Here is a 57,516-nt window from a genome sequence, read left to right as displayed (position 1 = left end):
GGGTTGATTTCTACCGCTGTAGATTTAAGATCTCGCTTAGACCGAATTGGTGATCCAAGAATGAAAGAGGTCATGGAAAGTGGACTTGACTACGCAATCAGTCATCCAGATCAGTTTGCTCTTATCTGTACTCAAGGTAAAAGCGCTTATAAAAAACAAACTCCTAATTTAGTCGCTTTTTCAAGTTTAATGGCAGCAACGCATTCATTTTGTAAAGAGAACGGTGCTTCTGTTAAACAACTAATTCATGATAGAAGTGATGAATTTAGAGGCACGATGCGTGAATATCATCGTATTTTCCACAAGCTGGACCAAGTTCAAGATGAATTTGGAGGCCCCGTACTGTTTGAAGAAGCAGAATTTGATTTGGGTACTTTCGATTTGCGTGGTTCTGCAAGCCACCCCGCATTGCAAGCTGTAGATGTATTTTTATGGATGTTGCAAAGAGATTTGAAAACAGAAGAAGGTAAAACTGTTTTTGCAAAACTACAAAACTATTTTGAAGATTTTGTCATATCCCCTGCAATGTCTAACATGATTGTGCAAGCCCGCATTCATCAGCTTCATTCAGCTCCTCTTAGTAAAGGCCAACTAAGGGCAGGAAAAAAGTTGTCAAAAAAGCTGGAGGCTAATCGGCAAAAAAGGCTCAGAAATTAGTAAAATTATCCCCGAGTAGTTCCGGGGATAAAAATGATGTGGTCAATAGGTGGACATTAATTGAAGTAAATCCTTTTATTTCAATAGGTTTAATAACATTAATCGACACCATCCCTGTCTTCCCCCGCATGATGCGGGGGTTTTTTTTGCCTGTCATTTCTCTCTAACATCATTGCCTTAAAATTCAATCACGCAGCACACTTATGCCGATGATAAACTTTAGCCATCTTGAGACCTAAAGGCCGCACCCATGAAGCGTGCGATCCGACGAGGCATAGCATGGATTCTTCCTATGCAAAGTTAGTTAATCGGGCGGCGCTGGCGGCAACTACGCTGGCGACATTGCTGTTAATCGTAAAAATTTTCGCCTGGTGGCATACCGGTTCAGTCAGTATGTTGGCGGCGTTAGTGGATTCATTGGTGGATATCGCCGCTTCACTCACCAATTTGCTGGTGGTGCGCTATTCACTGCAGCCGGCCGATGACGATCACACCTTCGGCCACGGTAAAGCCGAATCTCTGGCCGCGCTGGCGCAAAGCATGTTTATCTCCGGCTCGGCGCTGTTTCTGTTTCTCACCGGCATTCAGCATCTGGCCTCGCCCGAAACCTTACATGCGCCGCTGGTGGGCATTGTGGTGACGGTGATTGCGCTGTTTTCAACCCTGACGTTGGTTGCCTTCCAGCGCTGGGTGGTGCGACGCACGCGCAGCCAGGCGATTCGTGCAGACATGCTGCACTATCAATCTGACGTAGTGATGAACGGCGCAATATTGGTCGCTCTCGGTTTGAGCAGCTATGGTTTTGTACGGGCGGATGCGTTGTTCGCGCTCGGCATCGGCGTTTACATTCTCTATAACGCGTTGCGGATGGGTTATGACGCGGTACAGGCGCTGTTGGATCGCGTTTTGCCCGAGCATGAAACGCAGGAGATTATCAACGTGGTGACCAACTGGCCGGGCGTACGCGGCGCGCATGCATTACGCACGCGACAATCGGGCCCCACGCGTTTTATCCAGCTGCATCTGGAGATGGAAGATCAGCTGCCGCTGGTGCAGGCCCATCAGGTGGCCGATCAAATTGAGCAGGCGTTACTCAAGAAGTTTCCCGGCTCAGACGTCATCATCCATCAAGATCCCTGTTCTGTTGTGCCGAGCAATCAACATGGATTTTTTCAAGGTTAGCGATTTAAAATCATGCAATTACACAAAAAAAGTGACGTAACGCTAACAACTCTGTAAAAAATTAGCGAAAACTTGTCTGACCTGAATCAATTCAGCATCAAGCGTTTGATATACTATTTTGCAACTATTAAGCCATGCGATCGCGAGCTGGTCCACGCCGGACACATGGCAGGAATAATCCTTAGTTTTTGAACAATCCAGAGGTTGTCATGATCAAAAAAATCGGAGTACTGACCAGCGGCGGCGACGCCCCAGGCATGAACGCAGCCATTCGCGGAGTTGTACGTTCCGCGCTGAGTGAAGGACTGGAAGTTTTTGGTATTTACGACGGCTATCTGGGATTGTACGAAGATCGCATGATCAACCTTGACCGCTACAGCGTGTCAGACATGATCAACCGCGGCGGCACCTTCCTCGGTTCCGCCCGCTTCCCAGAATTCCGCAACGATGAAGTGCGCCAGACCGCGATTGATAACATGAAAAAGCGTGGTATTGATGCGCTGGTGGTTATCGGCGGTGATGGTTCCTACATGGGTGCTAAGCGCCTGACTGAAATGGGCTTCCCGTGCATCGGCCTGCCTGGCACCATTGATAACGACGTAGCAGGTACTGATTACACCATCGGTTATTTCACTGCGCTGGAAACCGTGGTTGAAGCGATTGACCGCCTGCGTGACACCTCATCTTCCCACCAGCGCATCTCCATCGTGGAAGTGATGGGCCGTTACTGCGGCGATTTAACCCTGGCGGCAGCGATTGCCGGTGGTTGCGAGTTTATCGTGCTGCCTGAAATCCCGTATACCCGCGAAGAGCTGGTTGCTGAAATCAAAGCTGGCATTGCCAAAGGTAAAAAGCACGCCATCGTGGCGATCACCGAGCACATCTGCGATATCGACGATCTGGCGCACTTCATCGAAGCTGAAACCAAACGCGAAACCCGCGCTACCGTTCTCGGTCACATTCAGCGTGGCGGCGCACCTTGTGCCTATGACCGCATTCTGGCCTCGCGCATGGGTTCCTACTCCATCGAGCTGCTGCTACAAGGCTACGGCGGCCGCTGCGTCGGTATTCAGAACGAGAAGATGGTGCATCACGACATCATCGATGCGATTGAAAATATGAAGCGTCCATTCAAACGCGACTGGCTGGATACCGCGAAAAAACTCTACTGATTATTCAGCATCAAGGCGCGACGCGATTCGCGCCTTTTTTATGCCTACTCATATTCCGTGCGGTTATAACAGCTTATTTTTAATTCTTTAATCCGTGGATAAGTTTGTGTCAGTCTTGTTCTATAACGACCTCGGGAGAGCAAGCAATGAATAAGTGGAGTATTGGTGTCACCCTGTTACTGGCTTCAACCAGTGTTCTGGCAAAGGATATTCAGCTGTTAAACGTCTCTTACGATCCAACCCGTGAGCTGTACGAGCAGTACAACAAAGCGTTTAGCGCGCATTACAAGCAGGAAACCGGCGACAATGTGGTGATTCGCCAGTCGCACGGCGGTTCAGGTAAACAAGCAACCTCAGTGATCAATGGCATCCGTGCTGATGTGGTTACGCTGGCGCTGCAATCTGATGTCGATGCTATTGCTGACCGTGGTCGTATCAATAAAGACTGGATTAAACGCCTACCGGACAACTCCGCACCCTACACCTCAACCATCGTGTTCCTGGTGCGCAAAGGCAACCCGAAAGGCATTCATGATTGGCCAGATCTGATCAAACCGGGCGTTTCCGTCATCACGCCAAACCCGAAAACGTCAGGCGGCGCACGCTGGAATTATCTGGCTGCATGGGGCTGGGCGCTGGATCAAAACAACGGCGATCAAGCCAAAGCGCTGGCTTACGTGAGATCGCTGTTTAAGAACGTAGAAGTGCAGGATTCCGGCGCACGTGGTGCCACTAACACCTTCGTGGAACGCGGCATTGGCGATGTGCTGATAGCGTGGGAGAACGAAGCCTATCTGGCGGTAAATAAGCTGGGTAAAGACAAGTTTGAGATCGTCACCCCAAGCGAATCGATTCTGGCGGAGCCAACGGTTTCGGTAGTGGATAAAGTGGTCGACGAGCAGGGCACCCGCAAAGTAGCCGAAGATTACCTCAAGTATCTCTACTCGCCGGAAGGTCAGACTATCGCGGCGGAGAATTTCTATCGTCCACGTGATAAAGCCGTTGCGGAGAAATTTGCCAATAAATTCGCCCCGGTAAAACTGTTCACTATCGACAACAAGTTTGGTGGCTGGACGCAAGCCCAGAAAACTCACTTCGCCGATGGCGGCAGCTACGACCAGGTGATGAAGCCATAACGTACATCGTCAGGTCGCCATTTATGGCGACCTTTTTACATACGATTACGCCTCTTGCGTCGCCAACCGCCGACCGGCACGCTGGGCCACCAGCGGCAACAATGCCTGACGTACCAGATAGCCATCTGGATCCAGCCCCCAACCTAACGCAGCAGCGGCATCGACAATCGCTTTATCCCATTCCAGTTTTTTCCGTCCGTCACCCGCAGTGGTAATCACCACTTCACACGCATGATCGGATGCCTGATAGCGACGCCAGCTGCCTGCCGGCACGGAAATCACCGAACGCTCCGGCGCGGTCATCGTCACTTCTTCACCATCACGATTAAAGGTCACAGTAAGCGTGCCCTTAAACACCATGAGTACTTGCACCTGTGCGCAGCGGTGCGTACCCATCTCGCCCGCTCGTGGCAAAGCCAGCCACTCTACCGAGAAGCCGTGTGGCGTGTTGATGGGCGGAGCGACCTGACGATCCTGATTGATGCCATAGCCGATAACGGGTGCCATACGCGCACCGTGACCCGGCAACATGGCATCCAGTAGCGCGTGTTCGCTCCAGGCGCGCTGCTCACCGGTGACGGCAAACTGCGCCATCTGCTCGGGCGTAAAATGCTGTAACTGCGCCATCTCCGCCTCGGGCAGCGGCGGCATACGCTCTGCAACCGGCGGGATCGCCACGCCGGTTGAGGTATCGATCAGCATGTTATTGGGGCTGAGATAGAGCCCATACTCCGCCGCCGCCGACATCACATCGGGATGCCAGATAATGCCGCCGGTGTTATCGCCGCCCAGCACGGTAAATACCCAGCCATCGGTATCGGTAGACGACACATTGGTGAAGCCACGGAAAATCCAGGTTGGCAGGCTGACAATCGCCGGAGCGTCGAGCTCCAGCGACGCTTCGCCTTTATTCCCCCAGCGGAAACGCCAGCGGCCTTCATGGATCAGGAAGACTTCGGCAGTGAAATGCAGATGCAGATTATTGGTCACGCCTTTTGGCATCGCCGCCGCGCCAATATTAAAACCGTGCGCTTCAGGAATATTGATCACCTGCTCAGACGACTGCGTCACGCCCGGCCCGATAAACGAGTAATTCTGCTTGAGATGCGAACCCGGCAGTTTGCAGTCGATAAACGCCAGATTGCACGACACCATATCTTGCGGCGCGATCAGGCGCGCACGTGCTGCTGTAGCGGACAATGTTTGCTGTTTCATCTTCTTCTCCTCAATAACCCGAACCAGAACGAACAGGCAACGCCTCACCGCGCGCGGTGGCGACAGCGTGGCGTGCGGCATGCGTTAGCTGCATCACATCATTGGCGGGGGTCACCAACTGAAAGCCCTGTGCGATGCGCTGTGCGGCGGCTTCTCCGCTGGTACAAAAAATACCGGCCAGTTTGTGGCCGGCGCGGGTGCGGCTCAGCACCCGTTCAATGGCATTTAACATCTCAGGATGCTGCGATTCGGCGCTGGCCTGGCCGGTGAGCGTAAGGGACAGATCGTTGGGGCCGATAAACACGCCGTCCAATCCCTCGACGTCGAGAATGGCATCAAGATTGGCCAACCCCGCGCGTGTTTCAATCATCGCCAGCGTCAGAATTTGCTGGTTAGCATGCTGCGGATAATCTTTGCCGCCATACAGCAGCGCACGCGCTGGACCAAACGAGCGCGAACCTTGCGGCGCATAGCGGCAGGCATCGACAAACTGCTGCGCTTCGGCGGCATCGTTGATCATCGGGCAGATAATGCCGTAGGCGCCGGCGTCCAGCATGCGCATAATCTGCGCCGGCTCGTTGTGCGAGACGCGCACCAGCGGCGTCGCGGGTGTGGAGGATAGCGCCTGCAACATGCTGAGCGCGGCGGCGAAATCGATCAGGCCATGTTGCAGGTCAACGGTGACGGCATCAAAGCCCTGATGTCCGGCAATCTCGGCGCTGTAGCTGCTGGGGATCGCCAGCCAGCCGTTAATAATCGATTCACGGCGTTGTTTTAAAGGGTTGATACGCATAATTCACTCCTCTTAATCCAGGTTTGCAGCGCGCGGGCACAGGCTTGCGGCTGCTCCAGCAGCAGAAAGTGTCCGCACTGCTCAAGCGTGATGTGGCGTGCGGCGGGAGCCGCTTTGACAAGCAGGTGATGGTGTTCGGGGGTGCAGATGGTGTCGCTGTCGCCGTTGAGGATCAACAGCGGTGCCTGCAGCGCCGGTAAGGTATGCCGTAAATCGCGACGTTGTAGGGCGATGGCGGTCTGTTGACGAAAGCGCTCAACGCTGCTGCGTTCTGCCATCGTCACCAGCGCGCCAAGCAGCTCGCGATCCGCCAGCCGTGATGCATGCACATAGCGCGGCCAGAGTTGCTCAATCACCGATCGCATACCGTTTTTCGCAGCCCGATCAAGCAAGGCAATACGTCCCGCAGCGTTGACCGGCGCATCCGCCAACGGATTCACCGCCAGCAGCGCGAGGCCCGCGATGCGTTGCGCGGCTTGCGCCTGCATCTCCAGCGCCACCAGCGCACCCAGCGAGAATCCCACCAGTAAAAAGCGCGCCGGCAAGTCAGTCAGCAGTTGCGCCGCGAGCTGTTCGGCGCTGTCAGCACCGCTCATCTCGGGAATGATCATCGGCTGCTGCGGTAGATGGCGGCAAAGCGGTTGCCACAACGCGCCGTCGCACAAGGTACCGCCCAGTAACACCAAAGGCAGTGACATGATTAGCCCTCCGCCACAGGACGGGCATTCACCATCCGCATCACATGGCGCACCAGCAGCAGCGACAGCAATGAAATAATGCCAATCACCATAAAGCCCTGCTGCATCGCGAAGTAATATTTGATGTAGCCGACCAGCACCGGGCCAAAGAAAATCCCGGCGGAGTAGATGCTTTGATATAGCCCAACGCGAGTGGATTGCTGCCAGGCGGGCGTGCGGGTGACGATCAGCGAATTCAGCACGGTGGAGATCATGCCGAAGGCACAGCCCGCCAGCGCCTGCAAGCCATACAGCAGCCAGATATTGGGCGCGTAAGGCATGGCTATCGCTACGGCCCCTTGCAGCACGCCGCCGATAATTGCCGTGTTGCGTAAGCCCAGCAGGCGATAGAAGAAGGGCGCGCACAGCGCGGTGGCCAGCGCATAGAAGAACAGATGGATGCCGCTTAGCGTCGCCAGCGAAGCGGCCGCCATGCCAAAGCCTTCTGCCAGTAGCGGCGTCAGCGTGTCGCGCGTGGCAAATGGCACCATCATCACCAGTGCACAGAGTCCGCCGAGATACCACACCGAAGGATCACGCAGCTGAGTGCGAACCGCAGAGAGACGTTGCGCCGTGGGCATCGCTTCCGGGCGTTTTTCACGGATAAAGAATGTCAGCAAAAAAGCCAGCAGCGCGGCAGCGGACGCCACCAAAAAGCTCGATTCGGCACCGAAATGACGGGCAATAAATCCCGCCACCGAAATCCCGATAAAAGTGCCTACCGGCGAGGTGACGCTCAGCATGGCGATCGCGGCGGCGGCTTCCAGCGGCGGGAAGTAAGCCACGAACATCACGTTATACACCACCCACGTCGCGCTGGTGACGCCATCGGCGAGCTTGGCGATAAACAGTGTTTCCGGTGTCGGCCAAAGGTAAACCACCGGCCAGGCGATCAGCGTAAACAACAAGCCAATCTGGATTATGCGTTTGCGGCGGCGAAAGCGGTCCGACAGAATGCCGGTCGGAAAACGCAACAGCATCGAGGCCAATCCGGTCGCGCCGATGATGATTCCCATCACGCGCGCCTCGACATTCAGCGACATGATGTAGGGGGCGAGAAACGGATCAAAGGCGTGAATGCTGATAAAAAACAGCAAGCTAATAATGAAAAACAGCAGCACATCACGACGCAATAACGCTTTCATAATGAGTTCCTCAATAAGCCGTCCAGCCGCCATCCACCTTCAGCGCGCTGCCGGTGATCAACGCTGCGGCCGGTGATGCCAGAAACACCACCGGCCCCATCACATCTTCCAGCGTGCCAATACGACCAATCTGAATGCGGCGCAGCGTCTGCTGGCGAAACGCTTCATCCGCCAGCGAGGCCTGCGACAGTTCGGTTTCGATAAAGGTGGGGCACAAGGTGTTGATGCGAATGCCATCGCGTCCCAACTCCAGCGCCATGGCACGCGTCAGCCCTTCCAGCGCCGCTTTTGATGCGCAGTAGACGCTGCGCTGCGGGCCGCCGACGTGCGCCATCTGCGAAGAGAGATGGATAATGCTGCCGCCGTGCCCGGCGGCCTGCATACCGGCTGCGACCTGCTGCGACAGGAAAAACGTGGCGCGCAGGTTGACGTCCATCACCGCATCAAAGTTGGCTTCGCTGACCTCGCTAAACGGCTGATGGCGCGCCAGCCCGGCGCTGTTGACCAGCACATGAAAGCTCGGCAAATCGTGTAGTGTCTGGCGCACCGCGTGCGTGTTGCAGACGTCGAGCGGCAGCGGATGCAATGTCAGGCCGGCGCTCGCCGCCTGCTGCACGGCGTGCGCCAGGCGATCGGCGTCGCGCGCGGCAATCCACACCTGCGCTCCGGCGTCGGCCAGCGCGATAGCGGCGGCAAAACCGATACCGCGCGAGCCGCCGGTCACCAGCGCGCGCTGTCCATCCAGGCGAAATAAAGGGGTAGTCGGAACCATGCGCGCCTCCTTATTTCACCGTAACCGGCGCGGGTGCGGCGTAGGCCACTTCCTGCTGGCCGTAGCGGCGCACGCGGATGTTGGCTTGTTCGGCATGACCGGCAAAGCCCTCCAGCAGCGCCAGGCGCGAGCAGTAAGCGCCGATTTCTGCCGAAGCCGCATCGCTGGTGACGCGCTGCCAGGTGCAGGTTTTCATAAATTTGCCCACCCACAAGCCGCCGGTATAACGCGATGCACCCAGCGTGGGCAGCGTATGGTTGGTGCCGATCACCTTGTCGCCATAAGCCACATTGGTACGCGGCCCGAGAAACAGCGCGCCGTAATTGCGCATGTTCTGGTGATACCAGTCATCGCGATCGGTCATCACCTGCACGTGTTCAGAAGCGATGCGGTTGGCTTCTGCCAGCATCTCATCGTGATCGGCACAGAGAATGATTTCGCCATAATCGTGCCAGGCTTGTTGCGCCACATCGGCGGTAGGCAGTTGCAGCAACAGCTGGTGGATATAGCGCTCGGTCTCCTGCGCCAGCTGGCGCGAGCAGGTCAGCAGAATCGCGGGTGAGGTGGGGCCATGTTCCGCCTGGCCGAGCAGATCGGTTGCGCAGAGTTCACCGTCAACGCTGTCATCGGCGATCACCAGCGTTTCGGTCGGGCCAGCGAACAGGTCGATGCCAACGCGGCCAAATAGCTGGCGTTTGGCTTCGGCCACCCACGCGTTGCCCGGCCCGACTAACATATCGACCGGCGCAATCCGCTCAGTACCAATCGCCATGGCGCCCACCGCCTGAATGCCGCCGAGCGCATAGATCTCGTCGGCGCCGGCCATCGACTGCGCCGCAACAATGGCTGCAGCCGGTTTACCGTGAAACGGCGGGGCGCAGCTCACGATGCGATCGCAGCCTGCGACTTTGGCGGTAATGATCGACATATGCGCCGAAGCCAGCAGCGGGTATTTACCGCCCGGCACGTAACAGCCGACATTGCTGATGGGAATGTTGCGATGGCCAAGTATCACGCCCGGACGCGTTTCAATCGCCAAATCGGTCAGGCAATTTTTTTGCGCCTGAGCGAAGTTATGCACCTGCTCCTGAGCGAATTCGATGTCGCGAATATCTTGTTTGGTCAGCTGTTGCAGGCAGGCATTAATCTCCTGCGGCGTTAAGCGGAAATCATCGCGGGCAAAGCCATCGAACTTAATCGAGAGTTCGCGCACCGCGTCATCGCCGCGCGCTCCAATTTGCGCCAGCACTGCTTCCACATCGCTGCGAACGCGCTGTTGCTGCTGTTGGCGTTCTGCTTTCGCTGCCGCCTGTTTTAACCAGATTGCCATGCTCTTTTCCTCATCATTGATTGCTGTTAATCAGGTTTGCATACGTATGCAAAAAGCGTAAAGAGGCTGAAATGGAAAAAAATGAAAAGTGAGAATGTGCGCAGTTTTTTCAAATTGCAGGCAGCAGAAAGCCCCGCAGAACGGGGATTAACATGATGAATTTTCTGGTTTTACAGTCGCTCTATCGCCAAAGCGAGCGCCAGCAATGCTTCTTCATCAGGCGCTGGATAGAGCAGTTCCAGCCCCAGCGGCAAACCGTTAGCCAGTTGACCAAACGGCAACGTTACGGCGGGAAAGCCGCTGATGGCCGCCAGCTCCGGCGCCCAGCCCGGCGGCATCTTCTCCAGTGAAATCGGAGTGCGCTGGCTGGTGGGATAAATCAGCGCCTCCAGCCGCTGATCCTGCATCTGCTGTTGCAGTTGCTGACGCAAATGGCGTTGAAAACGGCGTTGCTCGCGCCATGCGGCACACACCAGCGCGCTGCGCGTGAGGTGTAATTGCAGCAGTTCATCGAACTCGGCGAGATGTTCGCCTCGTGCCAGCAGATCCGAAAGCGAAGCAGGCGCATGGTCCATTTTGCTTAGCCAGCGGGACATCGCCGGATGGAATTCGCGCAGGCTGAGACAAGGTTCCTGCGCCACGCGCGATGATAGCGGTAACCGCAGCGGAATCAGTGTGGCGCCTGCCCGCCGCAGACGAGAGAAAGCCAGTGCTAATGCCTGACGTTGCGCGTCATCATCGCCTGACAGATCGTTAATCATACCCAGCCGCACACCCCGCAAGGTTCGCTGCGCTAGCGGGCGCACCGGCAGCCCATGCGTTACCTGATGCAGCAGCGCCGCATCATCCACGCACCATGTCATCGGCCCAACGGTGTCTTTGCTGAGCGAAAGCGGTGCGACGCCGCGCAGCTGGCGGCGGCGAAATGCCGGACGCAGTCCCACCAGACCGGTCCATGCCGCGGGAATGCGAATCGATCCGCCAGTATCACTGCCGAGTGCCGCATCCGCCATACCGGCCACCACCGCCGCTGCGCTGCCGCCGCTTGAGCCACCGGTGGTCAGCTGTGGATTCAGGGGATTGCGCACATCGCCGCCGAGCGAACTGCGCGAACGTACGTCAAAGGCGAACTCAGACAGATTCGCTTTGGCGAGAATCAGCGCACCCGCAGTTCTCAGGCGTGCAATCACGCGCGCATCTTCACGTGGCTGTGCTTCGGCCAGCGCCCGGCAGCCGAGCGTGGTAGCCATGCCGATGCAATCAATATTATCTTTTATCACCAGCGGAATGCCGTGCAGCACGCCAACCGGCGCGCCGCTACGCCATAAGCGATCGCAGCGCTGTGCCTCTTTCATCACCTGGGGATTAATACTGATAATCGCGTTGAGCGCGCGACCTGCGTTGATAGCGGCTAAGCGGCGTTCAACCTCTTCCGCACTGTTGCGCTGCGGTTGCAGGCGCGCGGCACTCATTTCACCGCATCCTGCGACAGCATGCCGCTCGCTTTACGTGCCGCTGGCGGCAGCTGACGCTGCTGCACCCGTTTTGCCGCTAGCGGCGTTAACACGCCAGCGATCAGACACAAGCCACCAATCACCCAATAACCCGCGTAGACATTGACGTGTTGCAACAACACGCCCATCAGCACCGGGCCGAAAAACATGCCGCAAGAATAGATGGTTTGAAACAGACCCATCCGGGTGGTTTGTTCATGCTCCGAAGTGTTAACCACGCTTAAGGACATAAACACGGCAAACGCCATGCCAAAGGAAAAACCGGCCAGACCTTGCCACAGGTAAATCAGCCACATGTTGCTGGTTAAGGGGACGAAAATTGACGAGATGATTTGTAATCCGATGCCCACCAGCGCGGTGTTAACCAAGCCCAGCCGCTGATAAAACACGGAACTGCACAATGCCACGGCCACACCATAAAACAACAAGTGGATATTACTCAGCACTGCCAGCGTGCCCGCCTTGGCACCTAACTGCTGAGCGTATATGGGCGTGAGCGTGTCGCGAGTGGCAAACGGGACCAAAATCACCACCGTCGCCAGCAGCCCAATAAACCAAATTGAGCGGTCCGCTAGCTGGCGTTTAGCGCTGTCGATACAGGCTTTGAGGTGCGGCGCTTTGTGGCTATCTTCCTCTTCACGAACGCGCAGGCTGAGAAGCAGCGCCAGGCAACCGGCAATCGCTGGCACAAAAAACGCCTGCGTACTGCCCAGCCATAGGGCAACGGCACCGCAAATGGCATTGCTAATAAATACGCCAATCGGCCCGGCCAATGCCAACAGCGCCACTGCAGCCGGCGCGTCATCACGAGGAAAATAGCGGATGAAAATGATGTTGTAGAGCACCCAACTCGCGGCAGCGATGCCGCAGGCCAGCTTGGCCAGCCAGAATGTCAGCGCAGCGGGGAACATCCACGCCAGCGGCCAGGCAATCACCGGCAGCAGCAGGGCGAACTGCATAAACACTTTGCGATTTTTCATCACGTCAGAGATGACGCTGAGCGGAAAACGGATACACAGCGACGCCAAACCAGAGGCGCCCATGATCATGCCGATGGTTTGCGGTTCAATGCCTAATCTCACCATGTAAGGCGCCATGAAGGCATCGAAGCCGTGAATGCAGATAAAAAACAGCACGCTCATGGTGAAAAACGTCAACAGCTCGGGACGGCTAAACAGTGCTCGAAACATGTTAAACCTCTTATCAACACAGATAAGTGACTAAAAACGCGGGTTTCATCCTGAGTCCGGGTCGGTTATGTTGCATGCATTGAATACGTATTCAACGGCCGAAGTTACGAAATGATTTCATGTTTGTAAAGTGCGTGCTTGGCAATGTGAAAAAAAAGTTATTGAGTGTTGCATACGCATGCAAAAAAGGTGTAAGAGTAAAAAACACACACCGAAGCAGGTGAGTCCGGTTGATGAAATTGGCTACAATGCCCGGCAGTCACCCGTGCATCAGTGTGCTAAACAGGAAGATAACGCCATGAAACGTAAGACCTTCGGTCCAGTGACCTCACAACAAGTTGCGCAGCACGCCGGCGTTTCACAGTCTGCGGTATCGCGTACCTTCACGCCGGGCGCCAGTATTTCACCGGCCACGCGTGAAAAGGTGCTGCAGTCTGCCCGTGAGTTGGGTTATCGACCCAACGCGTTGGCGCGATCGCTGAACACCGCACGTTCGCGCATCGTTGGTGTGGTGATCTCCTGTTTCGATAATCCGTTTTATCCCCATGTGCTGGAAGCGTTGGGGCGTGAACTGGATGCGCTTAACTACCATCTGCTGCTGTTCGTCAGCGATCGGGATAGCAATGTTGACCGCATTTTCGATCAGATCATGCAGTACCGCGTGGATGGCATTGTGCTGGCATCCGGCGCGTTATCCGATGCCTTATCCGAAGAGTGCCACGGCGCGGGCATTCCGGTGGTGCTGTTCAACCGCACCGCCGAAAGCGAAATGGCGTCAAGCGTGAATACCGATAACCGTGCCGCCGCACGTCAGATCGCCGAATTTCTGCTGGCAGGCGAACATCAACGCTTTGCCTGCATTACCGGCGCGGACAACGCTTCGGTAAATCAGCTACGGCTGGACGGTTTTCGCGAGGCATTGCGCGCGCGCAACATCGACGTCACGGTGTTAGCGGGTCAAAACGACAGCGAGCAAACCGCACAGGCGGCGCGTCAATTGTTCAGCAGCGGCACGCCGCCCGATGCGGTGTTTGCCGTCAACGATCATATGGCGCTGACGGTTATGGATGTGGCGCGTTACGAGTTTGGTCTGCGCATTCCGCAGGATGTGTCGGTGGTGGGTTATGACGATGTTGGTCCAGCGGGCTGGCCTTCGTATGCGCTGACGTCTATCTGTCAGCCGGTTGAAGTGATGGTGCAACGCACCATTGGCCTGCTAATGCAGCAAATCGACAGCGCGGTGATGGCACCCGAGCAAATTGTTATTCCCGGCACGTTGGTAGTACGCCACTCCGCGCGGCGTCCGCGTCACGGCGTGGTAGAAGAGAACGGCCAGCTGCTATTTCGTTCAGAGGAGGTTGAGTAATGCGATTGCCGGGTTTCAGTCCCCAGTTTGATTCTATTCAGCAGTTTATTCTGACGTTAACCCACGTGGTATGGGAGCAGAAGGATATCGGGCAGCTGGCTGATTTCTACGCCACGCCGGTGGTATTTCACACGCCGGAAAAGCGCCTGACCGAACTCAGCGATTTCATGCGTTTGACGCTGGAAGCGTTACATTGCTTCCCGCAGCGTCAGGTGCTGACCGAAGATATTCTCACCGCGCGTGAAGGCGATACCTGTTGGTACGCCTCGCAGCGCACGCAGGCACGTATTCAGCATCTGGGCGAAGGCTTCTTTGGCGCGCCGAGTGGCAAAACGGTTTGGGTACGTACTTTCGCCGATCGTATTTGTCGTGATGGGCTGGTGGAGCAAGAGTGGCTGCTGCAGGATCGCGCGGGCATTCTTGCGCAGATTGGTACCAACGTGGCGGAGTTTGCCCAGCATCTAACGCAGATGCGCCAGCAGCAAGGGCTGGAGATGCCCGCGCCCGAAGAGCTGGAAGCGCGTTGGGCTGGCGGCCCGGATGGCGATGATGCCGAAGGAACCATCGCGGGTTTGATTGAGCGCTATCTCAGCATGTGGGCCGGCGGCAACAGCGGTGTGGTGCCAGGTGTTTATCATCCCGCCGCCACCTTGCACGGACCGGGCCACAGCAGCTTTACCGGCGAGCAGGAGATTGGCAGCTTCCTTTCCGGCTATCGCGCCTCATTCGCTGACAGCGAAACGCAGCTGCATCATTTGGTGGTGCGCCGCGATGCCAACGAACCGGTGCGCATCAGCCTGCGCTGGTCACTGTTGAGCTGGCATGACGGCTACGGAAAATTTGGTCCGCCGTCGCGCAAGCCAGTGTGTATTTCCGGTATTTCTCATTTGGAATTACGTGATGGCGTCATCATGCGGGAATATTTAGGTATCGATGAACTCTCAATCTGGTTACAGCTACTCAGCTGATTAATCAGCACTTTTAAATAACGCATCACGTCACGGTAATTAATCCCTTAATTACCGACGGCGTTCTGCACCCTGAATTCAGCCGGGTGAATCGGCAGCGCTTGATTGCGAGGACCGCGCTCACCCTTAATTCGTCAAAAGCAGGAGTGTTTATGTCTACAACGGACACGGCTAATAAAGCCACCGCCAGTGAAAAGAGCGCAGAAAAAACCTCAGCACGCACCCAAGCCGAACCGGTTTTGCAGGTTGAGCGACGGGATTTTGTCGATCTGGTTCCAGAAAACCGTGCGCGGGTGCAGCCAATGCGCGGTTTTGATCCCTGCTATACCGATATCGTTGATTACATTGTGCGTTGTACCCACAAGATCTGGGATGAGCGCGATGTCGGGCTGATCTACAGCCATTACACCCATAACTGCGTGTTATATAACGCATTGGGCACCATTTATACCCGTGAACAAGTGGTGCTCGATACCTTGCAACGTTTGGTCGCCTTCCCGGAACGTCGCGGCATGGCAACGCAGGTGATCTGGAACGGCAACGACGTTGACGGTTTTTACACCTCGCATCTGGTTACCGGTAGCGGCCGCCACACGCAGCCAAGCCAGTACGGTAAACCCACCAACCGCACCTTCACCACGCGCACCGTGGCGGACTGCATGATTCTGGAAAACAAGATTTACCGCGAATGGGTGGTGAGCGACAACATGTCGCTGATGCGTCAATTGGGGCTGGATACCGACCAGATCGCGTACAACATGGCGAAAGAGCAGTTTGATAAGGGTTTCCGACTGACGGAGATTGGCGAAAACCGTCGTCTGCTCGGCCAGTATCCGCCGGAAAGCGATCCGGATTACACGCTGGCGCACAGTGATACCGAGGCGCAGGTGCTGGGCTGGCTGCACGAGATTTACAACAAACGCATGCTGGGCAAAGTGAAAGAGGTTTACGCTAGCAATGTGCAGTGGCACGGCCCACTGATGAAAGAGTTATATGGTCAGGCATCGGTGATTCATCAGACGCTGGCGCTGATCGGCATGATCCCAGACGGCGCATGGATGCCGCAGCATATCTGCTCCAATCCATGTGAAGAGGGCGGCACCAAAGTGGCGGTGCGCTGGGTAATGGAAGGGCATCATCTTGGCTACGGCGAGTTGGGTAAACCAACGGGACAGCGTCTGCTGGTGATGGGTATGAGCCACTATCACGTGGTGAACGGCAAAATTGTTGATGAATGGGTGGTTTACGATCACCTGGCGATGCTGGCGCAGATCAAATTGGGACAACTGGCGGAGACGGAAGCATGAGCAAACAACGCGTGCAGTTTATCAAGCAAGCCGCGGGCGAAGATGCGCAGGCGGATGCCAGCCTGATCGCCACCGTGAGCGACATTATTAGCAACGTGCGTCAGCGCGGAGACGCGGCACTGCGTGATTATTCGCAGAAATTTGATGGTGTCGCGCCGGAGCAGCTGGAAGTTTCGGCAGCAGAGATCGAGCAGGCGCTGGCGCAACTCGCCGATCAAACCCGCCAGGACAGTGAGTTTGCTATTGCGCAGGTGCGCCGCTTCGCCGAAGCGCAGCGCGCCACCTTGCAGCCGCTGGAGATTGAGACGTTGCCGGGCGTTCATCTGGGGCATCGCATCATCCCGATTGAAACCGTGGGCTGCTATGTGCCGGGCGGACGCTATCCGATCCTCTCCGCGCCGGTGATGTCTATCGTGCCAGCGGTTGTGGCGGGCTGCGATAACATCATCGCCTGTCTGCCGCCGGGCGCTCATCCGGCAATGATTGCAATTTGCCACTTGGCCGGAGCGCACCGCATTTTCAAAGTTGGTGGTGCGCAGGCCATTGCCGCGATGGCATACGGCACCGCATCGCTGCCGGCGGTGGACAAGATCGTCGGGCCGGGCAACGCTTTCGTCAATGAGGCGAAGCGTCAGGTATTTGGCAAAGTGGGTATTGATGCGTTGGCGGGGCCGAGCGAAATCTTTATCGTCGCCGATGACAGTGCTGATCCGCGCGTGCTGGCAGCGGATCTGCTGGCGCAGGCGGAGCATGACGTGCGCACGCGTGTTGGGCTGGCGACCACCAGCGAACTCGTGGCGCATGCAACATTGCGGGAAATTGAGGCGCAGCTGGCATCCTTGCCGACGGCGAAAACGGCTGGTGAGGCGTGGCAGCGTCAGGGCGAAATTGTTCTCTGTGCCGACGAGGATGCGATGGTGGCGTACACCGATGAGATCGCCACTGAGCATCTGCAAATCCATGCGCGCGATCCCCATGCGCTGGCGGCGCGCATCCGCAATTACGGATCGCTGTTTATCGGGCAAAACGCCAGCGTGGTGTTTTCTGATAAATGCTGCGGCACCAACCACACGCTGCCCACCATGGCGGCGGCACGTTACACCGGCGGATTGTGGGTCGGTGCGTATCTGAAAACCTGCACGCATCAATGGATTGACGATCAGGGCATCGCCGCCATCGCTGCTCCTGCGGTGCGCCAGAGCCGTACCGAAGGGATGCAGGCGCATCGTCGTGCAGCGCAGATTCGTTTGCAGCCAGAAAAACTCGACGCCATCCTGCGTGGCGCGGAGGATTAGTCCGTGACTTTCATCACCTGCCAGGCGAGGATGCTGGCAGGTGATGAACAGAGGAATCGGGCTATGCAGGGCAGTCGTCGTACCCTGAAGTTACTTACCGCTTTATTGGTGCTGTTGATTGTCGGACTGATCGCCGGCGCCATCCATTTCCATAAAAACTCTAACGCCTTATGGCAGATCATCAGCGAAAAGTGCGTGCCGAATATGGCGGCGACGGGCAACCCAGCGCCATGCCAGCAGGTGAATAGCGCGCAGGGTTACGTCACGCTGAAAGATCTCAACGGGCCTTTGCAGTATCTGCTGATGCCGATCGAAAAAATCACCGGCATGGAAAGTCCCATCATTCTTGAACCCGCAACGCCAAATCTGTTTGCCGAAGCCTGGCAACAGCGCGGATTACTGGCGCAAAGGCACGGCGCGCCGATTCCCGATAGCGCGCTGTCGCTGGCCATCAATGCGCAATACGGGCGTACGCAGAATCAGCTGCATATTCATATTTCCTGTCTGCGTCCGGATGTGCGCCAGCAGCTGGATGCGCTGGCACCGAGACTGAATGCGCAGTGGCAGAGTGAAACGCTGCGCAAGCATGGTTATCTGGTGCGGGCGCTTTCTAAGGAAGAACTGGCGCAAAAGAGTGCGTTTATCCTTCTGGCGGATGAAGTGCCGCATGCGCGCAGCGAGATGGGGAAATATGGCCTGGCGCTGGCACAGCTGCCGGATGGCCGTTTAGCGCTGCTGGCGCTGGAACGTAACTGGCTGAAACTGAACAGCGGCTCGGCGGAAGAGCTGCAGGATCATAACTGCAGCATATTGCCGCAATAACCCTTTTTCGTAGGGACGCAATTAATAGCGGCCAATAAAAAAGGCGGCTAATCAGCCGCCTTAATCTGCATCTAAACGCTAAGTTACGCGTTTTTCGCTGCTGCTGCCGCTTTCACGATTACCGCAAAAGCATCCGCTTTCAGTGAAGCACCGCCAACCAGCGCGCCATCGATATCTGGCTGGGTGAACAGCTCAGCGGCGTTTTTGTCGTTGACCGAACCGCCGTACTGAATGATCACTTGCTGAGCGATAGCCGCATCTTTCTTCGCGATGTGGTCACGAATGAATTTATGCACCGCCTGAGCCTGCGCTGGCGTAGCTGATTTTCCGGTACCGATAGCCCAAACCGGCTCATAAGCGATGACTGCGCCTTCGAACGCCGCGGCGCCCTGCGTTTCCAGCACAGCGTCGATCTGACGTGCGCACACTTCTTCCGTTTTGCCCGCTTCGTTTTCTGCGTCAGTTTCACCGATGCACAGAACCGGCACCAGGCCCGCTTCTTTCACTACGGCAAATTTCTTCGCGATGAACTCGTCGCTCTCTTTGTGGTAGGTGCGGCGCTCAGAGTGGCCGATGATGATGTATTTCGCGCCAACGTCTTTCAACATGTCTGCGGAAGTTTCGCCAGTGAATGCGCCAGACAGATTAACGTCAACGTTCTGAGCACCCAGAGCAATGTGGCTACCGGAAATGGCGTGTTTTGCCAGGTCCAGATAGATGGCTGGCGGTGCAATCGCGACGCCACAACCATCAACACCAGACAGCTCTTTGCGCAGGCCTTCAATCAGCTCTTTGGTGATCTGCTTGCTACCGTTCAGTTTCCAGTTACCCATAACCAGTGGATGTCGCATTCTTTCCTCCGCATAACGCGATTCATGAAATAGCGCTGCCATCGGGCAGCGATGTCTGCGAGACAGTATAGAGATCAAATGTGTTGCTGGCTTTGCTTTTCGTCATTTTTGCCGGTGCGATCAGGGCGTCGCGAGCGCCAGTTTTATCGGCTCAACGGCGAAGGTCAAACCCTTGTCGCCGTTGTCCGCCACCACGAAACGCAATGCGCCTTCGGTGCGGGCAAAATAGCGCGCACCTTTACCGGCGCTCAGCAGGGAATCGAGTTTTTTACGCCCCTCTTCGGGCGACAAGCCGGGAATGAAGAAGCGCAGCAGGGCGGTCATGTAATCCATGGCGCGAGCCTGCGCGGCTTTCATATCGGGACCGGGAACCGGCAGCCAGGTGATTTGCAGGGTTTTGATTTTTCCGGTGCCTTGCTCCAGCGCAGTTGAGGCATACAGCGTTTCGCTGATTTTGCTGGCGGCACGCGTCAGATTGCTTTTATCGCCGCGACTATCAATCGCGCGATACTCCTGCAGCAATGCATTGGGATTAGCCGCGTTGTACTTCTCACGGAACTGAGCAACGGTCATATCGAAGGTCGGCGCACCCGCGAGCAGATAGGGCGCTGCAGGCAGATGATCGCTACGATCCAACGCGGGTGCATCGTCCGCCCAGGCGGGAAATGTCAGTGCGAGGCCAAGCAGCAGCGCGACTGGCAGGTTGTTCATTGCTTCGGCCCTAAATCATTCACTTAGCCCACGATTAGAACGGTTTTTACCGGGCAAAGTCAAAACCCACACTGGGAAAAATCTCAGATTATTCGCTCCGCGCCGATTACCAGTAATGCTCGCTGGTCATGTGGCCGGGTTTGCGTTTGAAATGTTTGCGCATCTCACGCGTATCTTTGAGCAGCTGCTGGGTATCGCGCACCATCTGTGGATTGCCGCACAGCATCACATGGCTGGTTTCTGCCGTCAGCGGCAAGCCAACCGCACGCTCCAGTTCTCCGCTTTCAATCAACTGCGGTACGCGGCCGTGCAGCGAACCGGCGATCTCTTCGCGGCTCACCACCGTTTGGATGTGTAACTTGCCCTGATAGCGCTGCTGCAACGCCTGCATCAAGGGCAGGAAGCTCAGATCATTGGCGAAGCGTGCGGCGTGTACCAGCACAATATTGTCGAAACGATCCAGATCTTCGCCCTGTTGCAGGATCGATAAATAGGGGCCGATCGCCGTACCGGTCGCCAGCATCCACAGCGTTTGGCAATCTGGAATTTCGTCGAGCACAAAGAAACCCGCCGCCTCTTTAGTGATCATCACCTGCTCGCCGGGCTGCAGCGCCTGCAAACGCGGGCTCAGTTTGCCTTCCGGCACCGTGACCAGATAAAACTCCAGCAGCGGATCCTGCGGCGCGTTGACGTACGAATAGGCACGCTGCACGCGCTCACCGTCAATCTCCAGAGCCAGCTTGGCAAATTGTCCCGCGGTAAAGGTATCAATCGGCGCTGCAACGCGCAGGCTGAACAGTGCGTCGGTCCAGTTTTTTACCTCTTTCACTTCAGCATTGATCCACTCAGCCATGCTCACTCCTTAGTGTTGAATATTCAGGCACATGATTATCATCGTTATCCATCCGATAAATTTCCAGCCCTGCACCCAGTAAAGGGCTCTCAGCGACAAACGCAGCGCACAGATCAGCAACTGTAGCGGGCGGTTTACAATCTGGACTACCAACTTGACGGCTGAAGAGATACAGCTTTGCCTGCGCCTCTCGATTTGTCACTGAATCCTGATATTTTTGCCGCCATAAATCCGAGGCGGCCTGTTTTGTGCTGCTTATTCTTTGTTTCTCAGGCAGACATTTTGTTCCATGTTGATAAGTAAAACGCAAAATCGCTTTCTGTTATTCATGCTGATCGTGCTGGTGGCGGTTGGGCAGATGGCGCAAACCATCTATGTGCCAGCGATGGCCAACATGGCCGAAACGCTTAATGTGCGCAGCGGGGCGATCCAGCAGGTGATGGCCGCCTACCTGATGACCTACGGCGGATCGCAGTTGATCTACGGCCCGCTATCGGACAGTTTTGGCCGCCGTCCGGTGATCCTGATTGGCATGACGATCTTTGCGGTCGGCGCGTTGATCGCTATGTTCGCGCCCTCGCTCGAGATTCTGGTGCTGGGCAGCGCGGTACAAGGTTTAGGTACCGGCGTGGCGGGCGTGATGGCGCGCACCATGCCGCGCGATCTCTACGCTGGCATCGCGCTGCGTCAGGCGAACAGCTTGCTTAATATGGGCATTCTGGTCAGCCCGCTGCTGGCGCCGGTGATTGGCGCGCTGCTGACGCATCTGTTTGGCTGGCACGCCTGTTTCGCCTTCCTGCTGCTGCTGTGCGTCGGCGTCACCGCGTCGATGGCGCGCTGGCTGCCGGAAACGCGTCCAGCGGATACGCCCGCCACGCCGTTCCTGCGCCGTTATGCCACTTTGCTGAGCGACGGCAACTTTGTGCGGTACCTGCTGCTACTGATTGGCGCGCTGGCGGGCATCGCAGTGTTTGAAGCCAGCTGTGGCGTGCTGATGGGCGGCGTGTTGGGGCTGGATGGATTGACCGTCAGCATCCTGTTTATCCTGCCGATTCCGGCGGCGTTCTTTGGTGCCTGGTTTGCCGGACGTGAGCAGAAATCCTGGCACACGCTGATGTGGTACGGCGTGAACAGCTGCCTGTTAGCGGGCTTGCTGATGTGGGTTCCGGCCTGGTTTGGCGTGATGAACATCTGGACGTTGCTGGTGCCGGCTGCGCTGTTCTTCTTTGGCGCGGGCATGCTGTTTCCGCTGGCAACCTCGGGCGCGATGGAGCCATATGCGTGGCTGGCGGGCAGCGCGGGTGCGTTAATCGGAGGCTTGCAGAATCTCGGTTCCGGCGTGGTGGCGTGGCTTTCTGCGCTGTTGCCGCAGCACGATCAATCCAGCCTTGGCATGCTGATGTTCGTGACGTCGCTGGTGATGCTGCTGTGCTGGTGGCCGCTCTCACGCCATCCGGAGAGCGGCAAGCAGGCGATTACAGGATAAATTGATGCAGCGCCGCGTCTTTGCGATCCAGATAGTGGATTGACTGGATGCGGCGAATGGTGCGCGATTTACCGCGCACCAGCAGGGTTTCGCTGGTGGCGATGTTGCCGTTACGCGTGATGCCTTTCAACAAATCGCCGGTGGTGATGCCGGTGGCCGCGAAGATAACGTTATCGTTGCGCGCCATCTGATCCAGCTTCAGTACCTGACCCGCTTCAATGCCCATCTCGGCGCAGCGTTGCAGTTCATTCTCGCCCAGACGACGATTCTCTTCGCTATTCCCTTTCACCTGATGACGCGCCAGCAGGCGTGCCTGCATGTCGCCGTCCATCGCGCGGATCACGGCCGCCGACACCACACCTTCCGGTGCGCCGCCGATGCCGTACATCACATCCACTTCGCTATCCGGCATACAGGTCAGAATCGAGGCCGCAACATCGCCATCCGGGAAGGTGAACACGCGCACGCCGAGCTGTTGCAGCTGGGCAATCACCGCATCGTGGCGGGGCTTGGCCAGAATCGATACCGTTAGCTGGCTGAGCGGTTTGCCCAATGCCAGCGCGATGTTTTTCAGGTTGATATCAAGCGGTAGATTGAGGTCGATGGCGCCACGTGCGCCTGGTCCAACAATTAACTTTTCCATGTACATATCAGGTGCGTGCAGGAAGCTGCCCTTATCACCGACCGCCAGCACCGCCAGCGCATTGGCCTGGCCCATCGCCGTCATGCGTGTGCCTTCGATCGGATCGACCGCGATATCCACCGCGTCGCCACGGCCGGTACCGACTTTCTCACCGATATACAGCATCGGTGCTTCGTCGATTTCGCCTTCGCCAATCACAATCTGGCCGTCGATATCAATAGTGTTGAGCATAATGCGCATGGCGTGAACGGCTGCGCCGTCGGCCGCATTTTTATCGCCGCGTCCTAACCAGTGATAGCCCGCCAGAGCGGCGGCTTCAGTCACGCGGGAAAATTCAATCGCGAGTTCTCGTTTCATGGTGGCACCTGACAAAAAACAGGCAGGCAGTTTAACACAGCGGGGAAGCGGGACGGGGGAAAAACCCGCGGCAGGGCACCGCGGGTCAGCAGGATGTTACTCTTCGTCTTCCCACGCTTTGGCGCGAGCGACGGCTTTCTTCCAGCCCGCATAACGGACGTTACGTTCGGTGGTTTCGATGCTTGGGCGGAACTCACGCTCAATCACCGCTTTAGCGCGGACTTCTTCCAGGTCGCCCCAGAAACCGACGGCCAGGCCAGCCAGATACGCCGCACCCAGCGCCGTGACTTCACGAACTTCCGGACGCTCAACGCGCGTGCCGAGAATGTCAGACTGGAACTGCATCAGGAAGTTGTTGGCGACCGCACCACCATCCACGCGCAGGGACTGCAAGCGGGTACCGGCATCGTTCTGCATCGCTTCCAGTACGTCGCGTGTCTGGTACGCAATCGACTCCAGCGTGGCACGGATGATGTGGTTAGCGTTCGCACCGCGCGTCAGACCGAAAATCGCGCCGCGTGCATACGGGTCCCAATAAGGCGCGCCCAAACCGGTGAAGGCCGGCACCATATATACGCCGTTAGTGTCTTTCACTTTCAACGCGAAGTATTCAGAGTCGGTTGAATCACTGATCAGCTTCATCTCGTCGCGCAGCCACTGAATCGACGCACCACCAATAAACACCGCACCTTCCAGCGCATAGTTCACTTCGCCGCGTGGGCCGCAAGCGATGGTGGTCAGCAGGCCGTGCGTAGACGTCACGGCTTCGGTGCCGGTGTTCATCAACATAAAGCAGCCGGTGCCGTAAGTGTTTTTCGCCATACCCGGTTGTACGCACAGCTGGCCATACAGCGCCGCTTGCTGGTCACCGGCGATTCCGGCGATAGGAATACGCGTACCGCCTTTACCACCAATGTTGGTCTGGCCGTACACTTCGGAAGATCCTTTCACTTCTGGCAGCATTTCACGCGGGATATCGAGGATCTCCAGCATGCGCTCATCCCACTCCAGCTTGTGGATGTTGTACATCATGGTACGTGAGGCGTTGGTGTGATCGGTGACGTGCACACGTCCCTGCGTCATTTTCCAAATCAGCCAGGTATCAACGGTACCGAACAGCAGTTCGCCGCGTTTTGCACGCTCACGTGCGCCTTCAACGTGGTCAAGAATCCACTTCACTTTGGTGCCGGAGAAGTACGGGTTAATCACCAAACCGGTGGTGTGCTGGATGTACTCTTCCAGACCCTCTTTCTTCAGTTTGTTACAGTAATCTGCGGTGCGCGGATCCTGCCAGACGATAGCGTTGTAAACCGGTTTGCCGGTCTCTTTATCCCACACGATGGCGGTTTCACGCTGGTTGGTGATACCAATCGCCGCGATTTGATCGGAGTTAATATCGGCGTGCGCCAGCACTTCCACCAGCGTCGAGCTTTGTGACGCCCAGATATCCATTGGGTCATGTTCAACCCAACCCGCTTTCGGGTAGATCTGGGTAAATTCGCGCTGAGAAACCGCAACGATGTTGGCATCATGATCAAGCACCACGGCGCGTGAGCTGGTTGTGCCCTGATCGAGTGCAACTATATATTTTTTATCAGTAGTCATTGTGCTGTCCTGATGTGGTATCGATGAAACTTACGCTTTACGCTGCTGAGCGCGCGCAACCGGTTTTTCTGCTGTGCTGGCTTCCGCGACGTTAACTGGCAGATGGCGGCCAATCAGTGAACGGTAACCAAAGGCTCCGAGGCAAGCACCGACCAGCGGGCCAAAAATCGGAACCAGGAAGTAAGGAATATCTTTGCCACCGGTGAAGGCGACGTTGCCCCAACCAGCGAAGAAGGCGAACAGTTTTGGACCGAAGTCACGCGCCGGGTTGAGGGCGAAGCCGGTCAGTGGACCCATTGAGCCACCGATGACCGCCACCAGCAGACCAATCAACAGCGGAGCCAGCGGACCACGCGGTACACCGTTACCGTCATCGGTCAGCGCCATGATCACCGCCATCAACACCGCGGTAATCACCATCTCAACCAGGAACGCCTGAGCCACGCTGATGTGCGGGTTCGGGTAAGTCGAGAAGATACCGGCCAGGTCGAGGCTTTCAACGCTGCCGCGCACCATTTGATGGCCCGCTTCGTAATCAAAGAACAGATTGTAGTAGAGACCGTAAACCAACGCGGCAGCGCAGAACGCGCCGGCAAACTGCGCCAGAATATAGGGAACAACTTTACGACCTTCGAAATTAGCGAACAGGCACAGCGCGACGGTAACGGCTGGGTTAAGATGCGCGCCAGAAACGCCTGCGCTTAGATAGACTGCCATGGAGACGGCTAAACCCCAGATAATACAAATTTCCCACTGACCGAATGACGCACCGGCCAGTTTCAGTGCAGCAACGCAGCCTGCACCAAAGAAGATAATCAAACCTGTACCGAGAAATTCAGCGATGCACTGACCTTTTAGTGTGTTAGTTGTCTGACTCATAATGGCATTCCTGAAGCGAGGTTAAATTTTATCAGTTTTTGTTCTCATCCATGAGTCGCCCAGCTATTAATGTAGGGTTGATGTGAATTTATCGTTAACGAGCATAAACGAGAAATAGCGAAATTGAAAACTGTGTACTCCGTCATAAAAATGCGCGTTTTCGCGTCTTTTGCGTTTCTTTAAGGCCCATTCACCCCGCTTTGCTGGTCGATGCTGACGTGATCGCGCACACAGATGCGCGAAGATGCGCATTTTTTTAGGCATAGACTGAAAAGTGTTACAGACTGCCCTCGCAGGCCTTGTGCCGCTGGACTTGCTGGGTTTGGCTACATACAATCGAGTCATCGTGGCTGAGCGCACTGTAATAAGGCATGCACTAGCCCCATCAACGCCTTGCAAGATTTAGGAGAGGTCAGAAAGATGTCATTTGAAGTGTTCGAGAAACTGGAAGCGAAAGTACAGCAGGCGATTGATACCATCACTCTGCTGCAGATGGAAATTGAAGAGCTGAAAGAGCAAAACAATACGCTGAAAAACGAAGTCAGCCAGGCTTCAGGCAACCAGGATGCACTGGTGCGTGAAAATCAGCATCTGAAAGAAGAGCAGCATGTCTGGCAGGATCGTCTGCGGGCACTGCTGGGAAAAATGGAAGAAGTTTAAGCGTCGATGCTTAAACCAACGGGTGCCGCGGCACCCGTTTTTGTTGCGGCTTACTCGATGTCGAGTGCGTCTTCAGACAGGATGATGCCGGTATTGTCGGCATACAGATGGTCGCCAGAGAAGAAGGTCACGCCACCGAAGTTAACGCGCACGTCACTTTCGCCAATGCCTTCACCCGCTGCTCCCACCGGAATCGCCGCAATCGCCTGAATGCCGATTTCCAGCTCTTCGAGATCGTCAACCTGACGCACCGAGCCGTAAACCACAATGCCTTCCCACTCATTTTGCGCCGCCAGACTCGCCAGCTGAGCATCGACCAGTGCGCGACGGACCGAACCGCCGCCATCCACCAGCAATACGCGACCCCGACCGTTCTCTTCCAGCAAATCGTAGAGTAAGCCGTTATCTTCGAAACATTTCACTGTGGTGATTTGACCACCGAATGAGCTGCGCCCACCAAAGTTCGAAAAAAGCGGTTCAACAACATTCACAGCTTCGTGGTAGATGTCACAGAGTTCAGATGTATCGTATTTCATGAGGGTTTTCGTCTGTTTGCCACAGGAGCGCTAAGTATATCGCTATCTGGCGATTGTTGGCAAAATCATCAACCGCCAAAAAAAGCGTTGCATCAATATCCTGCGTAAAAAAAGCCCGGCACAGTGGCCGGGCAGAGATTTCGCGGGTGAAGCTTACAGAATGAAGCGGCTGAGATCTTCGTCGGCCACCAGTTCATCCAGATGCTTACCGACGTACTCGGCATCGATAGTGATCGACTCACCGTTACGATCGCTGGCGTCATAGGAGATATCTTCCATCAGACGCTCCAGCACGGTATGCAGACGACGCGCACCGATGTTCTCGGTGGTCTCGTTCACCTGCCATGCGGCTTCGGCGATACGCCGCACTGCGTCATCGGTGAAGTCGATGTTGACCCCTTCGGTGCCCATCAGCGCTTTGTACTGCACGGTAACCGAGGCGTTTGGCTCGGTCAGAATGCGCTCGAAGTCATTGACGGTCAGCGCCTGCAGTTCAACGCGAATCGGCAGACGGCCTTGCAGTTCTGGGATCAGATCTGACGGGCTGGCGACCTGGAACGCGCCGGAAGCGATAAACAGAATGTGGTCGGTTTTCACCATGCCGTGCTTGGTGGAAACGGTGCAACCTTCCACCAGCGGCAGCAGATCGCGCTGTACGCCTTCGCGTGACACGTCTGGACCGCCCGCATTCTGGCCGCCGCGCTTACAGATTTTGTCGATTTCGTCGATGAACACGATACCGTGCTGCTCAACCGCATCGATGGCATCCTGCTTCAGCTCTTCCGGGTTCACCAGCTTGGCCGCTTCTTCTTCAATCAGCAGCTTCATGGCTTCTTTGATTTTCAGCTTACGCGGTTTCTGCTTCTGCCCACCGAGGTTCTGGAACATCGATTGCAGCTGGCTGGTCATCTCTTCCATGCCCGGAGGCGCCATGATTTCAACGCCAGCCGAGGAAGCGGCCAGATCGATCTCAATCTCTTTGTCATCCAGCTGGCCTTCGCGCAGTTTCTTGCGGAAGGATTGACGCGCTGCCGATGGCTCCGCCGCTTGTTCAGCCTGGCCCCAATTGTTTTTCGCGGGTGGGATCAGCACATCAAGGATGCGCTCTTCCGCCATCTCTTCCGCGCGGTACTTGTTCTTCTCGATCGCCTGGCTGCGCACCATCTTGATGGCAGAATCGGTCAGATCGCGAATGATGGAATCAACCTCTTTACCGACGTAACCGACTTCGGTGAATTTGGTGGCTTCCACTTTGATGAACGGTGCGTTCGCCAGTTTGGCTAAGCGACGGGCGATTTCGGTTTTACCGACACCGGTTGGACCAATCATCAGAATGTTTTTTGGCGTCACTTCATGGCGCAGCTCTTCGTCGAGCTGCATGCGGCGCCAGCGATTACGCAGGGCGATCGCGACCGCCTTCTTTGCGCCGTCCTGGCCGATGATAAAGCGATTAAGCTCGCTGACAATCTCGCGTGGAGTCATCTCAGACATGATGTTTAGTCCTTAGCCTTAGACGGTAATGCTTCGAAGTTAATATTGTGGTTGGTGTAGATACAGATATCGCCAGCGATGTTCAGCGCTTTCTCCACGATATCGTGTGCACCAATATCGGTGTTTTCCAGCAGCGCGCGTGCCGCTGCCTGGGCGTAAGGCCCACCAGAACCAATTGCGATCAGGTCATTTTCCGGCTGGATAACGTCGCCGTTGCCGCTGATGATTAATGAGGCGTTTTCGTCGGCCACCGCCAGCAGCGCTTCAAGGCGGCGCAGCATGCGATCGGTACGCCAATCTTTAGCCAGTTCGACCGCCGCTTTCACCAGATGGCCCTGGTGCATTTCCAGCTTGCGCTCAAACAGTTCAAACAGGGTGAAGGCATCTGCGGTACCGCCAGCAAAGCCGGCGATCACTTTATCGTTGTAAAGACGACGGACTTTTTTAACGTTGCCTTTCATTACGGTATTGCCGAGCGTAGCCTGGCCATCACCGCCAATCACTACCTGGCCGTTGCGTCGTACACTTACTATTGTTGTCACGGGCAGACCCCTTGTTGCAGTAGAAAAGGAACTCCGCGCACTCAGCGCGGAGTATCATGCAACCAGATATGGGGTAGCTTTGAAGGGTTTCAACCCCCGATAGCGAGGGGAATACAACTTCCGTGGCCGGAACTGTGTAAGCGTTTGACTGTGCTGTCGGCGCTGCTGCGATCTTTGAACGGCCCGATCACCACGCGATTCCAGCCACCGCCGGTGGTAATGCGGCTCTCAAATCCTTCAAATGCCAGTCCGGCGCGTACTGATTCCGCCTGATCGGTGCCTTTGAACGAACCACACTGCACCATCCAGCGTTGTGAAGCGGCTTTCTCTTCCGCTTTCGCCTTGGCCGTTTCCTGTGGTTTGGTCTGCTGCGTTGGCTCACGCGTGATCGGCGCAGCTTGCTGTTGCTGTTGCTGACGCGCGGCCTGTTGTTGCTGCAACTGTTGCTGGCGCTGCTGCTGCTGTAACTGTTGCTGCTGACGTTGCAACTGCTGCTGTTGTTGTTGCTGAACCTGCTGTTGCTGCACCTGCTGACGCTGCAGCGTTTGCTGGCGCTGCGCCGGGGTTTGTTCGTTCCACGGCACTTCATTCAGCTGCGTCGGCTGCTGGCGCATATCGGCCTGCATCTGCTCCAGCAGCTGGCGCTGTTCATCGGTCAGCTGAGTTTGTGATTGCACGCCACCAGCCGAAGGCTCAGTCGGCGACGGAACGGTAATTTGGCGATTTTCCAGCTCTTTGATGTACTTCCAGCGCTCTTCCGGCTTCGGCGGCAGGCCGTTACCGTTGGCTTTGTGGTTTGGAATGACCTCAATCTCTTCTTTCTTATGATGCGAGATAAACCATAAACCACCGGCAAAGGTGACCAGCACGGCCGCGGCCAGTACCATCATGAGCTTTGAAGTGCCTGATCCGCCTTTGCTTTTCTTGCTGCGGCTGGCGGGTTTTTTGCGACGCGTCCCTGTTGAACGCCCGCGGCCTACATAATCTTTCTGTGCCACTTTCGTTCTGCTACCCTTCAAAAAAATGCCAATGGGCATGTAAATGTGCTGTTAATTGCCCGGCAATGAATGCGCCATGTTACGCAAGGGCTGGAACTTTGACCAGCACAGTCTGCCTTCAGAATCCGCTGAAAATGCAGGCGTCTAAGCGCTATTTTTCACGTTTTGCCGCCGGTGCCGTACTGCCGCGCACGCGCAGCTCCGCATCCAGCAGGCGCGAACCGTTATTCACGCGTTTACCCTGCAGCTCATCAAGTAACAGCAGCATCGCTTCACGACCAATGGCAAAGCGCGGCTGTGCCACGGTGGTCAGCGGCGGATCGTAGTATTGCGCCAGTTCGATATCATCAAAGCCCACCACCGACAGATCCTGCGGAATGCGCATGCCCAATTTGCGTGCCTGATTCATCGCGCCCAGCGCCATCAAATCGCTATGGCAGAAAATCGCTTTCGGCGGCTGCGGCAAACTCATCAACTGCTTAAGCGCATTCGCGCCGGCTTCAAAGGTGAAGTCGCCGTGCACAATCATCGTTGGGTCGATGGCGATGCTGCTGCGACGCAGCGCCTGAATGTAGCCCTGCAAACGATATTGGCTCAGCGGAATGTGTTCTGGCCCGGTGATGCAGGCGATTTGGCGATGGCCAAGCTGCAGCAGGTGATTCACCGCTTCAAAGGCGGCGGTCAGGTTATCGATATGCACCGTTGGTAATGCCATCTCCGGCGCAAATTCGTTGCCCATCACCATCGGCGGCAGGTTGCGCTGATCTTCAATGCCCGCCTCAAACGGCAGCTGTGAACCCAACAGCACCATGCCGTCGATCTGTCGCGTCAGCATTAAATTCAGAAAGGTTTTTTCCTGTTTATTCTGATGCGCGCAATCGCCAATCAGTACCAGATACCCCTCATGCGCAGCGGTGACTTCCACGCCGCGAATGATCTCACTGAAGAAGGGATCGCAGATGTCCGGGACAATCACCAGAATGGTTTGCGTTTCACCGCGTTTGGCATTGCGCGCCAAACCGTGCGGCGCATAACCCACGGCAATCACCGCTTTTTCGACCTTGAGCCGGGTAGCAGCAGAGACTTTTTCTGGATTCATCAACGCACGTGAAACCGTAGCGGTTGAAACGCCTGCTTTCTCGGCCACATCTTTCATGGTGGCGGCGGTGGAGGGTTGCTTCTGGTCCAACGTATAACTCCTGACGCGGTACAGCGCATTGATTTTCAGACATTACCGGGCTTCAACCGGGTCGGCACTATTGTTAACCCAAGGTCGCGTCGGGTTGTTACTTAATTTGCATAAAAATTGTGACTTGTGCGACTTTTTTCGATCTGGCTCGCAGATGTGGCGCGGCTTAGCTCTCGGTGGGATCGATATCCAGCGTCCATTTCACTTTACGCGAGGCCGGCAAGGTGGCGATCAGCGGCAGCGATCCGCTCAGCAGCTGTTGCAGACGTTTGCGCGACGGATGCTGCAACAGCAGCTGCCAGCGCCAGCGCCCACTGCGCTTCGGTGCCAACGCCGGAACCGGACCCATCAGCCACATCGCCTCATCTTTAAGCGGGCTGGCTTCCAGCAAATTACGCAGCTGTGTGAGGAATTCCGCCGCCTGCTGGTTATCCATATCCTCAGCGCGGAACAGCGCATGGCTGGTCCACGGCGGCAGCTGAACGGACTGACGCTCCAGCAGCGTTTGATCGGCAAAGGCGAAATAGCCGCGATGCAGCAATGTTTGCAGCAATGGATGTTCCGGATGATGGGTCTGCAGCAACACTTCGCCCTGTTTACCCGCACGACCGGCGCGACCCGCGACCTGCGTATAGAGCTGAGCGAAACGCTCGGCGGCGCGGAAATCGGCCGAGAACAGCGCGCCATCAACATCCAGTAGCGACACCAGCGTGACATCAGGGAAATGATGGCCTTTCGCCAGCATCTGCGTGCCTACCAGAATGCGCGCGCCGCCGCGATGCACATCGGCCAGATGCTGCTCTAGTGCGCCTTTACGGCTGGTGGTGTCGCGATCGATGCGCGATACCGGCACGCCGGGGAACAGCGTACCCAGCTGCTGTTCCAGCTGTTCGGTACCGACGCCAACCGGCATCAAATGTGTTGAACCACAGCTCGGGCACTGATTCGGCAGCGGACGCTGGCTATCACAATGGTGGCAGCGCAACTGGCGATGGTTCTGATGCAGCGTGTAGTAGCTATCGCAGCGCTGGCACTCGGCCAGCCAACCGCAATCGTGGCACATCAGTGCCGGAGAGAAGCCGCGGCGATTGAGGAACAGCAGAACCTGATTGTCGGCCTGCAGATGCTGGCGCATTTTGCCGAGCAGTGCTGGCGCCAATCCGCCTTTCAGCTGCTGGCCTTTAAGATCGATCAGCTGCTGTAACGCCGGTTTAGCATTGCCCGCGCGTTTAGTGAGATTGAGCTGGCGATATTTGCCGACGCGCACGTTGTGCAAGGTTTCCAGCGCCGGCGTGGCGGAACCCATCACAATTGGAATATCTTCCTCATGCGCACGGAACACCGCCAGATCGCGCGCCTGATAGCGCCAGCCTTCCTGTTGTTTGTACGAGCTGTCGTGCTCTTCATCAATTATGATGACGCCGGGACGCGCCAGCGGCGTGAACAGCGCCGAGCGTGTACCGATAACAATCGCCGTTTCGCCGCTGCGCGCGCGCAGCCAGACGGCGAGGCGTTCGCTGTCATTCAGCGCTGAGTGCAGCACATCAATCGGCGCATCAAAGCGTTCGCGGAAGCGGGCGATAGTTTGCGGCGTCAGGCCGATTTCCGGCACCAGCACCAAAGCCTGTTTGCCGCGTGCCAGCACGTTCTCCAGTACACTGAGATACACCTCGGTTTTACCCGAACCGGTAATCCCGGCCAGCAGCCAAGGCGCATAGTGATCGTCTTCACTGCGCATCGCGCCCACCGCCATCGCCTGATCGGTGTTCAGGCGCAGGCGATCCCCTTTGACGGCAAAGCTGGTACGCCAGTCGTGCATCTGCGGCGTGTGTTCACGCAGTTCGCACAAGCCCTTTGCGCGCAACGCTTGCAGCGCGGCATCGGTAAAATCGTGTTCGCTGACCTGATGACGATAGAGCGGTCGCTGACGCAGCATCGCCAGCGCTTGCTGCTGTTTCGGCGCGCGCTTCAGGCTCTCCATCGCCACTTCACGGCCAGCATCATTGATCACCCATTGCCACAGCGGCGCTTCCTGCGCGGGTTTGCCCTGACGCAGCAGCACCGGCAGCGCATGGCTCAGCACTTCGCCGAGCGGCGAATGATAATAGTTGGCGGCCCAATGCAAAATGCGCCACAGGGCGGGCGAGAACAGACTTTGATCGTCGAGCACGCTCTCTATCTGCTTGAGCTGCGTCAGCGGCAGATCGCTGGTCTCACGCGTACCGATCACAATGCCGATCATTTTGCGATTGCCGAACGGCACATTCACGCGTGCGCCCGCTACCGGCTGCGGCGCATCGGCAGGCAGCAAGTAATCAAACAGGCGAGGTAGCGGAACGGGCAGGGCAACCTGAACAACGGGCATCTGAATCTCTATCCGGTTCTGAATTAAGGAGAAGTAGTGTACACGGCTAATTAGGAAGCGGCTATTTGCTAAAACCGGTTAATTTCTGTATACTATGCCGCCTTCGATGAGATCACTTGTCGGAGCATACACTTAATGTTCAACCGCGTGTGGTGCTGTGCAGGCTGAGCCTGGCACGGAGAGCGACACGGCCTTTTATGAGGTTCTCCCATGAAACAAGGTATTCACCCTAAGTACGAAGCAGTAACCATGACTTGCTCTTGCGGTAACGTGATCAACACCCGTTCAACCATGGCTTCTGGTCTGAACCTGGACGTGTGCGGCAAATGCCACCCGTTCTACACTGGTAAGCAGCGTATTGCTGACACCGGTGGCCGTGTAGATCGCTTCAACAAGCGTTTCAGCGTGCCAGCAAGCAAGAAATAAGATTTTTGGCCGTCGAATCTTCGCGATTCGGCAGCAAGAAAAAACCCAGCCTCGGCTGGGTTTTTTTATTTCTGGCTTCAGTATTCCCAGCTATCGGGATCGATGCCCATTTCACGCATAATCTGTTTCGCTTCTTCCGGAATCTCATCGCTGCGTTCTTTACGCAAATCGACATCGTTTGGCAGAGGCTGCCCGGTGAAAGCATGCAAAAAGGCTTCACACAGCAGTTCGCTGTTGGTGGCGTGACGCAGGTTGTTCACCTGACGGCGGGTACGCTCATCCGTTAAAATCTTCAGCACTTTCAGCGGGATAGAAACTGTGATTTTCTTAACCTGCTCGCTCTTTTTGCCATGTTCAGCGTAAGGGCTGATATATTCGCCGTTCCATTCAGCCATGGGTTACCTTAATCAATAAAAGTTGAATATTGGGAAATCCGTTGATTATGCCCGATTTTTCGATGCCTGACCCCTTAAACCGCAGGTTTTATGCTTGAGCACCGCTTCTGCAAAGGAAAGCGCGCTGAACACCAGGCGATGACGGACAATTTTAGCGGTTATTGATGATTTGCTCAATCTATACGCAAAGACATTTAGATGTCCAGATGTATTGACGTCTATGTGCGGAATGTTATCCTGTTGCTCTTCTTTTTCTTCAGGAACAGTAAGCACCATGACGCGTAAACAGGCAACCATCGCAGTACGTAGCGGTTTGAATGATGACGAGCAATATGGCTGCGTTGTCCCACCGATTCATCTCTCCAGCACCTATAACTTCCTCGACTTCAATGAGCCGCGTGCGCATGACTATTCACGTCGTGGTAACCCAACGCGCGATGTGGTTCAGCGCGCGCTGGCAGAGCTGGAAGGTGGCGCAGGCGCGGTATTGACCAATACCGGCATGTCAGCGATTCATCTGGTGACAACCGTGTTCCTGAAGCCGGGCGATCTGCTGGTGGCGCCACACGACTGTTACGGCGGCAGCTATCGTCTGTTCGATAGCCTGAGCAAGCGCGGCGCGTATCGCGTGAAGTTTGTCGATCAGGGCGACAAAGCGGCGCTGGCCGCTGCTCTGGCCGAGAAGCCAAAACTGGTGCTGGTCGAAAGCCCAAGCAATCCACTGCTGCGTGTGGTCGATATCGCCAGCATCTGCGCCGCCGCGCGCGAAGCTGGCGCCATTAGCGTGGTGGACAACACCTTCCTCAGCCCGGCGTTGCAAAACCCGCTGGCGCTGGGTGCCGATCTGGTTGTTCACTCCTGCACCAAATACCTGAATGGTCATTCAGATGTGGTGGCAGGCGCGGTGATTGCGAAAGATCCGGCGATGGCCACCGATCTGGCGTGGTGGGCGAATAATATTGGTGTAACCGGCGCGGCGTTTGATAGCTACCTGCTGCTGCGCGGTTTGCGCACGCTGTCACCGCGCATCGCCGCCGCACAACGCAATGCATTGGCGATAGTTGATTACCTGAAGCAACAACCGCTGGTGAAAAAACTGTATCATCCGTCCCTGCCGGAAAATGCCGGTCATGAGTTTGCGGTACGTCAGCAGCGTGGTTTTGGTGCCATGCTGAGTTTCGAAATCGATGCCGATGAGGCTCGCCTGCGCCGCTTCCTGAAAGCGCTGCAGTTGTTCACGCTGGCCGAATCGCTGGGCGGCGTAGAAAGTTTGATTTCGCATACCGCGACCATGACGCATGCCGGCATGTCTGCAGAAGCGCGCGCGGCAGCGGGAATTTCGGAAACACTGCTGCGTATTTCTGTTGGGATTGAAGATCACGAAGATTTAATCGCCGATCTGGATAATGCATTCCGGATCGCAGCCGAGGAGTAATCATGACGAGTTCAGTGGGCGCGGGAACGCCGATCAAGCAGTTGCATAAATTTGGTGGCAGTAGCCTGGCCGACGCACGTTGCTATCAGCGCGTGGCCAGCATCATGGCGGATTACAGCCAGCCAGGCGACTTAATGGTGGTCTCTGCCGCAGGCAGCACCACTAACCAGTTGATCAGCTGGCTGAAATTGAGCCAGAGCGATCGCTTATCTGCTCATCAGGTGCAACAGGCTTTACGGCGTTTTCACAGCGAATTAATTGCTGCGCTGCTGCCTGCTGAATATGCCGAAACCCTGACGTCTTCCTTTATACGCGATCTGGAGAGACTGGCGGCGCTGCTCGATGGCACCATCACCGACGCGGTATATGCCGAAGTGGTGGGGCACGGCGAAATCTGGTCAGCGCGCTTGATGGCTGCGGTTTTGAGCCAGCGCGAGATCGAAGCCGCCTGGCTGGATGCGCGTGACTTCTTGCGTGCTGAACGTGCGGCGCAGCCGCAGGTTGATGAAGGCAAATCCTGGCCGCTGCTGCAGGAGTTGTTAACACAACATCCGCATAAGCGTTTGGTGGTGACCGGATTTATCAGCCGCAGCGAAGCGGGTGAAACCGTGCTGCTTGGCCGCAATGGCTCGGACTACTCGGCAACGCAGATTGGTGCGCTGGCGGGCGTGGGGCGCGTGACCATCTGGAGCGATGTGGCGGGCGTTTACAGCGCCGATCCGCGTAAAGTTTCTGATGCGTGCCTGCTACCGCTGCTGCGTCTTGATGAAGCCAGCGAGCTGGCGCGTCTGGCTGCGCCGGTGCTACACACCCGCACCTTGCAGCCGGTTTCCAACAGCGACATCGACTTGCAGCTACGTTGCAGCTATCAACCGGAGCAGGGCTCGACGCGCATTGAGCGCGTGCTAGCCTCCGGCACCGGCGCGCGAATCGTCACCAGCCACGATGATGTGTGTCTGGTGGAGATTCAAATTCCCGACAATCACGATTTCAAAACCCAGCAGAAAGAGATCGATCTGCTGCTGAAGCGCGCGCAGCTGCGTCCGCTGGCGATCGGCGTGCATCCCGATCGTCGCCTGCTGCAGCTGTGTTACACCTCGGAAGTGGTGAATAGCGCCTTCAACCTGTTGCAGGACGCCGCACTGCCGGGCCATCTGCAGCTGCGCGACGGCTTAGCGCTGGTGGCGCTGGTGGGCGCGGGCGTGACGCGTAATCCGCTGCACAGCCACCGCTTCTGGCAGCAGATCAAAGATCAGCCGGTGGAGTTTGTCTGGCAATCGGAAGATCACATCAGCATCGTGGCGGTACTGCGCGTCGGCCCGACGCAGCACCTGATTCAGGGACTGCATCAGTCGCTGTTCCGCGCAGAAAAACGCATCGGTTTGATGTTGTTCGGCAAAGGCAACATCGGTTCACGCTGGCTGGAGCTGTTTGCCCGCGAGCAGGAAACGCTGTCGGCACGTACAGGATTTGAATATGTACTGGCGGGCGTGGCAGACAGCAGCCGCAGTTTGCTGAGCTACGACGGTCTGGAAGCCAGCCGCGCATTGGCGTTCTTTGATGATGAAGCGGTTGAGCGCGATGAAGAGTCGCTGTTCCTGTGGATGCGTGCGCACCCGTTCGATGATTTAGTGGTGCTGGACGTCACCGCCAGCGAGCAGCTGGCGCAGCAGTATCATGATTTCGCCAGTCACGGCTTCCACGTTATCAGCGCCAACAAGGTTGCCGGTGCGTCGAGCGGTCAGAGCTGGCGTCAGGTGCGCGATGCTTTCGCCAAAACCGGTCGTCACTGGCTGTATAACGCCACCGTCGGTGCCGGTTTGCCGGTCAATCACACGGTGCGCGATTTACGCGAAAGCGGCGATAGCATTCTGGCGATCAGCGGCATCTTCTCCGGCACGCTGTCGTGGCTGTTCCTGCAATTTGATGGCACGGTGCCGTTTAGCGAGCTGGTTGATCAGGCGTGGCAGCAAGGCCTGACCGAACCAGACCCGCGCGTGGATTTGTCCGGGCAGGACGTAATGCGCAAGCTGGTGATTCTGGCGCGTGAAGCGGGCTACGGCATCGAGCCGGATCAGGTGCGTGTCGAGTCGCTGGTGCCGGCAATTTGCGACGGTGAGTCGATTGATCACTTCTTCGAAAACGCCGACGAGCTGAATGATCAGATGCTGCAGCGTCTGGAAGCGGCGCAAGAGATGGGCTTAGTGCTGCGTTACGTGGCGCGTTTCGATGCCAATGGCAAAGCGCGCGTCGGCGTGGAAGCGGTACGTCCCGAGCATCCGCTGGCTGCGTTACTGCCGTGCGATAACGTGTTTGCCATCGAAAGCCGCTGGTATCGTGATAATCCGCTGGTGATTCGCGGACCGGGCGCAGGCCGCGATGTTACGGCGGGCGCGTTGCAATCGGATATCAACCGCCTCGCACAGCTGCTGTAAACTGCCTCACTCCGCAGACGGCATCGTCCGTCTGCAATCTTCACCTTCCCCCCCGCGCATCATGAAACGCTTTCACCTTGAGTGAAGATTTGTCACGCCTGTTCATTAATTTTCAGTTGACGCTAGCGTGGGAATCGTTCATTTTGTGCATCTGGACGTCTAAACGTATGGATGTTCGAAGGCCGCAAAATAATCGATGTGTGATGACGAGGTAATTAGGATGAGTTTCTTTCACGCCAATCAACGCGAAGCGTTGAACCAGAGCCTGGCTGAGCTGAACGGGCAAATTAATGTCTCTTTCGAATTTTTCCCGCCACGTACCAGCGAAATGGAAGAAACCCTGTGGAGCTCAATCGATCGACTGAGCAGCCTGAAGCCAAAATTCGTCTCCGTCACCTACGGTGCCAACTCGGGCGAGCGCGATCGTACACATAGCATCATCAAAGGCATCAAAGATCGTACCGGTCTGGAAGCCGCACCGCATCTGACCTGTATCGATGCCACGCGTGATGAGTTGCGCGGTATCGCGCGTGATTACTGGGATAGCGGCATTCGTCATATCGTGGCACTGCGCGGTGATTTACCGCCAGGCAGCGGCAAGCCGGAGATGTACGGTTCGGATTTGGTGGCGCTGCTGAAAGACGTTGGCGATTTCGACATCTCGGTGGCGGCCTATCCGGAAGTGCATCCCGAAGCGAAAAGCGCGCAGGCCGATTTGATCAATCTGAAACGCAAAATTGATGCCGGTGCTAACCGCGCCATTACGCAGTTCTTCTTCGACGTGGAAAGCTACCTGCGCTTCCGCGATCGCTGTGTCGCCACCGGTATCGACGTGGAAATCGTGCCGGGTATTTTGCCGGTCTCTAACTTCAAGCAGCTACAACGCTTCGCCACCATGACCAATGTGCGGGTGCCGGGCTGGATGAGTGCGATGTTTGAAGGTCTGGATAACGATCCGGAAACGCGCAAAATGGTGGGCGCCAGCGTCGCCATGGACATGGTGAAAATCCTGTCGCGGGAAGGGGTGAAGGATTTCCATTTCTATACGCTGAACCGCGCCGAGTTGAGTTACGCCATTTGCCACACGCTGGGCGTGCGTCCGGCGATAGGTGCGTAAGATTGGTGGTCGCCATGAATGGCGACCCTACTGGTTGCCGGTTTTGTAGGGTGCGCATTCATGCGCACCGGTAAAACAATAAAAAAGGAGCCAGTTGGCTCCTTTTTCACATCATGTCACTAGATTAACCGGTATTACGCATACCCGCTGCAACACCTGCGATCGTCACCATCAACGCTTGTTCAACACGCGCATCTGGCTCATCACCGCGCTCTTCCTGCGCACGCGAACGATGCAGCAGTTCAGCCTGCAACACGTTCAGTGGATCGGTATAAACGTTACGCAGCGCGATGGACTCAGCAATCCACGGTTGGTCAGCCATCAGATGGGCATCGTTAGCGATGGTCAACACCGCTTTGATATCCGCATCCAGCTGATCGCGTAGCTGCTTGCCGAGCGACCACAGTGATTTATCCACCAGACGCTGATCGTAGTACTCCGCCAGCCACAAATCGGCTTTCGAGAACACCATCTCCAGCATGCCAAGACGTGTGGCGAAGAATGGCCACTCGCGGCACATGTTCTCCAGCTCATCCTGATGACCTTCATCCATCGCTTTCTGCAACGCGGCACCCGCGCCCAGCCAGGCTGGCAGCATCAGGCGGTTCTGCGTCCAGGCGAAGATCCACGGAATGGCACGCAGCGATTCCACACCGCCGGTTGGGCGACGTTTAGCCGGACGTGAACCCAGCGGCAATTTGCCCAGCTCCTGCTCTGGCGTGGCTGAGCGGAAATAGGGCACGAAGTCCGGATTCTCACGCACATAGCCGCGATACATCGCGCAGGAGTGCGCCGACAGACCATTCATGATCTCCTGCCATTCGCGCTTGGGTTCCGGCGGTGGCAGCAGGTTGGCTTCCAGAATCGCACCGGTATACAGCGACAGGCTGGCGATAGTGACTTCGGGCAAACCGTATTTGAAGCGAATCATCTCGCCCTGTTCGGTCACGCGCAGGCCACCTTTCAGGCTGCCCGGCGGTTGTGACAACAGCGCCGCATGGGCTGGCGCGCCGCCACGACCGATTGAGCCGCCGCGTCCGTGGAACAGCGTCAGCGTGATGCCCGCGCTTTCACAGGTTTTGATCAGTGCGTCCTGCGCCTGATATTGCGCCCAGCTGGCGGCCATCACGCCGGCATCTTTCGCCGAGTCGGAATAGCCAATCATCACCATCTGTTTGCCATTTATAAAGCCGCGATACCAGTCGATGTTCAGCAACTGTGTCATCACGTCGTTGGCGTTGTTAAGGTCATCAAGGGTTTCGAACAGCGGCGCAACCGGCATGGCGTAAGGAATGCCGGCTTCTTTCAGCAGCAGATGCACGGCCAGCACGTCCGACGGCGTTTTCGCCATGGAGATCACGTAGGAAGCAATTGAACCCTGCGGCGCTTCGGCCACCACTTTGCAGGTATCCAGCACTTCGCGTGTCTCATCGCCCGGTTCCCACTGATGCGGCAACAGCGGACGCTTGGAATTCAGTTCGCGAATCAGGAAGGCTTGTTTATCCGCTTCTGACCAGCTTTCGTAATCACCGAGGCCGAGATAACGCGTTACTTCGGCAATCGCCTGGGTATGGCGAGTGCTCTCCTGACGGATATCAATGCGCACCAGCGGCACGCCGAAACACTTCACGCGGCGCAGCGTGTCCAGCAGCTGACCATTGGCGATGATGCCCATGCCGCACTGCTGCAGAGATTGATAGATTGCGAACAGCGGATCCCACAGCTGATCGTTAGAGAACAGCAAATCGGCCGGACGCGGCAGGCGCTCGCCTTTCAGACGACGGCCAAGATAAGCCTGCGTGGTCATCAGCTGGCCGCGAAGGCGCTTCAGCACCATGCGGTACGGCTCCAGCGCTTCCGCATCGCCGCACAGCTCGCGCACTTCGTCGCTGCATTCGGACATCGACAGCTCGGAAATCAGCACGCCGATATCGCGCAGGAACAGGTCCGCGGCCTTCCAGCGGCTCAGCTGCATCGCGTGGCGGGTAATCGGTGCGGTGACGTTCGGGTTGCCGTCACGGTCGCCGCCCATCCACGAGGTAAATTTAATCGGCACGAAATCGACCGGCAGCTTAATACCAAAGGTCTCTTCCACTTGCTCATTCAGCTCACGCAGGAAGGCTGGCACGCCTTGCCACAGGCTGTTTTCCACCACGGCAAAGCCCCACTTGGCTTCATCGATCGGCGTTGGACGGTATTTGCGGATTTCGTCGGTGTGCCACGCTTGTGCCACCAGCTGGCGCAGACGGCGCATCACCTGGGTACGTTCGTAGTCAGAGATATCGCTATGATCGAGTTGCTGCAAACAGCTGTTCACTTCGCCCAGCATATGGATCAGCGTGCGGCGGGTAATTTCGGTGGGGTGCGCAGTCAGCACCAGCTCCAGCGACAGCTCTTCAATCGACTGGCGGATCGCCGCTTCGCTGATATCGCCTTGCTGTTTCAGACGTTCGAAAGTCTTTTTCAGCAGTTCAGGATGGTTCGCGCCATCGCCGCTACGCGAAATGGTTTGATACTGTTCAGCGACGTTGGTGAGATTAAGGAACTGGCTAAACGCACGCGCCACCGGCAGCAGCTCGTCGTTCGAGAGATTTTGCAGCGTGGTCAGCAGTTCCTGACGATGAGTGTCATTTCCCGCGCGGGATGACTTAGAGAGTTTACGGATGGTCTCCACCTGGTCGAGGATGTTCTCTCCTAGTGCATCCTTAATCGTATCCCCGAGCAGTTTGCCGAGCATACTGACATTACTTCGCATTGCGGAATATTGTTCGTTCATTGGACCCTGACACCCTTATCGTCTTTTTTAATACTCTTACGCCCAACGGGCATAACATCGTCTTTTATCTAGCCACGTATCTTCCTGCGCGTCAATTGCCTTAAATCTACGTAAATGTGCTGCTAAATGGCGGAAATTCAAAGAATTTGCTTGCAGCGAAGCGAGATAAGTTATTCTTATTATCAAATCCCGAACAATGACGGGGCAATTTGCTGATTTAACAGTGAAATGCCCCATTTGTTGTTCATCAATGACAAAAATGCTGTACGACTTGGGTGATAAGCGCATGAGTCGGCTTGATAAATGCGGTATCAATAAACTCATCAGGTTGATGGGCTTGATTGATAGATCCCGGGCCTAATACCAGCGTTGGGCACAACTGCTGGATAAAAGGCGCTTCAGTGCAATAGTTCACCACTTCGGTTGGCACGCCCAGCAGCTTCTCCACCACTTGCACCAGCTCATGATCGGCCGGACATTCGTAGCCTGGAATCGGCGGATGCAGCTCGCCCACGGTAAGACGTCCCGGCCAGCGCGCACTTACCGGTGCCAGCGCGTCATTTAGCAGACCATCCAAATCGCTCAGGGTTAAGCCCGGCAGCGGACGAATATCCATGTGCAATTCACAGCAGGCGCAGATGCGGTTGGCCGCGTCGCCACCATGAATATGACCAAAGTTCATGGTTGGATAAGGAATGGCAAAACCATCGTGGTTGTAACGCTCTTTCAGCGTGTTACGCAGCTGCATCAGCTGGGTAATGGATTCATGCATCAGTTCAATGGCGTTAACGCCGCGTGACGGATCGCTGGAGTGGCCTGATTGCCCCTGAATACGAATCACATTCGACAGATGACCTTTATGCGCGCGCACCGGCTTAAGTGAGGTGGGCTCGCCGATGATGGCGCAATCCGGACGCAATTGGGTGGATTCAGAGAAATATTTCGCGCCCGCCATGGTGGTCTCTTCATCGGCGGTGGCGAGGACGTAGAGCGGCTTGCTGAGTTTGGTCACGTCAACGTCACGCAGCGCGTCCAGAATAAAGGCGAAGAAGCCTTTCATATCGGCGGTGCCGAGGCCGTAAAGCTTGTTGTCGTGTTCGGTCAGCGTGAACGGATCGCGCGTCCAGCGGCCGTCGTCGTACGGTACGGTGTCGGTATGGCCCGTCAATAACAAGCCGCCTGCGCCCAATCCGCTGCGCGCCAGCATGTTGAATTTATGCCGCGTGCCAGGCACCGGCTGCACTTCGACACTGAAGCCAATATCGCGGAACCAGCCGGCCAGCAAATTGATTAAAGTTTCATTACTCTGATCCAGTGCGCTATCGGTTGCGCTGATTGATGGCGTGGCAATCAACTGGCGGTAGAGTTCGATAAAAGGTGGTAATTTTGTCTTCACTGTTGACGGTCCTTGGGTTAGGATGTATCAATATTCATGCATTAATAGTGAATAAAAATACAATAACGTCGCTTGCATGTGAAGCATCAAATCTTCTGCAAACGGCATTCTGGGCAACGGGGCAAGGCCGCGACCCGATACGTGTGACTGTAATAAGGTATACAGCCTGATGTTGAATACGCTGATCGTTGGTGCCAGTGGTTACGCTGGCGTAGAGCTTGCCACCTACCTGAATCGCCATCCGCATATGAACATAACCGCTTTGGCGGTTTCAGCGCAAAGCCCGGATGCTGGAAAGTTATTGTCGGATTTGCATCCACAGCTCAAAGGCATTGTCGATTTGCCGCTGCAACCGCTGAGCGATGCCGCTGAATGGGCCGACAAAGTGGACGTGGTGTTCCTCGCCACGGCTCACGAAGTCAGCCACGATCTGGCACCTGAATTCCTCAAAGCTGGTTGCGTGGTGTTCGATCTCTCCGGTGCGTTCCGCGTAAACGACGACGCGTTCTATACGCAATATTACGGTTTCAGCCATCAGCATCAGGATTGGCTGGACAAGGCGGTTTACGGCCTGGCCGAATGGCAGCACGACAAAATCAAAGACGCTGAGCTGGTTGCGGTGCCGGGTTGCTACCCAACCGCAGCCCAGCTTTCGCTGAAACCGCTGATCGCAGCGGGCCTGCTTAACGATGCACAGTGGCCGGTGATTAACGCCACCAGCGGCGTGAGCGGCGCAGGGCGCAAAGCCAACGTTGGCACCAGCTTCTGTGAAGTGAGCTTGCAGCCTTACGGCCTGTTTAATCATCGTCATCACCCGGAAATTGTGGCGCATCTCGGTACGCCGGTGATCTTCACGCCACATCTGGGCAGCTTCCCTCGCGGGATTTTATCGACCACCACTTGCCGCCTGAAAGCGGGCGTGACGCAGCAGGATGTGGCGGATGCCTTCCATAACGCTTACCACGACAAACCGCTGGTGCGCGTCTATGACAAAGGCGTACCGGCGCTGAAAGCGGTGGTCGGTTTGCCGTTCTGCGACATCGGCTTCGCCATGCAAGGCGAGCACCTGATTGTGGTGGCTGCCGAAGATAACCTGCTGAAAGGCGCCTCATCGCAGGCGGTTCAGTGTTTAAACATTCGTTTCGGCTTCCCCGAAACGCTGTCTCTGATTTAACGAACGGATAACGCAATGAATCCATTAATCATTAAACTGGGTGGCGTGCTGCTGGATAGCGAAGAAGCGCTGGCCCGTCTGTTTGATGCCCTGCTGGCGTACCGCAATGAACATCAGCGTCCGCTGATCATTGTGCACGGCGGTGGTTGCGTGGTGGACGAGCTGATGAAGAAGCTCGCGCTGCCGGTGAAAAAGAAGAACGGTTTGCGCGTGACGCCAGCCGATCAGATTGACATTATTACCGGTGCGTTAGCCGGTACAGCCAACAAAACGCTGCTGGCGTGGGCGAAGAAATATGGCATCGGCGCGGTGGGTTTGTGCCTCGGCGATGCCGGTCTGGTCAACGTGGCGCAGTTCGATGAAGAGCTGGGACACGTTGGCAACGCAACGCCTGGCAATCCGGCGCTGGTGAACACGCTGCTGGCGGCGGGCTACATGCCGGTGATCAGCTCAATCGGTATCACCGATGGCGGCGAGTTGATGAACGTCAACGCTGACCAGGCCGCCACCGCGCTGGCGGCGACCATCGGTGCCGATTTGGTGCTGTTGTCTGATGTCAGCGGTATTCTCGACGGCAAAGGTCAGCGCATCGAAGAGATGACCGCCGCGAAAGCGGAGCAGCTGATTGCGCAGGGCATCATCACCGATGGCATGATCGTGAAAGTGAACGCGGCGCTCGATGCCGCCCGCACGCTCGGTCGCCCGGTCGATATCGCCAGCTGGCGTCATGCTGAACAACTGCCAACCCTTTTCAACGGCGTGTCGATTGGCACCCGGATTCTCGCATAATCAAGGATTAAGACATGAGCACGCAAAACATCAAAAAAATCGTTCTGGCCTACTCCGGCGGTCTGGATACTTCAGCCATCATTCCATGGTTGAAAGAGAACTACGGCGGCTGTGAAGTGGTGGCATTCGTGGCGAACATTGGTCAGGATCCGGCCGATCTGGAAGGCGTTGAGAAGAAAGCGCTGCAGTCAGGTGCGTCTGAGTGCCACGTAGCCGATCTGCGTGAAGAGTTCATCAGCGAATACGTTTATCCGGTGCTGCAAACTGGCGCACTGTACGAAGGCACTTATCTGCTGGGTACCTCAATGGCGCGTCCGATTATCGCTAAAGCCCAGGTTGAGCTGGCACTGAAAGTGGGCGCAGATGCGCTGTGCCACGGCGCAACCGGTAAAGGTAACGATCAGGTGCGTTTCGAAACCACCTACACCGCGCTGGCACCACAACTGAAAGTGGTTGCGCCATGGCGTGAATGGGACCTGCGTTCACGTGAGGCGCTGCTGGATTACCTAAAAGAGCGCAATATCCCGACCACCGCGTCGCTGGAAAAAATCTACAGCCGCGATGAGAACGCATGGCACATCTCTACCGAAGGCGGCGTGCTGGAAAGCCCAGCTAACGCACCGAACAAAGATTGCTGGGTGTGGACCGTTGATCCGCTGGAAGCGCCAGATCAGCCAGAAAACGTCACCGTTACCGTTGAGAAAGGTCGCGTTGTCGCAGTGAACGGCGAGAAGCTGAGCCCGTTCCAGTGCCTGGAAAAACTCAACGTGCTGGGCGCCAAACACGGGGTCGGCCGTATCGACATCGTGGAAAACCGCTTGGTAGGCATCAAGTCTCGCGGCTGCTACGAAACCCCGGGCGGCACCATCATGGTGAATGCGCTGCGTGCGGTTGAACAGCTGGTGCTGGATCGCGACAGCTTCAAATGGCGTGAGCAACTGGGTCATGAAATGTCTTACGTGGTTTACGATGGCCGCTGGTTCGCGCCGCTGCGTAAATCCATCCAGGCCGCTGCTGAATCACTGGCAGAAGAGGTGAACGGCGAAGTGGTACTGCAGCTGTATAAAGGCCAAGCTACGGCGATTCAGAAAACCTCTGCTAACAGCCTGTACTCAGAAGAGTTCGCCACCTTTGGCGAAGACGAAGTTTACGATCACCGTCACGCGGGTGGCTTTATCCGCTTGTTCTCGCTCTCTTCACGCATTCGCGCGCTGAACGAGCAGAAGAAGTAATTCCGCAGCAATCGACATAATTTGCAAGGGCGGCTTCGGGCCGCCTTTTCTACAACGGATTCAGGAGTAATTCAGATGGCACTTTGGGGCGGACGTTTTTCGCAAGCAGCAGACCAACGGTTTAAACAGTTCAACGACTCGCTGCGTTTTGACTATCGCCTGGCCGAGCAGGACATTACCGGCTCGATTGCCTGGTCAAAAGCGCTGGTGACGGTCAACGTGCTGACTAATGAAGAGCAGCAACAGCTGGAAAGCGCGTTGAATGAGCTGCTGGCCGAGGTACGCGCCAATCCTGAGCAGATTCTGCAAAGCGATGCGGAAGATATTCACAGCTGGGTGGAAGGCAAGCTGATCGACAAAGTAGGCGCGCTGGGCAAGAAATTGCATACAGGACGTAGCCGTAACGATCAGGTCGCGACCGATCTGAAATTGTGGTGCAAAGAGCAAGTTGCGGTGCTGCTGGAGGCGACGCGCGAGCTGCAATCGGCGCTGGTCGCCACGGCACAAGCCAATCAGGACGCGGTGATGCCGGGTTATACGCACCTGCAGCGCGCGCAGCCGGTGACCTTCGCGCATTGGTGCCTGGCGTACGTTGAGATGCTGGCGCGTGACGAGAGCCGTCTGCAGGATGCACTGAAGCGTATGGATGTCAGTCCGCTGGGTTGCGGCGCGCTGGCGGGTACCGCTTACGAGATCGATCGTCAGCAGCTGGCCGGCTGGTTAGGTTTTGCCTCTGCCACGCGTAACAGTCTTGATACCGTTTCCGATCGCGATCACGTGCTGGAACTGCTGTCAGACGCCTCGATTGGCATGGTGCATCTGTCGCGCTTTGCAGAAGACCTGATCTTCTTCAACACCGGTGAAGCGGGCTTCCTTGAGCTGTCGGATAAAGTCACTTCCGGCTCTTCGCTGATGCCGCAGAAGAAAAACCCGGATGCGCTGGAGCTGATCCGTGGCAAATGTGGCCGTGTGCAAGGTGCGCTGACCGGCATGATGATGACGCTGAAAGGCCTGCCGCTGGCGTATAACAAAGATATGCAGGAAGACAAAGAAGGGCTGTTCGATGCGCTTGATACCTGGCTCGACTGCCTGCATATGTCGGTGCTGGTGCTGGACGGCATTCAGGTAAAACGTCCACGTTGCCAGGAAGCCGCTGAGCAGGGCTATGCTAACTCGACTGAGCTGGCCGATTATCTGGTGGCAAAAGGCGTTCCGTTCCGCGAAGCCCACCACATTGTGGGTGAGACCGTGGTGGAAGCGATCAAGCAAGGCGTGGCGCTGGAAGCACTCACTCTGGCGCAGTTAAAGCAGTTCAGTGCGGTGATTGAGGATGACGTGTATCCGATTCTGTCGCTGCAATCCTGCCTCGATAAGCGTAACGCGCAAGGCGGCGTGTCACCGCAGCAAGTTGCGTTTGCCATCGGCGAAGCGCAGAAGCGTTTGGGTTAAGAGCTATGCGCAATAAATTGCGCCGCTACGGTATGTGCAGGAATGCGTAGCGGCGCGATTTATCGCGCTCTGTTGATATCCAGCAGGCGAGCGACAAGCAAAAAAAGCGGGCACCTCTTCGGTAGCCCGCCAACCTCTAGCTTCGGAATTACATATTGTTATAGGCACATCATCAAGGGCTGGCCACTCCCGGCCAGCACAGTGATTGGTTTCAAGCAGATTGCAGGTACTGCTCCAGATCGTCGCTACCGCCAATATGACGACCACCGATAAACACCTGAGGCACCGTTGCGCGGCCTGATACGGCACGCAGACTCACGGTTGTGGCATCTTGCCCCAGCACGATTTCTTCAAATGCGATGCTGTGATCGATCAACAGCTGTTTCGCTTTGGTGCAGAACGGACAACCCGGCTTAGTAAACAGCGACACAGATTCCTGCACCTTAAATTCGGGTGCCAGATAACGCAGCAGCGTATCGGCATCAGACACTTCAAACGGATCGCCCGGCTTGTTCGGCTCAACAAACATCTTCTCGATTACGCCGTTGCGCACCAGCATCGAATAACGCCAGGAGCGCGGACCAAAACCGACATCGGCTTTTTCAACCAGCATGTTCATGCCGCGCGTGAAGTCGCCATTGCCGTCCGGGATAAAGGTGATATGTTCAGCGCGCTGATCGGCTTTCCACGCATTCATGACAAAAGTATCGTTCACTGACACGCACAGAATGCTGTCGACACCGTGCTGTGCAAAGGTGCTGAACAGCTCGTTGTAGCGCGGCAGGTGGCTCGATGAGCAGGTTGGCGTAAACGCACCCGGCAGCGAGAACACGATAACGGTTTTGTCTTTGAACAGTTCGTCAGTGGTGATATCAACCCAGCGATCGCTCTGACGCGTGTGAAAGGTGACCTGCGGTACGGCTTTGCCTTCCTGGCTTGCGAACATATCTTCTCCTCACAATTCAATGGTCTTAAATCAGATGAGGCGTATTATTCCCGCTCGCGCCTTGATAGGGCCAATCGTTCATTGCTATTCTATCTATCGCCACGGGCTATCGTGGTTTGGAGGATTTCAATGAATATTCGTGATCTCGAATACCTGGTTTCACTTGCGGAGCATCGCCATTTCCGGCGTGCAGCTGATGCATGTCATGTCAGCCAACCCACCTTAAGTGGACAGATTCGTAAGCTGGAAGATGAACTTGGTGTGATGCTGCTGGAGCGTACCAGCCGTAAGGTGTTGTTTACTCAGGCTGGACTGTTGCTGGTGGATCAGGCGCGAACCGTGCTGCGCGAAGTGAAAGTGCTGAAGGAGATGGCGAGCCAGCAAGGCGAAGCGATGTCTGGACCGCTGCACATTGGTTTGATTCCAACCACCGGGCCGTATCTGCTGCCGCACATCATTCCGATGCTGCACAAAACCTTCCCCAAACTCGAAATGTACCTGCATGAAGCGCAGACGCAGCAACTGCTGGCACAGCTCGACAGCGGCAAGCTGGATTGCGCCATCGTGGCGTTGGTGAAAGAGAGTGAAGCCTTTATTGAGGTGCCGCTGTTTGATGAGCCAATGACGCTGGCGGTGTATGCCGATCATCCGTGGCGCGATCGCGATCGCGTGCCGATGTCGGATCTGGCCGGTGAGAAATTGCTGATGCTGGAAGATGGGCACTGCCTGCGCGATCAGGCGATGGGCTTCTGCTTCGAAGCCGGTGCCGATGAAGATACGCATTTCCGCGCCACCAGTCTGGAAACGCTGCGCAACATGGTTGCCGCCGGAAGCGGCATTACCTTGCTGCCTGCGCTGTCCGTGCCGAATGAACGCGAACGTGATGGCGTCTGCTATCTACCGTGTTACAAGCCGGTGCCGCAGCGCACCATTGCGTTGGTCTATCGTCCAGGATCGCCTCTGCGCAGCCGCTATGAGCAGTTGGCAGAAGCAATCAAAACCCACATGAAGGGTTATCTGGATACCTCGTTAAAACAGGCGGTTTAAGCCGTTTAACGCAGCCACACGATAGGCTTCGGCCATGGTTGGATAGTTGAAGGTGGTATTCACGAAGTACTCAATCGTGTTGCCGCCGTTCTTCTGTTCCATGATGGCCTGGCCGATGTGAATGATCTCCGCAGCACGCTCGCCAAAGCAGTGAATCCCTAAAATCTCTTTGGTTTCGCGGTGGAACAGAATCTTCAGGCTGCCGACGTGCATGCCAACAATCTGCGCACGCGCCAGATGTTTAAACTGCGCACGACCCACTTCATACGGCACTTTCATCGCAGTCAGCTGCTGTTCGGTTTTACCCACTGAGCTGATCTCCGGAATGGTATAAATTCCGGTTGGAATATCTTCGATCAGATGCGCGGTGGCTTCACCTTTGATGATCGCCTGCGCGGCAATGCGGCCCTGATCGTATGCAGCAGAAGCCAGGCTTGGATAACCAATCACGTCGCCAACCGCGTAAATATGCGGCAGCGCGGTTTGATACATGCTGTTCACTTTCAGCAGGCCACGACCATCCGCTTCCAGTCCGACGTTTTCCAGCGCCAGTGAATCGGTGTTACCGGTTCGACCGTTTGCGTACAGCAGGCAATCGGCTTTCACTTTTTTGCCCGATTTAAGGTGAATAATCACCCCGTCATCAACGCCTTCAATCTTCTCGAACTCTTCGTTGTGACGAATCACCACGCCGCTGTTCCAGAAGTGATAGGAGAGGGAATCTGACATCTCCTGATCGAGGAATGCCAGCAGACGGTCGCGAGTGTTGATCAGGTCAACCTTGACGTTCAGGCCGCGGAAAATCGAGGCATATTCACAGCCAATTACGCCGGCGCCATAAATGATGACGTGGCCAGGTTCATGATGCAGGTTGAGGATGGAGTCGGAATCGTAAACGCGCGGATGGGTGAAATCGACATCCGCGGGATGATACGGACGAGAACCGCAGGCGATCACGAATTTCGCCGCGGTTAATCGCTCGCGGGTGCCGTCGGGTTGTTCCACTTCGATGGTGTTGGCATCAACAAATCGGGCATCGCCCTGATAAAGTTCACAGCGGTTGCGCTCGTAGAAGCCCTGACGCATCGCGGTTTGCTGACTGATCACGTTCTCGGTGTGGTTGAGAATGTCGGCGAATGAGGAGCGCAGGAGGCGAGTGTGATCGCTGTAAAGTGGGTTTTGATTGAACTCGATGATACGGCTAACAGCGTGACGCAGGGCTTTGGAAGGGATGGTTCCCCAGTGTGTACAACCGCCGCCGATGTTGTGGTAGCGTTCGATCACTGCAATACGCGCTCCCTGCTTCACCAGCCCCATCGCCGCACCTTCGCCGCCCGGACCGGAGCCAATCACAATGGCATCGTAATCGTAAGACTTTTGCATACCAGTACGTCCTATTTTTTTATCACATTTTTACAACGAGATTCTAACATCTCGCCGCGCACATCTGAATTCTAACAGCGTAAATTGCTGAAGTTTGACAAAGCGTGAGGTTCACAGGCGTTCACAAAGTTTGCACCGCTGTACGCTGAAAAGTTTGTTATAGTGCCTGCCAAATCACCTAAAAGGCCGGGAAAATGGGCGTCAGAGCGCTACAAAAAGAACGTACACGACGTTCACTGATTGAAGCTGCCTTCAGTCAGTTAAGTGCAGAAAGGAGTTTTGCCAGCCTGAGTTTGCGCGAAGTTGCACGCGAAGCGGGGATTGCGCCGACCTCATTTTATCGTCACTTCCGCGATGTCGATGAGCTGGGGCTGACCATGGTGGACGAAAGCGGCTTGATGCTGCGCCAGTTAATGCGTCAGGCGCGCCAGCGTATTGCCAAGGGTGGCAGCATTATCAAAACCTCGGTGGCAACTTTTATGGAGTTCATCGGGAACAATCCCAACGCTTTTCGGCTCTTACTACGCGAGCGCTCCGGAACCTCGGCGGCCTTTCGTGCTGCAGTCGCCCGTGAGATTCAGCACTTCATCGCCGAACTGGCCGATTACCTTGAGCTGGAAAATCGCATGCCGCGCAGCTTCACCGAAGCGCAGGCCGAAGCCATGGTGACGATTGTGTTTAGCGCGGGTGCCGAAGCGCTGGACGTTGATATTGAGCAGCGCCGTAAGCTTGAGGATCGATTAGTGCTGCAGCTGCGCATGATCGCCAAAGGCGCTTATTACTGGTATCGCCGGGAGCAAGAGCGTCTGGCGGTTACCCTGGAAAAAAACGAAGAGTAATGTGATAAGGATAATGAAATGATTGAGCAAAACCCACGCGATAAAGGAACGCTTTTATTGGCTTTTATCACCGGTTTAGCGATCAACGGCTCCTTTTCGGTGCTGTTCAGCACGTTTGTTCCCTTTTCGATATTCCCGCTGATCGCGCTTGGCCTCGCGGCCTGGTGTTTGCATCAGCGTTATCTCAACCGCAATATGCCAGACGGCATGCCTTCACTGGCGGCGGCGTTCTTCCTGCTGGGTATTTTGGTTTATAGCGCGCTGGTGCGGGCTGAATATCCGGATATCGGCTCCAACTTCATCCCGACCATTCTGATGGTGGCGCTGGTGTTCTGGATTGGGATGCGTTTCCGCCGCGCGAAGAGCAAGCAGTAACAAAAACGGGAACCTTGGGGTTCCCGTTTTTATTTAGGCCTTGCGCGTCAGCAGCACGCCGCACTCCATATGATGGGTATACGGGAACTGATCGAACAGCGCCAGACGCGTGACATCATGCGTTTCTCCCAGCACCGCGAGGTTGTCACACAGCGTTTGCGGATTGCAGGAGATATAAAGGATGCGCGGATAGGCCTGCACCATCTTCACGGTTTCCTCATCCAGCCCGCTGCGTGGCGGATCAACAAAAATGGTTTCGCACTGATAGCTCTTCAGGTCGATGCCTTCTAAACGATTGAAGCTGCGAACGCCCATCATCGCCTGGGTAAACTCTTCAGCGGCCATACGAATAATCTGCACGTTATCAATATGGTTGGCGGCAATGTTGTATTGCGCGGACGCGACTGACGGCTTGGCAATTTCCGTGGCCAATACGCGGCGGAAGTTACGCGCCAGCGCCAGCGAGAAGTTGCCGTTACCGCAATAGAGTTCCAGCAGATCGCCGCGCGAATCCTGCGTGACGTTCAGCGCCCACTCCAGCATCTGAATGTTCATCGCTGCGTTTGGCTGGGTGAAGCTGTTCTCCACTTGACGATAAATCATCTCTTTCCCCGCGACCGGCAGGCGCTCATCCACGTAATCACGATCGAGGCAGATTTTGGTTTTAGTGGCGCGGCCAATCAGCTGCACGTCAAAGCCTTCGGCACGCAGGCTGTCGCGCAGGGCGCTGGCGGCGGCGGTCCACGCTTCTTCCAGCTTGCGGTGATAGAGCAGCGAGATGACGATCTGGTTGCTCATCGTCGACAGGTAATCGATCTGGAACAGTTTGAAACGCAGCGCGCGGTTGTCGCGGATCGCCGCGATCAGTTTTGGCATCAACTGGTTGATCAATTCACTGGCCGCCGGAAATTGATCGACGCGGATACGTTGCTTGGTCTGTTGATCAAAGATGATGTGGTAGAGATCGTCTCCGTCGTGCCAGATGCGGAATTCGGCACGCATCCGATAGTGGCTGACCGGCGAACGGAACACCTCCACGTCGGGCGCGGCAAAGGGCACCATCATCGCCTGTAAGCGGCTGACTTTTTCCGCCAGTTGCGCGTCGTATTGTTCAATCGGGAGCTGTTCGGGTGTCATCTTTAATCCTGGTAATAAGCTGGCTTGCCGGGCGATTGTAGGCATTCAACTGCTGATGTCCAGCCCTGCGGAAAACAAGATGGCTGGAAGTCTGGATTTCCGGCCTTCCTGGTCGTAGACTGCGCCTGCCGGCCTCCTTGAGTTAAAAGGGAATCCAGTGTGAATCTGGAGCTGACGCGCAGCGGTAAGGAATGTCGTGGTGATGGCAATTACAAACACTGTCCTGCCGGATGGGAAGTTTTTTCACCATTTATGATTCTCAGCCCGAAGACCTGCCGGTGTGACGTCGCAATACATACGACCATCGCGAGCTATTGGTCGTAGTCGTGCGGCATCCTGCTTCGTCTTTTGGATGCTATAACAATGAAAAAAACACACGCTTCGCTGTTTGCCTTCAGTGCAACGGCGTTGTCTCTCTGGGCGCAATTTGGCTTCGCCCAGCAGAATGATGATACGCAAATCGTTACCGCTAACCGCTTCGCGCAGCCGGTCTCGTCGGTGCTGGCGCCGACTACCGTTGTAACCCGTGAAGAGATTGATCGCTGGCAGTCAAAAAGCCTCACGGATGTAATGCGCCGCTTGCCGGGTGTAGATGTTGCACAGAATGGGGGATTAGGCCAGAACAGCTCCCTGTTTATTCGCGGAACTAACTCTAGCCATGTGCTGGTGCTGATCGACGGTATTCGTCTTAATCAGGCTGGCGTTTCGGGTTCATCCGATCTCAGCCAGATTCCTCTTTCGCTGGTGCAGCGCATTGAGTATGTGCGCGGGGCTCGCTCGGCGGTATATGGCTCGGATGCGATTGGCGGAGTAGTTAACATTATTACCGGCCGTGCAAAACCAGGTACCACACTGACGGCGGGCGTGGGCTCTAAAGGCTACCAGAGTTATGAAGGTTCGACGCAGCAGCAGATCGGTGATTCCACTAAGCTGACGATGGCGGGTAATTACACCTATAGCAGAGGCTACGACGTGGTGGCTAACCTGCCTGACGTATATGGCGATCCAGCGCAGAAAGATCGCGATGGCTTTATGAGTAAATCGCTGTATAGCTCACTGGAGCACCAGTTTAGCGATGAGTTGAGCGGTTTCGTGCGCGGCTACGGTTTTGATAATCGCACGGCTTACGACGGTACTTATAGCTATGACAGCAGCTTCAATATCCTGGGGCTGAATGATACCCGCCAGCTTTATAGCCAGACCTGGGACACCGGCCTGCGTTACAACCATGACATCTATTCAACTCAGCTAATTGCTAGCTATAGCCGAACGAAAGATTTTAACTACGATCCGCGTACCGGCCGCTATGGCCCGGCGACCACGCTTGATGACAGTAAGCAGTACAACCTGCAATGGGGAAATACCTTCCTGGTTGGAGCTGGTACGGTGAGTGGTGGTGTGGATTGGCAAAAACAGACTACTGAGCCTGGAACGGCGTATGTCACCAGCAGCACTGAACAGCGCGATACGGGCATTTATGCGACGGCTCAGCAGCAGTTTGGCAGCATCACTGTAGAAGGCGCGGTACGTGGTGATGACAATAGCCAGTTTGGCTGGCACAGCACCTGGCAGAGTGGCGCTTCCTGGGAGTTTGTTGAAGGCTATAGCGTCTTTGCTAACTATGCCACAGCCTACAAAGCTCCGCGTCTGGGCCAATTATATGGATCTTATGGCAACAGCGATCTTAAGCCGGAAGAGAGCAAACAGTGGGAAGGTGGCTTTAACGGTCTGACTGGTCCAGTGAACTGGCGAGTGTCGGGTTATCGCAACGATATCGATAATCTGATTGATAGCGATCCCAATACCTACGTTTATTACAATATTAATAAAGCGCGTATTAAAGGTGTTGAGGCAACGGCTTCATTTGATACCGGTCCGCTGAGTCATCAGATTTCATATGATTATGTTGATGCGCGTGATGCAGAAACCAACCAGCAGTTGGTGCGCCGCGCTAAGCAGCAGGTTAAATATCAGCTCGACTGGACCTTCTATGATTTTGACTGGTCTGTGACTTATCACTACCTTGGCGATCGTTACGATACCGACTACAACCACTCCTATACTGCGGAGCGCGTCAACTTGGGCGGTGTAAGTTTATGGGATTTGGCAGTTTCGTATCCGGTCACATCACAGCTTACCGTTCGTGGTAGAATTGCCAACCTGTTCGATAAAAACTACGAGACAGTGTATGGCTATCCAACTCCAGGAACGGAGTATTACCTCAGCGCCAGCTACAGCTTCTGATCTCCGCCCCACCGTGCTGGTGTTTGACTCCGGCGTGGGTGGGCTCTCCGTTTATGATGAGGTCCGGCATTTACTGCCGGATCTTCATTATCTCTACGCCTTCGATAATGAAGGTTTCCCGTACGGCGAAAAATCCGAGGACTTTATTGTCGAGCGTGTGGTGGCGGTGGTGACAGCTATCACTCAGCGTTTTCCGCTTGCGCTGGTGATCATCGCCTGTAACTCGGCCAGCACTATCTCTTTGCCGGCTCTGCGTGAGCGCTTCGAATTCCCTGTGGTGGGTGTGGTGCCTGCGATTAAACCTGCTGCGCGCCTGACGCGTAATGGCGTGGTGGGATTGCTGGCAACTCGCGGCACGGTCAAACGTCCTTATACGCATGAGTTAGTGGCGCAATTTGCCCGCGACTGCAAAATCGAAATGCTCGGTTCTGCTGAGTTGGTGGAGCTGGCGGAAGCCAAGCTGCATGGCGAAGATGTTGAGTTAGCTGATGTGCGACGCGCCGTGCAACCCTGGCTACGCATGAAAGAGCCACCTGATACCGTGGTCCTTGGATGTACGCATTTCCCTTTACTGCGTGATGAGCTGCAATTGGTGCTGCCGGAAGGGACAAGGTTGGTGGATTCGGGCGCGGCTATTGCGCGTCGTACCGTTTGGTTATTAGAGCATGAAGCACCGCAGGCGGTTTCATCCGGTCAGAATTTAGCGTTCTGTACGCGTATGGATGATGAAGTGACGAAATTGTCACCGATTTTACAGCGTTATGGCTTCCCATTGTTGGAAAAATTAGCAGTTTAGTGGCGTTTCGACGAAAAAATCAGCACTCGGAAATTAATTTGTAATTAGCGCTTGTCAGCTCCGAAGAAATCCCTATACTGCGCCTCCACTGACACGGAACAACGGCTTACGAAGCGATGTGTTCAGGAGGTGGTCTTCAAGGCAACCTTCAGAAAAGCAAAAATAAATGCTTGACTGAGAATGCGGAAAGCGTAATATACGCATCCCGCGCCGCTAGAGAAATCGCGGCATGCTCTTTAACAATTTATCAGACAATCTGTGTGGGCACTCGCAGGATTGATATCAGCGTCTCCGGACGCAACAAAATATCAAAGCCTCACGAGTGAACACATAATGAAATTCATTATGACGTTTTACA

Annotated in this window: 51 protein-coding genes and 1 riboswitch (1 of these 52 only partly in view); of the genes, 24 read left to right on the top strand and 27 right to left on the bottom strand. The window is 55.9% G+C overall.

Annotated elements, in window-relative coordinates:
• The 4 genes from K5Y30_RS22570 to K5Y30_RS22555 form a co-directional block, all read left to right on the top strand.
• On the top strand, positions 1–657 hold the 3' portion of the coding sequence (locus K5Y30_RS22570; protein WP_222213445.1) for a DUF3800 domain-containing protein. 456 nt of this gene lie to the left of the window's left edge; 657 of the gene's 1,113 nt are visible here — the last part of the coding sequence; the start codon falls outside the window, past its left edge; its stop codon occupies positions 655–657.
• Between the two features lie 279 nt (positions 658–936).
• Positions 937–1,839 carry a CDF family cation-efflux transporter FieF gene (fieF, locus tag K5Y30_RS22565; protein ID WP_008109699.1) on the top strand — a complete coding sequence of 301 codons (903 nt, stop codon included), beginning with the start codon at positions 937–939 and terminating at the stop codon, positions 1,837–1,839.
• Between the two features lie 209 nt (positions 1,840–2,048).
• Positions 2,049–3,011, top strand: coding sequence for a 6-phosphofructokinase (gene pfkA / locus K5Y30_RS22560; RefSeq protein WP_101760662.1), 963 nt, complete (start codon positions 2,049–2,051; stop codon positions 3,009–3,011).
• 146 nt (positions 3,012–3,157) lie between these two features.
• Positions 3,158–4,147, top strand: coding sequence for a sulfate ABC transporter substrate-binding protein (locus K5Y30_RS22555; RefSeq protein ID WP_192415318.1), 990 nt, complete (start codon positions 3,158–3,160; stop codon positions 4,145–4,147).
• A 45-nt stretch (positions 4,148–4,192) separates the two neighbouring features.
• Here the strand turns inward: K5Y30_RS22555 and K5Y30_RS22550 are convergent, their stop codons facing one another.
• The 8 genes from K5Y30_RS22550 to K5Y30_RS22515 form a co-directional block, all read right to left on the bottom strand.
• Entirely contained in the window at positions 4,193–5,362 is a 1,170-nt protein-coding gene (locus K5Y30_RS22550; RefSeq protein ID WP_222213443.1) for a cupin, read from the bottom strand.
• A gap of 10 nt (positions 5,363–5,372) precedes the next feature.
• Positions 5,373–6,155, bottom strand: a complete 783-nt coding sequence (locus K5Y30_RS22545) for an HpcH/HpaI aldolase/citrate lyase family protein (RefSeq protein ID WP_222213441.1) — start codon at positions 6,153–6,155, stop codon at positions 5,373–5,375.
• Complete coding sequence (locus K5Y30_RS22540) at positions 6,137–6,853, bottom strand: alpha/beta fold hydrolase (protein ID WP_222213440.1); 717 nt, start codon at positions 6,851–6,853, stop codon at positions 6,137–6,139. Before K5Y30_RS22540 ends, K5Y30_RS22545 begins: the two co-directional genes overlap by 19 nt.
• A 2-nt stretch (positions 6,854–6,855) precedes the next feature.
• Entirely contained in the window at positions 6,856–8,037 is a 1,182-nt protein-coding gene (locus K5Y30_RS22535; protein WP_158238591.1) for an MFS transporter, read from the bottom strand.
• Between the two features lie 10 nt (positions 8,038–8,047).
• Entirely contained in the window at positions 8,048–8,809 is a 762-nt protein-coding gene (locus tag K5Y30_RS22530; protein ID WP_222213438.1) for an SDR family NAD(P)-dependent oxidoreductase, read from the bottom strand.
• 10 nt (positions 8,810–8,819) lie between these two features.
• Positions 8,820–10,139: a histidinol dehydrogenase gene (hisD, locus tag K5Y30_RS22525; RefSeq protein WP_137386759.1), complete on the bottom strand. Its 1,320-nt coding sequence runs from the start codon at positions 10,137–10,139 to the stop codon at positions 8,820–8,822.
• Positions 10,140–10,309: 170 nt separating this feature from the next.
• On the bottom strand, positions 10,310–11,611 hold the full coding sequence (locus K5Y30_RS22520) for an amidase (RefSeq protein WP_222213436.1): 1,302 nt from the start codon (positions 11,609–11,611) through the stop codon (positions 10,310–10,312).
• Positions 11,608–12,843, bottom strand: a complete 1,236-nt coding sequence (locus tag K5Y30_RS22515; protein ID WP_110868189.1) for an MFS transporter — start codon at positions 12,841–12,843, stop codon at positions 11,608–11,610. Before K5Y30_RS22515 ends, K5Y30_RS22520 begins: the two co-directional genes overlap by 4 nt.
• 298 nt (positions 12,844–13,141) lie before the next feature.
• On the opposite strand from K5Y30_RS22515, the gene K5Y30_RS22510 reads away from it, so the two are divergent.
• The 5 genes from K5Y30_RS22510 to K5Y30_RS22490 all read left to right on the top strand — a co-directional run bounded on the left by K5Y30_RS22510 (position 13,142) and on the right by K5Y30_RS22490 (position 18,601).
• The gene (locus K5Y30_RS22510; RefSeq protein WP_101760652.1) at positions 13,142–14,209 is read left to right on the top strand and encodes a LacI family DNA-binding transcriptional regulator; all 1,068 of its coding nucleotides are present in this window, start codon (positions 13,142–13,144) and stop codon (positions 14,207–14,209) included.
• A complete protein-coding gene (locus tag K5Y30_RS22505; protein WP_110868187.1) occupies positions 14,209–15,177 on the top strand; it encodes a nuclear transport factor 2 family protein in 969 nt (322 codons plus the stop codon). Before K5Y30_RS22510 ends, K5Y30_RS22505 begins: the two co-directional genes overlap by 1 nt.
• Positions 15,178–15,329: 152 nt before the next feature.
• Positions 15,330–16,484: an ester cyclase gene (locus tag K5Y30_RS22500; protein WP_061720303.1), complete on the top strand. Its 1,155-nt coding sequence runs from the start codon at positions 15,330–15,332 to the stop codon at positions 16,482–16,484.
• The gene (gene hisD, locus K5Y30_RS22495; RefSeq protein WP_222213434.1) at positions 16,481–17,779 is read left to right on the top strand and encodes a histidinol dehydrogenase; all 1,299 of its coding nucleotides are present in this window, start codon (positions 16,481–16,483) and stop codon (positions 17,777–17,779) included. The genes K5Y30_RS22500 and hisD (K5Y30_RS22495) overlap by 4 nt, the downstream gene beginning before the upstream one ends.
• 63 nt (positions 17,780–17,842) lie before the next feature.
• Entirely contained in the window at positions 17,843–18,601 is a 759-nt protein-coding gene (locus K5Y30_RS22490; RefSeq protein ID WP_222213432.1) for a CDP-diacylglycerol diphosphatase, read from the top strand.
• An 83-nt stretch (positions 18,602–18,684) separates the two neighbouring features.
• Here the strand turns inward: K5Y30_RS22490 and tpiA are convergent, their stop codons facing one another.
• The 4 genes from tpiA to K5Y30_RS22470 form a co-directional block, all read right to left on the bottom strand.
• Positions 18,685–19,452, bottom strand: coding sequence for a triose-phosphate isomerase (gene tpiA, locus K5Y30_RS22485; protein WP_008109693.1), 768 nt, complete (start codon positions 19,450–19,452; stop codon positions 18,685–18,687).
• 120 nt (positions 19,453–19,572) lie between these two features.
• Positions 19,573–20,163 carry a YiiQ family protein gene (locus tag K5Y30_RS22480; protein ID WP_101760647.1) on the bottom strand — a complete coding sequence of 197 codons (591 nt, stop codon included), beginning with the start codon at positions 20,161–20,163 and terminating at the stop codon, positions 19,573–19,575.
• A 106-nt stretch (positions 20,164–20,269) separates the two neighbouring features.
• Positions 20,270–21,016 carry a ferredoxin--NADP(+) reductase gene (gene fpr, locus K5Y30_RS22475; protein ID WP_101760646.1) on the bottom strand — a complete coding sequence of 249 codons (747 nt, stop codon included), beginning with the start codon at positions 21,014–21,016 and terminating at the stop codon, positions 20,270–20,272.
• Complete coding sequence (locus K5Y30_RS22470; RefSeq protein WP_222213430.1) at positions 21,009–21,326, bottom strand: hypothetical protein; 318 nt, start codon at positions 21,324–21,326, stop codon at positions 21,009–21,011. Before K5Y30_RS22470 ends, fpr begins: the two co-directional genes overlap by 8 nt.
• Between K5Y30_RS22470 and emrD the strand changes: the two genes are divergently transcribed.
• Positions 21,306–22,502: a multidrug efflux MFS transporter EmrD gene (gene emrD / locus K5Y30_RS22465; RefSeq protein ID WP_255606755.1), complete on the top strand. Its 1,197-nt coding sequence runs from the start codon at positions 21,306–21,308 to the stop codon at positions 22,500–22,502. The genes K5Y30_RS22470 and emrD overlap by 21 nt on opposite strands.
• On the opposite strand, the gene glpX is transcribed toward emrD, so the two are convergent.
• The 3 genes from glpX to K5Y30_RS22450 all read right to left on the bottom strand — a co-directional run bounded on the left by glpX (position 22,492) and on the right by K5Y30_RS22450 (position 25,986).
• A complete protein-coding gene (glpX, locus tag K5Y30_RS22460) occupies positions 22,492–23,502 on the bottom strand; it encodes a class II fructose-bisphosphatase (protein WP_222213428.1) in 1,011 nt (336 codons plus the stop codon). The genes emrD and glpX overlap by 11 nt on opposite strands.
• Positions 23,503–23,598: 96 nt before the next feature.
• Positions 23,599–25,107 carry a glycerol kinase GlpK gene (glpK, locus tag K5Y30_RS22455; RefSeq protein WP_110868179.1) on the bottom strand — a complete coding sequence of 503 codons (1,509 nt, stop codon included), beginning with the start codon at positions 25,105–25,107 and terminating at the stop codon, positions 23,599–23,601.
• A 30-nt stretch (positions 25,108–25,137) separates the two neighbouring features.
• On the bottom strand, positions 25,138–25,986 hold the full coding sequence (locus tag K5Y30_RS22450) for an MIP/aquaporin family protein (RefSeq protein ID WP_222213426.1): 849 nt from the start codon (positions 25,984–25,986) through the stop codon (positions 25,138–25,140).
• A 420-nt stretch (positions 25,987–26,406) separates the two neighbouring features.
• On the opposite strand from K5Y30_RS22450, the gene zapB reads away from it, so the two are divergent.
• On the top strand, positions 26,407–26,646 hold the full coding sequence (gene zapB, locus K5Y30_RS22445; RefSeq protein WP_007885384.1) for a cell division protein ZapB: 240 nt from the start codon (positions 26,407–26,409) through the stop codon (positions 26,644–26,646).
• A 50-nt stretch (positions 26,647–26,696) separates the two neighbouring features.
• On the opposite strand, the gene rraA is transcribed toward zapB, so the two are convergent.
• From rraA to priA, 6 genes are all read right to left on the bottom strand, one after another.
• Positions 26,697–27,182: a ribonuclease E activity regulator RraA gene (rraA, locus tag K5Y30_RS22440; protein WP_061720294.1), complete on the bottom strand. Its 486-nt coding sequence runs from the start codon at positions 27,180–27,182 to the stop codon at positions 26,697–26,699.
• 153 nt (positions 27,183–27,335) lie between these two features.
• Entirely contained in the window at positions 27,336–28,673 is a 1,338-nt protein-coding gene (gene hslU / locus K5Y30_RS22435) for an HslU--HslV peptidase ATPase subunit (protein ID WP_007885388.1), read from the bottom strand.
• Between the two features lie 5 nt (positions 28,674–28,678).
• Positions 28,679–29,215, bottom strand: coding sequence for an ATP-dependent protease subunit HslV (gene hslV / locus K5Y30_RS22430; protein ID WP_101760642.1), 537 nt, complete (start codon positions 29,213–29,215; stop codon positions 28,679–28,681).
• 89 nt (positions 29,216–29,304) lie between these two features.
• Positions 29,305–30,213 carry a cell division protein FtsN gene (gene ftsN / locus K5Y30_RS22425; protein WP_222186072.1) on the bottom strand — a complete coding sequence of 303 codons (909 nt, stop codon included), beginning with the start codon at positions 30,211–30,213 and terminating at the stop codon, positions 29,305–29,307.
• 151 nt (positions 30,214–30,364) lie between these two features.
• The gene (gene cytR, locus K5Y30_RS22420; protein ID WP_061720292.1) at positions 30,365–31,402 is read right to left on the bottom strand and encodes a DNA-binding transcriptional regulator CytR; all 1,038 of its coding nucleotides are present in this window, start codon (positions 31,400–31,402) and stop codon (positions 30,365–30,367) included.
• 166 nt (positions 31,403–31,568) lie between these two features.
• Positions 31,569–33,767 (bottom strand): primosomal protein N', encoded by a 2,199-nt coding sequence (priA, locus tag K5Y30_RS22415; protein WP_110868178.1) that lies wholly within the window; start codon positions 33,765–33,767, stop codon positions 31,569–31,571.
• Positions 33,768–33,977: 210 nt separating this feature from the next.
• On the opposite strand from priA, the gene rpmE reads away from it, so the two are divergent.
• Positions 33,978–34,193: a 50S ribosomal protein L31 gene (gene rpmE / locus K5Y30_RS22410; protein ID WP_007885402.1), complete on the top strand. Its 216-nt coding sequence runs from the start codon at positions 33,978–33,980 to the stop codon at positions 34,191–34,193.
• Positions 34,194–34,270: 77 nt separating this feature from the next.
• Here rpmE and metJ read toward each other — a convergent pair whose 3' ends face one another.
• On the bottom strand, positions 34,271–34,588 hold the full coding sequence (metJ, locus tag K5Y30_RS22405) for a met regulon transcriptional regulator MetJ (protein WP_007885403.1): 318 nt from the start codon (positions 34,586–34,588) through the stop codon (positions 34,271–34,273).
• 274 nt (positions 34,589–34,862) lie between these two features.
• Here metJ and metB point away from each other — a divergent pair, with 274 nt between their 5' ends.
• The 3 genes from metB to metF all read left to right on the top strand — a co-directional run bounded on the left by metB (position 34,863) and on the right by metF (position 39,575).
• Positions 34,863–36,023 carry a cystathionine gamma-synthase gene (gene metB / locus K5Y30_RS22400; protein WP_101760640.1) on the top strand — a complete coding sequence of 387 codons (1,161 nt, stop codon included), beginning with the start codon at positions 34,863–34,865 and terminating at the stop codon, positions 36,021–36,023.
• A 2-nt stretch (positions 36,024–36,025) separates the two neighbouring features.
• A complete protein-coding gene (locus K5Y30_RS22395; protein ID WP_222213424.1) occupies positions 36,026–38,458 on the top strand; it encodes a bifunctional aspartate kinase/homoserine dehydrogenase II in 2,433 nt (810 codons plus the stop codon).
• Between the two features lie 220 nt (positions 38,459–38,678).
• Entirely contained in the window at positions 38,679–39,575 is an 897-nt protein-coding gene (metF, locus tag K5Y30_RS22390; RefSeq protein ID WP_222213423.1) for a methylenetetrahydrofolate reductase, read from the top strand.
• Between the two features lie 124 nt (positions 39,576–39,699).
• On the opposite strand, the gene ppc is transcribed toward metF, so the two are convergent.
• Positions 39,700–42,351 (bottom strand): phosphoenolpyruvate carboxylase, encoded by a 2,652-nt coding sequence (ppc, locus tag K5Y30_RS22385; RefSeq protein ID WP_222213421.1) that lies wholly within the window; start codon positions 42,349–42,351, stop codon positions 39,700–39,702.
• Between the two features lie 247 nt (positions 42,352–42,598).
• Positions 42,599–43,747 carry an acetylornithine deacetylase gene (argE, locus tag K5Y30_RS22380; protein WP_222213419.1) on the bottom strand — a complete coding sequence of 383 codons (1,149 nt, stop codon included), beginning with the start codon at positions 43,745–43,747 and terminating at the stop codon, positions 42,599–42,601.
• A 169-nt stretch (positions 43,748–43,916) separates the two neighbouring features.
• Here argE and argC point away from each other — a divergent pair, with 169 nt between their 5' ends.
• From argC to argH, 4 genes are all read left to right on the top strand, one after another.
• Entirely contained in the window at positions 43,917–44,921 is a 1,005-nt protein-coding gene (argC, locus tag K5Y30_RS22375; RefSeq protein ID WP_110868176.1) for an N-acetyl-gamma-glutamyl-phosphate reductase, read from the top strand.
• A gap of 15 nt (positions 44,922–44,936) precedes the next feature.
• Complete coding sequence (argB, locus tag K5Y30_RS22370; protein ID WP_007885411.1) at positions 44,937–45,710, top strand: acetylglutamate kinase; 774 nt, start codon at positions 44,937–44,939, stop codon at positions 45,708–45,710.
• A gap of 14 nt (positions 45,711–45,724) precedes the next feature.
• Positions 45,725–46,942 (top strand): argininosuccinate synthase, encoded by a 1,218-nt coding sequence (locus K5Y30_RS22365; RefSeq protein WP_179453191.1) that lies wholly within the window; start codon positions 45,725–45,727, stop codon positions 46,940–46,942.
• A gap of 75 nt (positions 46,943–47,017) precedes the next feature.
• Complete coding sequence (gene argH / locus K5Y30_RS22360; protein WP_222213417.1) at positions 47,018–48,391, top strand: argininosuccinate lyase; 1,374 nt, start codon at positions 47,018–47,020, stop codon at positions 48,389–48,391.
• 211 nt (positions 48,392–48,602) lie between these two features.
• Here argH and K5Y30_RS22355 read toward each other — a convergent pair whose 3' ends face one another.
• On the bottom strand, positions 48,603–49,337 hold the full coding sequence (locus K5Y30_RS22355) for a glutathione peroxidase (RefSeq protein WP_176972232.1): 735 nt from the start codon (positions 49,335–49,337) through the stop codon (positions 48,603–48,605).
• 129 nt (positions 49,338–49,466) lie between these two features.
• Between K5Y30_RS22355 and oxyR the strand changes: the two genes are divergently transcribed.
• Complete coding sequence (oxyR, locus tag K5Y30_RS22350; RefSeq protein ID WP_008109652.1) at positions 49,467–50,384, top strand: DNA-binding transcriptional regulator OxyR; 918 nt, start codon at positions 49,467–49,469, stop codon at positions 50,382–50,384.
• On the opposite strand, the gene sthA is transcribed toward oxyR, so the two are convergent.
• On the bottom strand, positions 50,367–51,767 hold the full coding sequence (gene sthA / locus K5Y30_RS22345; protein WP_101760632.1) for a Si-specific NAD(P)(+) transhydrogenase: 1,401 nt from the start codon (positions 51,765–51,767) through the stop codon (positions 50,367–50,369). The genes oxyR and sthA overlap by 18 nt on opposite strands.
• A 194-nt stretch (positions 51,768–51,961) precedes the next feature.
• Between sthA and fabR the strand changes: the two genes are divergently transcribed.
• Together fabR and K5Y30_RS22335 are read left to right on the top strand one after the other, a co-directional pair.
• Entirely contained in the window at positions 51,962–52,606 is a 645-nt protein-coding gene (gene fabR, locus K5Y30_RS22340) for an HTH-type transcriptional repressor FabR (protein ID WP_176972231.1), read from the top strand.
• An 18-nt stretch (positions 52,607–52,624) separates the two neighbouring features.
• Entirely contained in the window at positions 52,625–52,981 is a 357-nt protein-coding gene (locus tag K5Y30_RS22335; protein WP_061720276.1) for a YijD family membrane protein, read from the top strand.
• Positions 52,982–53,014: 33 nt separating this feature from the next.
• Here the strand turns inward: K5Y30_RS22335 and trmA are convergent, their stop codons facing one another.
• On the bottom strand, positions 53,015–54,118 hold the full coding sequence (gene trmA / locus K5Y30_RS22330) for a tRNA (uridine(54)-C5)-methyltransferase TrmA (RefSeq protein ID WP_222213415.1): 1,104 nt from the start codon (positions 54,116–54,118) through the stop codon (positions 53,015–53,017).
• Between the two features lie 112 nt (positions 54,119–54,230).
• Positions 54,231–54,413: riboswitch (cobalamin riboswitch) on the top strand.
• 68 nt (positions 54,414–54,481) lie between these two features.
• On the opposite strand from trmA, the gene btuB reads away from it, so the two are divergent.
• Together btuB and murI are read left to right on the top strand one after the other, a co-directional pair.
• A complete protein-coding gene (btuB, locus tag K5Y30_RS22325) occupies positions 54,482–56,362 on the top strand; it encodes a TonB-dependent vitamin B12 receptor BtuB (protein WP_222213413.1) in 1,881 nt (626 codons plus the stop codon).
• Positions 56,307–57,158, top strand: a complete 852-nt coding sequence (gene murI, locus K5Y30_RS22320; protein WP_008109644.1) for a glutamate racemase — start codon at positions 56,307–56,309, stop codon at positions 57,156–57,158. Before btuB ends, murI begins: the two co-directional genes overlap by 56 nt.
• Positions 57,159–57,516: the final 358 nt, after the last annotated feature.

Origin of the sequence: Pantoea sp. DY-5 (assembly GCF_019795955.1) — a bacterium.
In the GTDB taxonomy this organism is placed as follows: Bacteria; Pseudomonadota; Gammaproteobacteria; order Enterobacterales; family Enterobacteriaceae; genus Pantoea; species Pantoea leporis.
Note: the sequence above shows the minus strand (reverse complement) of the source record. Positions and strands in the feature narration are given on the sequence as shown.

What these genes read in the sequence shown, in the direction of transcription:
- fieF (WP_008109699.1), top strand. Translation starts at nt 937, where the DNA reads ATGGATTCTTCCTATGCAAAGTTAGTTAATCGGGCGGCGCTGGCGGCA.
- K5Y30_RS22545 (WP_222213441.1), bottom strand. Translation starts at nt 6,155, where the DNA reads ATGCGTATCAACCCTTTAAAACAACGCCGTGAATCGATTATTAACGGC.
- murI (WP_008109644.1), top strand. Translation starts at nt 56,307, where the DNA reads ATGGCTATCCAACTCCAGGAACGGAGTATTACCTCAGCGCCAGCTACA.
- K5Y30_RS22450 (WP_222213426.1), bottom strand. Translation starts at nt 25,986, where the DNA reads ATGAGTCAGACAACTAACACACTAAAAGGTCAGTGCATCGCTGAATTT.
- emrD (WP_255606755.1), top strand. Translation starts at nt 21,306, where the DNA reads ATGTTGATAAGTAAAACGCAAAATCGCTTTCTGTTATTCATGCTGATC.
- fpr (WP_101760646.1), bottom strand. Translation starts at nt 21,016, where the DNA reads ATGGCTGAGTGGATCAATGCTGAAGTGAAAGAGGTAAAAAACTGGACC.
- hslU (WP_007885388.1), bottom strand. Translation starts at nt 28,673, where the DNA reads ATGTCTGAGATGACTCCACGCGAGATTGTCAGCGAGCTTAATCGCTTT.
- fabR (WP_176972231.1), top strand. Translation starts at nt 51,962, where the DNA reads ATGGGCGTCAGAGCGCTACAAAAAGAACGTACACGACGTTCACTGATT.
- argC (WP_110868176.1), top strand. Translation starts at nt 43,917, where the DNA reads ATGTTGAATACGCTGATCGTTGGTGCCAGTGGTTACGCTGGCGTAGAG.
- metB (WP_101760640.1), top strand. Translation starts at nt 34,863, where the DNA reads ATGACGCGTAAACAGGCAACCATCGCAGTACGTAGCGGTTTGAATGAT.
- K5Y30_RS22550 (WP_222213443.1), bottom strand. Translation starts at nt 5,362, where the DNA reads ATGAAACAGCAAACATTGTCCGCTACAGCAGCACGTGCGCGCCTGATC.
- tpiA (WP_008109693.1), bottom strand. Translation starts at nt 19,452, where the DNA reads ATGCGACATCCACTGGTTATGGGTAACTGGAAACTGAACGGTAGCAAG.
- metJ (WP_007885403.1), bottom strand. Translation starts at nt 34,588, where the DNA reads ATGGCTGAATGGAACGGCGAATATATCAGCCCTTACGCTGAACATGGC.
- K5Y30_RS22530 (WP_222213438.1), bottom strand. Translation starts at nt 8,809, where the DNA reads ATGGTTCCGACTACCCCTTTATTTCGCCTGGATGGACAGCGCGCGCTG.
- K5Y30_RS22355 (WP_176972232.1), bottom strand. Translation starts at nt 49,337, where the DNA reads ATGTTCGCAAGCCAGGAAGGCAAAGCCGTACCGCAGGTCACCTTTCAC.
- K5Y30_RS22535 (WP_158238591.1), bottom strand. Translation starts at nt 8,037, where the DNA reads ATGAAAGCGTTATTGCGTCGTGATGTGCTGCTGTTTTTCATTATTAGC.
- rpmE (WP_007885402.1), top strand. Translation starts at nt 33,978, where the DNA reads ATGAAACAAGGTATTCACCCTAAGTACGAAGCAGTAACCATGACTTGC.
- K5Y30_RS22540 (WP_222213440.1), bottom strand. Translation starts at nt 6,853, where the DNA reads ATGTCACTGCCTTTGGTGTTACTGGGCGGTACCTTGTGCGACGGCGCG.
- K5Y30_RS22500 (WP_061720303.1), top strand. Translation starts at nt 15,330, where the DNA reads ATGTCTACAACGGACACGGCTAATAAAGCCACCGCCAGTGAAAAGAGC.
- oxyR (WP_008109652.1), top strand. Translation starts at nt 49,467, where the DNA reads ATGAATATTCGTGATCTCGAATACCTGGTTTCACTTGCGGAGCATCGC.
- K5Y30_RS22520 (WP_222213436.1), bottom strand. Translation starts at nt 11,611, where the DNA reads ATGAGTGCCGCGCGCCTGCAACCGCAGCGCAACAGTGCGGAAGAGGTT.
- K5Y30_RS22395 (WP_222213424.1), top strand. Translation starts at nt 36,026, where the DNA reads ATGACGAGTTCAGTGGGCGCGGGAACGCCGATCAAGCAGTTGCATAAA.
- hisD (WP_137386759.1), bottom strand. Translation starts at nt 10,139, where the DNA reads ATGGCAATCTGGTTAAAACAGGCGGCAGCGAAAGCAGAACGCCAACAG.
- K5Y30_RS22365 (WP_179453191.1), top strand. Translation starts at nt 45,725, where the DNA reads ATGAGCACGCAAAACATCAAAAAAATCGTTCTGGCCTACTCCGGCGGT.
- btuB (WP_222213413.1), top strand. Translation starts at nt 54,482, where the DNA reads ATGAAAAAAACACACGCTTCGCTGTTTGCCTTCAGTGCAACGGCGTTG.
- K5Y30_RS22515 (WP_110868189.1), bottom strand. Translation starts at nt 12,843, where the DNA reads ATGTTTCGAGCACTGTTTAGCCGTCCCGAGCTGTTGACGTTTTTCACC.
- K5Y30_RS22335 (WP_061720276.1), top strand. Translation starts at nt 52,625, where the DNA reads ATGATTGAGCAAAACCCACGCGATAAAGGAACGCTTTTATTGGCTTTT.
- K5Y30_RS22505 (WP_110868187.1), top strand. Translation starts at nt 14,209, where the DNA reads ATGCGATTGCCGGGTTTCAGTCCCCAGTTTGATTCTATTCAGCAGTTT.
- K5Y30_RS22490 (WP_222213432.1), top strand. Translation starts at nt 17,843, where the DNA reads ATGCAGGGCAGTCGTCGTACCCTGAAGTTACTTACCGCTTTATTGGTG.
- argH (WP_222213417.1), top strand. Translation starts at nt 47,018, where the DNA reads ATGGCACTTTGGGGCGGACGTTTTTCGCAAGCAGCAGACCAACGGTTT.
- argB (WP_007885411.1), top strand. Translation starts at nt 44,937, where the DNA reads ATGAATCCATTAATCATTAAACTGGGTGGCGTGCTGCTGGATAGCGAA.
- metF (WP_222213423.1), top strand. Translation starts at nt 38,679, where the DNA reads ATGAGTTTCTTTCACGCCAATCAACGCGAAGCGTTGAACCAGAGCCTG.
- glpK (WP_110868179.1), bottom strand. Translation starts at nt 25,107, where the DNA reads ATGACTACTGATAAAAAATATATAGTTGCACTCGATCAGGGCACAACC.
- zapB (WP_007885384.1), top strand. Translation starts at nt 26,407, where the DNA reads ATGTCATTTGAAGTGTTCGAGAAACTGGAAGCGAAAGTACAGCAGGCG.
- priA (WP_110868178.1), bottom strand. Translation starts at nt 33,767, where the DNA reads ATGCCCGTTGTTCAGGTTGCCCTGCCCGTTCCGCTACCTCGCCTGTTT.
- pfkA (WP_101760662.1), top strand. Translation starts at nt 2,049, where the DNA reads ATGATCAAAAAAATCGGAGTACTGACCAGCGGCGGCGACGCCCCAGGC.
- K5Y30_RS22480 (WP_101760647.1), bottom strand. Translation starts at nt 20,163, where the DNA reads ATGAACAACCTGCCAGTCGCGCTGCTGCTTGGCCTCGCACTGACATTT.
- glpX (WP_222213428.1), bottom strand. Translation starts at nt 23,502, where the DNA reads ATGAAACGAGAACTCGCGATTGAATTTTCCCGCGTGACTGAAGCCGCC.
- ppc (WP_222213421.1), bottom strand. Translation starts at nt 42,351, where the DNA reads ATGAACGAACAATATTCCGCAATGCGAAGTAATGTCAGTATGCTCGGC.
- trmA (WP_222213415.1), bottom strand. Translation starts at nt 54,118, where the DNA reads ATGACACCCGAACAGCTCCCGATTGAACAATACGACGCGCAACTGGCG.
- hisD (WP_222213434.1), top strand. Translation starts at nt 16,481, where the DNA reads ATGAGCAAACAACGCGTGCAGTTTATCAAGCAAGCCGCGGGCGAAGAT.
- rraA (WP_061720294.1), bottom strand. Translation starts at nt 27,182, where the DNA reads ATGAAATACGATACATCTGAACTCTGTGACATCTACCACGAAGCTGTG.
- K5Y30_RS22555 (WP_192415318.1), top strand. Translation starts at nt 3,158, where the DNA reads ATGAATAAGTGGAGTATTGGTGTCACCCTGTTACTGGCTTCAACCAGT.
- K5Y30_RS22510 (WP_101760652.1), top strand. Translation starts at nt 13,142, where the DNA reads ATGAAACGTAAGACCTTCGGTCCAGTGACCTCACAACAAGTTGCGCAG.
- sthA (WP_101760632.1), bottom strand. Translation starts at nt 51,767, where the DNA reads ATGCAAAAGTCTTACGATTACGATGCCATTGTGATTGGCTCCGGTCCG.